At 56.5% G+C, this 54,837-nt stretch carries 61 protein-coding genes and 1 pseudogene (1 of these 62 only partly in view); 37 read left to right on the top strand and 25 right to left on the bottom strand.

The genetic code is table 11. The features are described from left to right. Both AC2FJ6_RS18345 and AC2FJ6_RS18340 read right to left on the bottom strand, forming a co-directional pair. On the bottom strand, positions 1-1,251 hold the 5' portion of the coding sequence (locus AC2FJ6_RS18345) for an ATP-binding protein (RefSeq protein WP_237217564.1). It extends 180 nt beyond the left edge of the window; only the first 1,251 of its 1,431 coding nucleotides appear in the window; it begins with the start codon at positions 1,249-1,251; the stop codon falls past the left edge of the window. Then, positions 1,215-1,940: a response regulator gene (locus AC2FJ6_RS18340; RefSeq protein WP_170417925.1), complete on the bottom strand. Its 726-nt coding sequence runs from the start codon at positions 1,938-1,940 to the stop codon at positions 1,215-1,217. The genes AC2FJ6_RS18345 and AC2FJ6_RS18340 overlap by 37 nt, the downstream gene beginning before the upstream one ends. A 172-nt stretch (positions 1,941-2,112) precedes the next feature. Between AC2FJ6_RS18340 and AC2FJ6_RS18335 the strand changes: the two genes are divergently transcribed. The 9 genes from AC2FJ6_RS18335 to petA all read left to right on the top strand — a co-directional run bounded on the left by AC2FJ6_RS18335 (position 2,113) and on the right by petA (position 10,491). Further along, complete coding sequence (locus tag AC2FJ6_RS18335; RefSeq protein ID WP_170417928.1) at positions 2,113-2,628, top strand: EF-hand domain-containing protein; 516 nt, start codon at positions 2,113-2,115, stop codon at positions 2,626-2,628. 251 nt (positions 2,629-2,879) lie between these two features. Beyond that, positions 2,880-3,602 carry a TVP38/TMEM64 family protein gene (locus AC2FJ6_RS18330; RefSeq protein ID WP_331252139.1) on the top strand — a complete coding sequence of 241 codons (723 nt, stop codon included), beginning with the start codon at positions 2,880-2,882 and terminating at the stop codon, positions 3,600-3,602. Then, on the top strand, positions 3,599-3,967 hold the full coding sequence (locus AC2FJ6_RS18325; protein ID WP_157054266.1) for a hypothetical protein: 369 nt from the start codon (positions 3,599-3,601) through the stop codon (positions 3,965-3,967). Before AC2FJ6_RS18330 ends, AC2FJ6_RS18325 begins: the two co-directional genes overlap by 4 nt. Positions 3,968-4,051: 84 nt before the next feature. Continuing rightward, entirely contained in the window at positions 4,052-4,411 is a 360-nt protein-coding gene (locus AC2FJ6_RS18320; RefSeq protein WP_496669666.1) for a DUF5676 family membrane protein, read from the top strand. Positions 4,412-4,543: 132 nt separating this feature from the next. Then, positions 4,544-5,593: a YncE family protein gene (locus AC2FJ6_RS18315; RefSeq protein WP_170417931.1), complete on the top strand. Its 1,050-nt coding sequence runs from the start codon at positions 4,544-4,546 to the stop codon at positions 5,591-5,593. Positions 5,594-5,725: 132 nt separating this feature from the next. Further along, on the top strand, positions 5,726-8,011 hold the full coding sequence (locus AC2FJ6_RS18310; protein ID WP_170418025.1) for a copper-transporting P-type ATPase: 2,286 nt from the start codon (positions 5,726-5,728) through the stop codon (positions 8,009-8,011). Continuing rightward, the gene (locus AC2FJ6_RS18305; protein ID WP_255612171.1) at positions 8,008-9,342 is read left to right on the top strand and encodes an APC family permease; all 1,335 of its coding nucleotides are present in this window, start codon (positions 8,008-8,010) and stop codon (positions 9,340-9,342) included. The genes AC2FJ6_RS18310 and AC2FJ6_RS18305 overlap by 4 nt, the downstream gene beginning before the upstream one ends. Further along, entirely contained in the window at positions 9,339-9,617 is a 279-nt protein-coding gene (locus AC2FJ6_RS18300; RefSeq protein WP_170417934.1) for a DUF2933 domain-containing protein, read from the top strand. The genes AC2FJ6_RS18305 and AC2FJ6_RS18300 overlap by 4 nt, the downstream gene beginning before the upstream one ends. Positions 9,618-9,942: 325 nt before the next feature. After that, complete coding sequence (petA, locus tag AC2FJ6_RS18295) at positions 9,943-10,491, top strand: ubiquinol-cytochrome c reductase iron-sulfur subunit (RefSeq protein ID WP_050605700.1); 549 nt, start codon at positions 9,943-9,945, stop codon at positions 10,489-10,491. Positions 10,492-10,783: 292 nt separating this feature from the next. Here the strand turns inward: petA and AC2FJ6_RS18290 are convergent, their stop codons facing one another. Further along, on the bottom strand, positions 10,784-12,034 hold the full coding sequence (locus tag AC2FJ6_RS18290) for an MFS transporter (protein ID WP_170417937.1): 1,251 nt from the start codon (positions 12,032-12,034) through the stop codon (positions 10,784-10,786). Next, the gene (locus AC2FJ6_RS18285; protein ID WP_170417940.1) at positions 12,021-13,049 is read right to left on the bottom strand and encodes a lysylphosphatidylglycerol synthase domain-containing protein; all 1,029 of its coding nucleotides are present in this window, start codon (positions 13,047-13,049) and stop codon (positions 12,021-12,023) included. The genes AC2FJ6_RS18290 and AC2FJ6_RS18285 overlap by 14 nt, the downstream gene beginning before the upstream one ends. 89 nt (positions 13,050-13,138) lie before the next feature. On the opposite strand from AC2FJ6_RS18285, the gene AC2FJ6_RS18280 reads away from it, so the two are divergent. Continuing rightward, positions 13,139-13,552, top strand: a complete 414-nt coding sequence (locus tag AC2FJ6_RS18280) for a heavy metal-responsive transcriptional regulator (protein WP_170417943.1) — start codon at positions 13,139-13,141, stop codon at positions 13,550-13,552. A gap of 284 nt (positions 13,553-13,836) precedes the next feature. Further along, entirely contained in the window at positions 13,837-14,313 is a 477-nt protein-coding gene (locus tag AC2FJ6_RS18275; protein WP_170417950.1) for a DUF411 domain-containing protein, read from the top strand. A 211-nt stretch (positions 14,314-14,524) separates the two neighbouring features. Here the strand turns inward: AC2FJ6_RS18275 and AC2FJ6_RS18270 are convergent, their stop codons facing one another. Then, positions 14,525-14,743, bottom strand: coding sequence for a GDCCVxC domain-containing (seleno)protein (locus AC2FJ6_RS18270; protein ID WP_237215937.1), 219 nt, complete (start codon positions 14,741-14,743; stop codon positions 14,525-14,527). Positions 14,744-14,747: 4 nt separating this feature from the next. Further along, positions 14,748-15,071 carry a hypothetical protein gene (locus AC2FJ6_RS18265; RefSeq protein WP_170418031.1) on the bottom strand — a complete coding sequence of 108 codons (324 nt, stop codon included), beginning with the start codon at positions 15,069-15,071 and terminating at the stop codon, positions 14,748-14,750. Between the two features lie 145 nt (positions 15,072-15,216). Between AC2FJ6_RS18265 and AC2FJ6_RS18260 the strand changes: the two genes are divergently transcribed. Continuing rightward, the gene (locus AC2FJ6_RS18260) at positions 15,217-15,636 is read left to right on the top strand and encodes a MerR family transcriptional regulator (RefSeq protein ID WP_170417953.1); all 420 of its coding nucleotides are present in this window, start codon (positions 15,217-15,219) and stop codon (positions 15,634-15,636) included. A gap of 263 nt (positions 15,637-15,899) precedes the next feature. On the opposite strand, the gene AC2FJ6_RS18255 is transcribed toward AC2FJ6_RS18260, so the two are convergent. From AC2FJ6_RS18255 to AC2FJ6_RS18245, 3 genes are all read right to left on the bottom strand, one after another. Next, complete coding sequence (locus AC2FJ6_RS18255) at positions 15,900-16,853, bottom strand: LuxR family transcriptional regulator (protein WP_170417956.1); 954 nt, start codon at positions 16,851-16,853, stop codon at positions 15,900-15,902. Between the two features lie 187 nt (positions 16,854-17,040). Continuing rightward, on the bottom strand, positions 17,041-18,330 hold the full coding sequence (locus tag AC2FJ6_RS18250; protein WP_170417959.1) for a helix-turn-helix domain-containing protein: 1,290 nt from the start codon (positions 18,328-18,330) through the stop codon (positions 17,041-17,043). Positions 18,331-18,697: 367 nt separating this feature from the next. Beyond that, on the bottom strand, positions 18,698-19,156 hold the full coding sequence (locus AC2FJ6_RS18245) for a hypothetical protein (protein WP_170624892.1): 459 nt from the start codon (positions 19,154-19,156) through the stop codon (positions 18,698-18,700). A gap of 419 nt (positions 19,157-19,575) precedes the next feature. On the opposite strand from AC2FJ6_RS18245, the gene AC2FJ6_RS18240 reads away from it, so the two are divergent. The 19 genes from AC2FJ6_RS18240 to AC2FJ6_RS18150 all read left to right on the top strand — a co-directional run bounded on the left by AC2FJ6_RS18240 (position 19,576) and on the right by AC2FJ6_RS18150 (position 34,179). Further along, positions 19,576-19,932 carry a hypothetical protein gene (locus tag AC2FJ6_RS18240; protein WP_142638830.1) on the top strand — a complete coding sequence of 119 codons (357 nt, stop codon included), beginning with the start codon at positions 19,576-19,578 and terminating at the stop codon, positions 19,930-19,932. A gap of 48 nt (positions 19,933-19,980) precedes the next feature. Further along, positions 19,981-20,394: a thermonuclease family protein gene (locus tag AC2FJ6_RS18235; RefSeq protein WP_170417964.1), complete on the top strand. Its 414-nt coding sequence runs from the start codon at positions 19,981-19,983 to the stop codon at positions 20,392-20,394. A 464-nt stretch (positions 20,395-20,858) separates the two neighbouring features. Continuing rightward, on the top strand, positions 20,859-21,491 hold the full coding sequence (locus tag AC2FJ6_RS18230) for a hypothetical protein (protein WP_170686497.1): 633 nt from the start codon (positions 20,859-20,861) through the stop codon (positions 21,489-21,491). Further along, positions 21,488-21,913, top strand: a complete 426-nt coding sequence (locus AC2FJ6_RS18225) for a TSCPD domain-containing protein (RefSeq protein WP_152460687.1) — start codon at positions 21,488-21,490, stop codon at positions 21,911-21,913. Before AC2FJ6_RS18230 ends, AC2FJ6_RS18225 begins: the two co-directional genes overlap by 4 nt. Further along, complete coding sequence (locus AC2FJ6_RS18220) at positions 21,910-22,554, top strand: lytic transglycosylase domain-containing protein (RefSeq protein ID WP_152460686.1); 645 nt, start codon at positions 21,910-21,912, stop codon at positions 22,552-22,554. Before AC2FJ6_RS18225 ends, AC2FJ6_RS18220 begins: the two co-directional genes overlap by 4 nt. Continuing rightward, entirely contained in the window at positions 22,551-22,832 is a 282-nt protein-coding gene (locus tag AC2FJ6_RS18215) for an HAD family hydrolase (RefSeq protein WP_152460685.1), read from the top strand. The genes AC2FJ6_RS18220 and AC2FJ6_RS18215 overlap by 4 nt, the downstream gene beginning before the upstream one ends. Positions 22,833-22,835: 3 nt before the next feature. Next, on the top strand, positions 22,836-23,114 hold the full coding sequence (locus AC2FJ6_RS18210; RefSeq protein ID WP_152460684.1) for a VirB3 family type IV secretion system protein: 279 nt from the start codon (positions 22,836-22,838) through the stop codon (positions 23,112-23,114). Next, positions 23,107-25,473 (top strand): VirB4 family type IV secretion/conjugal transfer ATPase, encoded by a 2,367-nt coding sequence (locus AC2FJ6_RS18205; protein WP_170634634.1) that lies wholly within the window; start codon positions 23,107-23,109, stop codon positions 25,471-25,473. Before AC2FJ6_RS18210 ends, AC2FJ6_RS18205 begins: the two co-directional genes overlap by 8 nt. Further along, entirely contained in the window at positions 25,470-25,607 is a 138-nt protein-coding gene (locus tag AC2FJ6_RS18200; RefSeq protein WP_170425207.1) for a hypothetical protein, read from the top strand. The genes AC2FJ6_RS18205 and AC2FJ6_RS18200 overlap by 4 nt, the downstream gene beginning before the upstream one ends. Next, positions 25,607-26,353, top strand: coding sequence for a type IV secretion system protein (locus AC2FJ6_RS18195; protein WP_152460682.1), 747 nt, complete (start codon positions 25,607-25,609; stop codon positions 26,351-26,353). Before AC2FJ6_RS18200 ends, AC2FJ6_RS18195 begins: the two co-directional genes overlap by 1 nt. Next, positions 26,350-26,850, top strand: coding sequence for a hypothetical protein (locus AC2FJ6_RS18190; RefSeq protein ID WP_152460681.1), 501 nt, complete (start codon positions 26,350-26,352; stop codon positions 26,848-26,850). Before AC2FJ6_RS18195 ends, AC2FJ6_RS18190 begins: the two co-directional genes overlap by 4 nt. Continuing rightward, complete coding sequence (locus AC2FJ6_RS18185) at positions 26,847-27,902, top strand: TrbL/VirB6 family protein (protein ID WP_152460680.1); 1,056 nt, start codon at positions 26,847-26,849, stop codon at positions 27,900-27,902. The genes AC2FJ6_RS18190 and AC2FJ6_RS18185 overlap by 4 nt, the downstream gene beginning before the upstream one ends. A gap of 17 nt (positions 27,903-27,919) precedes the next feature. After that, entirely contained in the window at positions 27,920-28,564 is a 645-nt protein-coding gene (locus tag AC2FJ6_RS18180) for a VirB8 family type IV secretion system protein (protein ID WP_152460679.1), read from the top strand. Then, positions 28,564-29,379 carry a TrbG/VirB9 family P-type conjugative transfer protein gene (locus AC2FJ6_RS18175; protein WP_152460678.1) on the top strand — a complete coding sequence of 272 codons (816 nt, stop codon included), beginning with the start codon at positions 28,564-28,566 and terminating at the stop codon, positions 29,377-29,379. Before AC2FJ6_RS18180 ends, AC2FJ6_RS18175 begins: the two co-directional genes overlap by 1 nt. Further along, positions 29,379-30,059 (top strand): hypothetical protein, encoded by a 681-nt coding sequence (locus AC2FJ6_RS18170; RefSeq protein WP_152460677.1) that lies wholly within the window; start codon positions 29,379-29,381, stop codon positions 30,057-30,059. The genes AC2FJ6_RS18175 and AC2FJ6_RS18170 overlap by 1 nt, the downstream gene beginning before the upstream one ends. Before the next feature lie 11 nt (positions 30,060-30,070). Next, positions 30,071-30,904 (top strand): TraB/TrbI/VirB10 family type IV secretion system protein, encoded by an 834-nt coding sequence (locus AC2FJ6_RS18165; protein WP_170575215.1) that lies wholly within the window; start codon positions 30,071-30,073, stop codon positions 30,902-30,904. Between the two features lie 205 nt (positions 30,905-31,109). Continuing rightward, positions 31,110-32,123, top strand: a complete 1,014-nt coding sequence (locus tag AC2FJ6_RS18160; RefSeq protein ID WP_152460675.1) for an ATPase, T2SS/T4P/T4SS family — start codon at positions 31,110-31,112, stop codon at positions 32,121-32,123. A gap of 12 nt (positions 32,124-32,135) precedes the next feature. Next, on the top strand, positions 32,136-32,294 hold the full coding sequence (locus AC2FJ6_RS18155; RefSeq protein ID WP_152460674.1) for a DUF4177 domain-containing protein: 159 nt from the start codon (positions 32,136-32,138) through the stop codon (positions 32,292-32,294). Further along, positions 32,287-34,179 carry a type IV secretory system conjugative DNA transfer family protein gene (locus AC2FJ6_RS18150; RefSeq protein ID WP_152460673.1) on the top strand — a complete coding sequence of 631 codons (1,893 nt, stop codon included), beginning with the start codon at positions 32,287-32,289 and terminating at the stop codon, positions 34,177-34,179. Before AC2FJ6_RS18155 ends, AC2FJ6_RS18150 begins: the two co-directional genes overlap by 8 nt. A 147-nt stretch (positions 34,180-34,326) precedes the next feature. On the opposite strand, the gene AC2FJ6_RS18145 is transcribed toward AC2FJ6_RS18150, so the two are convergent. Genes AC2FJ6_RS18145 through gntH form a run of 3 tightly spaced genes read right to left on the bottom strand, consistent with a single transcriptional unit; the run spans position 34,327 to position 38,616 of the window. Next, complete coding sequence (locus tag AC2FJ6_RS18145; RefSeq protein WP_170773686.1) at positions 34,327-35,550, bottom strand: HupE/UreJ family protein; 1,224 nt, start codon at positions 35,548-35,550, stop codon at positions 34,327-34,329. Positions 35,551-35,602: 52 nt separating this feature from the next. Next, positions 35,603-37,414, bottom strand: coding sequence for a hypothetical protein (locus AC2FJ6_RS18140; RefSeq protein WP_496669664.1), 1,812 nt, complete (start codon positions 37,412-37,414; stop codon positions 35,603-35,605). Between the two features lie 8 nt (positions 37,415-37,422). Further along, the gene (gene gntH, locus AC2FJ6_RS18135; RefSeq protein ID WP_170773682.1) at positions 37,423-38,616 is read right to left on the bottom strand and encodes a guanitoxin biosynthesis MBL fold metallo-hydrolase GntH; all 1,194 of its coding nucleotides are present in this window, start codon (positions 38,614-38,616) and stop codon (positions 37,423-37,425) included. A 184-nt stretch (positions 38,617-38,800) separates the two neighbouring features. On the opposite strand from gntH, the gene AC2FJ6_RS18130 reads away from it, so the two are divergent. Beyond that, entirely contained in the window at positions 38,801-39,310 is a 510-nt protein-coding gene (locus AC2FJ6_RS18130; RefSeq protein ID WP_496669662.1) for a TetR/AcrR family transcriptional regulator, read from the top strand. 302 nt (positions 39,311-39,612) lie between these two features. On the opposite strand, the gene AC2FJ6_RS18125 is transcribed toward AC2FJ6_RS18130, so the two are convergent. The 10 genes from AC2FJ6_RS18125 to AC2FJ6_RS18080 all read right to left on the bottom strand — a co-directional run bounded on the left by AC2FJ6_RS18125 (position 39,613) and on the right by AC2FJ6_RS18080 (position 48,919). Further along, a complete protein-coding gene (locus tag AC2FJ6_RS18125; protein WP_170775031.1) occupies positions 39,613-40,716 on the bottom strand; it encodes a hypothetical protein in 1,104 nt (367 codons plus the stop codon). A gap of 21 nt (positions 40,717-40,737) precedes the next feature. After that, entirely contained in the window at positions 40,738-42,573 is a 1,836-nt protein-coding gene (locus tag AC2FJ6_RS18120) for a relaxase/mobilization nuclease domain-containing protein (RefSeq protein WP_496669660.1), read from the bottom strand. After that, a complete protein-coding gene (locus AC2FJ6_RS18115) occupies positions 42,570-42,989 on the bottom strand; it encodes a hypothetical protein (protein ID WP_170417782.1) in 420 nt (139 codons plus the stop codon). Before AC2FJ6_RS18115 ends, AC2FJ6_RS18120 begins: the two co-directional genes overlap by 4 nt. Before the next feature lie 472 nt (positions 42,990-43,461). After that, on the bottom strand, positions 43,462-43,662 hold the full coding sequence (locus AC2FJ6_RS18110; RefSeq protein ID WP_170417785.1) for a hypothetical protein: 201 nt from the start codon (positions 43,660-43,662) through the stop codon (positions 43,462-43,464). A 683-nt stretch (positions 43,663-44,345) separates the two neighbouring features. Further along, entirely contained in the window at positions 44,346-44,888 is a 543-nt protein-coding gene (locus AC2FJ6_RS18105) for a hypothetical protein (protein ID WP_170417788.1), read from the bottom strand. A 22-nt stretch (positions 44,889-44,910) separates the two neighbouring features. Further along, positions 44,911-45,201, bottom strand: a complete 291-nt coding sequence (locus AC2FJ6_RS18100; RefSeq protein ID WP_152460667.1) for an addiction module antidote protein — start codon at positions 45,199-45,201, stop codon at positions 44,911-44,913. A gap of 5 nt (positions 45,202-45,206) precedes the next feature. Further along, a complete protein-coding gene (locus AC2FJ6_RS18095) occupies positions 45,207-45,500 on the bottom strand; it encodes a type II toxin-antitoxin system RelE/ParE family toxin (RefSeq protein WP_170417791.1) in 294 nt (97 codons plus the stop codon). Between the two features lie 115 nt (positions 45,501-45,615). Continuing rightward, positions 45,616-47,481, bottom strand: a complete 1,866-nt coding sequence (locus tag AC2FJ6_RS18090) for a ParB/RepB/Spo0J family partition protein (RefSeq protein ID WP_170417794.1) — start codon at positions 47,479-47,481, stop codon at positions 45,616-45,618. Positions 47,482-47,699: 218 nt separating this feature from the next. Further along, positions 47,700-48,104 (bottom strand): DUF3768 domain-containing protein, encoded by a 405-nt coding sequence (locus AC2FJ6_RS18085; protein ID WP_152460664.1) that lies wholly within the window; start codon positions 48,102-48,104, stop codon positions 47,700-47,702. A gap of 527 nt (positions 48,105-48,631) precedes the next feature. Then, positions 48,632-48,919 carry a WGR domain-containing protein gene (locus AC2FJ6_RS18080; protein WP_237215935.1) on the bottom strand — a complete coding sequence of 96 codons (288 nt, stop codon included), beginning with the start codon at positions 48,917-48,919 and terminating at the stop codon, positions 48,632-48,634. A gap of 215 nt (positions 48,920-49,134) precedes the next feature. Here AC2FJ6_RS18080 and AC2FJ6_RS18075 point away from each other — a divergent pair, with 215 nt between their 5' ends. From AC2FJ6_RS18075 to AC2FJ6_RS18060, 4 genes and pseudogenes are all read left to right on the top strand, one after another. After that, a complete protein-coding gene (locus tag AC2FJ6_RS18075) occupies positions 49,135-49,527 on the top strand; it encodes a GFA family protein (protein WP_152460663.1) in 393 nt (130 codons plus the stop codon). A 102-nt stretch (positions 49,528-49,629) separates the two neighbouring features. Then, entirely contained in the window at positions 49,630-49,932 is a 303-nt protein-coding gene (locus tag AC2FJ6_RS18070) for an SH3 domain-containing protein (protein ID WP_152460662.1), read from the top strand. 155 nt (positions 49,933-50,087) lie between these two features. Next, positions 50,088-50,228, top strand: a pseudogene (locus AC2FJ6_RS18065) (DUF6429 family protein); the annotation flags it as partial. A gap of 115 nt (positions 50,229-50,343) precedes the next feature. Beyond that, positions 50,344-51,750 carry a DUF7986 domain-containing protein gene (locus AC2FJ6_RS18060; protein ID WP_174819503.1) on the top strand — a complete coding sequence of 469 codons (1,407 nt, stop codon included), beginning with the start codon at positions 50,344-50,346 and terminating at the stop codon, positions 51,748-51,750. A gap of 482 nt (positions 51,751-52,232) precedes the next feature. Here AC2FJ6_RS18060 and AC2FJ6_RS18055 read toward each other — a convergent pair whose 3' ends face one another. Further along, positions 52,233-52,532, bottom strand: coding sequence for an MBL fold metallo-hydrolase (locus AC2FJ6_RS18055; RefSeq protein WP_170417797.1), 300 nt, complete (start codon positions 52,530-52,532; stop codon positions 52,233-52,235). Positions 52,533-52,616: 84 nt separating this feature from the next. Here AC2FJ6_RS18055 and AC2FJ6_RS18050 point away from each other — a divergent pair, with 84 nt between their 5' ends. Beyond that, a complete protein-coding gene (locus tag AC2FJ6_RS18050; protein WP_170417800.1) occupies positions 52,617-53,528 on the top strand; it encodes a homocysteine S-methyltransferase family protein in 912 nt (303 codons plus the stop codon). Positions 53,529-53,823: 295 nt separating this feature from the next. On the opposite strand, the gene AC2FJ6_RS18045 is transcribed toward AC2FJ6_RS18050, so the two are convergent. Together AC2FJ6_RS18045 and AC2FJ6_RS18040 are read right to left on the bottom strand one after the other, a co-directional pair. Beyond that, complete coding sequence (locus tag AC2FJ6_RS18045; RefSeq protein WP_170634626.1) at positions 53,824-54,315, bottom strand: DUF4411 family protein; 492 nt, start codon at positions 54,313-54,315, stop codon at positions 53,824-53,826. After that, positions 54,315-54,837: ImmA/IrrE family metallo-endopeptidase (locus AC2FJ6_RS18040; protein WP_496669658.1), on the bottom strand; the 523-nt coding region annotated here is incomplete at its 5' end. The genes AC2FJ6_RS18040 and AC2FJ6_RS18045, both read right to left, overlap by 1 nt.

The following is a 54,837-nucleotide window of genomic DNA, read 5'->3' as shown; positions in this document are numbered from 1 at the left end:
TACCGCATCGAGCATATGCTCGGGGATGCCGGGCCCCTGATCCTGGATCAATATTTTTGCCTCATTCCCCTCTTGCATGACTGAGACGTTGGCCCGGGCACCATACCGGCAGGCGTTTTCAATGATATTGCGCAGAGCTCGCTTCATCAGCATCGGCCGAAGCGTGACGGCCGGATTGTCTGCGACCGATACTTCAACCGTGTCACCGGCTTGCACAATGTCTTCGGTCGTTTTGGTTACGAATTCACCAATTGGGACGGTACTGGAAGGTTCGCGCGTGGCCACGCCCTTGGCAAATGACAGGGTGGAGTCCACCATCTCCTGCATTTCCTCGATGGTCTCGATCAGATGGTCACGGGTCTCCTCTTCCTCCACCAGTTCGGCGCGAACCCGCAATCCCGTCAGTGGCGACCGCAAATCGTGACCCAGCGCCCCCAATAGTCTGGTCCGATCGGCAACATAGCGAGTCAGCCTATCACGCATATGGTTGAACGCCTGCGTCAAATCTCGCACCTCGGTCGGACCAGAAACCGTCAGTTCCTGGACGTCTTCACCGCGACCAAACTGGTCTGCAGCCAGTGACAGGCGGCGCAACGGGCCGGTCAGCCGTGTCAGTAGAAACCAAATGGCTGCTCCAAGAATTAAAGTTGCAGTGAAACCGAAGCTGACGAAGGACTGCAAAGGCCATTGCAGAGGAGGGTTATGGAACCGGGTATCCACGTTGAGCCATTGATCGGTCGTCAGAGCGATCGACAGCTGCATTTCAATTGCGGAAACGTGATCACGCATCATTGCCATGTGCATTTCAGCCATTGTAGACGGAACACCTTCAACCGGCAGCATATCGGGAGAGAACTCATGCAACTCTACCCGGATGGGACGGTTTTCATAGCCTGGCAGAATTCTGCGGATTGTGTTTTCGACCGTCCCACCAGCGCTATGTCCGGTGTGATCGACTGCGGGCGTATCTGTAAGGCTGAAACGCACCAGTGGAGAACTTGCCGCCCGCAGGATCGCGTCGTGCATCTCGGGTGGAGCTTCTTCAATCAGCCGCGCGATGTTTGCGGCGCGTCCGGCGGTTTCCAGGCCAAGGGCCATGTGCACTGCCATTGAGCGTTCGTCGACGAACAGCCACAGGCTGACCAGTTGCGCGGCAGCCAGCGCGGCGATGATCAAAAGGATAAGCTGACCGCGCAGACTTTGGGCAAAGGCTTTCATCCCGTAAGCTCGCTCACGTCGGTCGACAGGCAATAACCGCCACCTCTTATCGTGGTGATGAGCTTCGGCCGCGTTGGGTCAGCTTCGATCTTGCGACGCAAGCGGCTGACCTGGTTGTCGATCGTACGGTCGAACAAGTGCGGGCTGCGGCCGGCGGTCAAATCCAGCAGTTCGTCTCGCGACAGGAGTTTGCGGGGCCGCTGCAGGAATACGGCCAGCAGCCGGACATCGGCGGTGGTCAGACTTTCTTCGGCCCCTTCGGCGGATATCAAGGTGCGACTGTCGGCATCCAGAACCCAGCTTCCAAAGGCGATCCGTTTGCCGCTCAGATCGCCAGCCGGGGGGACGGTGGTTTCGGAACGCCGCAGGATCGCCTTGATCCGGGCCAGCAATTCACGTGGGTTGAATGGTTTGGGCAGGTAGTCATCGGCGCCGATCTCTAAACCCACGATACGGTCGGTGTCATCGCTGAGGGCTGTCAGCATCAGGATCGGCGGGCCACCGGCCGCGGACAGGCGGCGACAGACCGACAATCCGTTTTCGCCCGGCATCATGATGTCGAGTACGATAAGATCAATCCGACCGGCCGCCAGTCGTGCGTCCATCTCGGTTGCGTCGCGCGCGGTACTGGCGCGCAACCCATTCTTTTCCAGATAGCGGCTGACAGCATCACGGATTTCGCGGTGGTCGTCGACAATCAAGATATGTGGTGCTTCAGTCATGGCGCAATCATAAGCCCCGGCGCGGTACAAATCCCGGCTTTTTTGTATCCCTTTGTATCAGTTGGGCGGGCTGCGACACAACGATACAAACCGGGTTGAGCAGGGGGGTGGTGGCGCGACCGAGGGCGGCCATATGCTTTGTGTAGAAACAAAAACCCGAGAGGTGAAAGTCATGAAACGTACCTTCACGCTGGCCGCTGGAGCCATTGCCGCGACTTTGATGGCGCTGCCCGCGCTTGCCGCCGGTCAGCATGGCAGCAGCGCGCAGATGCAGGGCCATGAGGGCGGCATGATGCAGGGTGCGCCCGGCGGCATGATGGGCGATCACGCAGGCATGATGCAAATGATGGTGAAAATGCATGGCCAGATGATGGGCGGCAACTGGCTGGCGGTTCTGGACATGGACGAGGACGGTCGCCCGAGCGAATCTGAGATCGCCGAAGGTCTGAAGGCCCGGATGCAGGCGCATGACGTCAATGGAGATGGCAACCTGTCGATTGATGAGTTCGAAGCGCTGCATTCCGGGATGATCCGCGAAACCATGGTGGACCGATTTCAGCATCTTGATGCCAATGGCGATGGCGTTGTGACCACAGGGGAAATCGAGAAAGGCGCAAAGACGATGTCGCCGAAACACGGCATGAAGGCCTCGAAACCTGTGACAAAGGCTTCTGAAACCAACAACTGAAACGCAACCGTGTAGCCGGGTCATCGCACTCGGCACAAACCACTGAGGAACAAAGCGATGATGGGCTATGGCGCTGGAATGGGGTTTGGAATGATCTGGATGTTGCTGATCGCAGTGTTGATCGTTCTGGCGATCGTAGCGCTGATCAAATACATCGCTAAGTGACCTCGGAATCCGTCACTCCCGTTTAGGGGTGGAGGGCTATGTCATAGGAGGAACGAAAGCTGGAGGGCCTGCACAGCAATAGCCGTTTGGTTTTCATCGCGGTTTTGATCGCGTTGCTGATCGCCACCATCTGGTTGTGGCTGTCTGGCGCGTTGGACGCAGGACTATCGCGCGAAGTCATTACTGCGTGGGTGGATTGGGCCGGCCCGTTCGGACCCGTTGTCATCATCGGCTTCATGACAGCCGCAGTGGTTGCCAGCCCAATCCCCAGCGCTCCGATCGCTGTCGCTGCCGGGGTGGCATATGGGCATGGGCTGGGAACCGCATTGGTTGCTATCGGAGCGGAGTTGGGGGCGCTGCTGGCGTTCCTGATAGCCCGTTGGTTGGGGCGCGACGCGCTGCGCCAGTGGTTCGGCGACAAGCTGGACTTGGGGTTGCTTGGATCGCAGAATGCCCTGATGTTGACCGTGTTCACCAGCCGCCTGATGCCTTTCGTTTCTTTCGACATGGTCAGCTATGCCGCCGGTCTGACCCGACTTCAATTTTGGCGGTTCGCACTGGCCACCTTGGCTGGACTCCTGCCGGCCAGTTTCGTTCTGGCCCATCTGGGCAGCCAGATTACCGAAACCGCGACAGGCGGCACCAGCCTTGCGGTTATCGGGCTTGGGCTGTTGACGGGGGCGCCACTTATCTGGTTGGCTTGGAAACGCAAGATGCCTGTTGGCTCTTCAGACCACGAATTGAGCCAGATCAATGCGACCGGTCCAAGCGGCCCTAAACTGTTGGAGAATGGAGGAAACCCTAAGTGATCCGCGCACAATGGATATCAACTGCGACACGGACGGCCCGAGCCATGGGCCGGCTGCAGGTCCTGTTGATCTGTGCGTTGGTGGTTTCGATGCTGATCTCTGTTGTGCCGTCCCATGCCGGGCATGACATCGCGAAGGCCGCCACCCAGGCCGAGCTTGTGATCGATGACAGCGGTGGGTATCCCGCGTCTCATCCATCAGAAGAATTAGACTGCTCAGTGCACCCGGGCTGCTATGCGATGGCAGTTATGGCGGCACCTGAATTGCTCTCGATGCGTATTGCTACGCCCGTGGCGCCAGAACGGTTCCGGCCACGCGCAAGCCTGCCGGTCGCACCACTACCACATCCGCCAAACCTGTCCTGAACGTGACCGGCAATGGCTCCGGAATCGCTCCGGGGTCTTGCCCAAGCCGTTGATTGCGGCCCAACTCAGTTCAGGACACTTACCATGCTTACCATTCTGTACTTTTTCGTCACGGGCGTGGTGCTATTCGCACTGTTGCGCCTGACCTGTGGCCCCTGTGTGATGGGGACACAAGAACATCATCCCGGTGTTCCGGTGACAACCCTTGGCTGGGCGCTCAGCCTGTTTCTGGCCGCAACCTACCTGCTGTGCGTGGCCTTTGACCTGATCATTCCAAGTTTTGCCATGTACCGGGCTTGGATCGGCCTGATGCCCGGAATGACTTGGCTCAGCCTGCCCTCATTCCTGTTGGGACTGTTATGGGCGTTTCTCTACGGCTGGTACGCCGCGTTGCTGTTCGGCGGACTGTTCAATGTCTTTGCGGCTCGCACAAAACTCAACTGATTGAAAGGACAAAGCCATGAAGGCCATCGCTCTGACCCTGCTTTTGACGCCCTTCCTGATGGCCGTCATCTACCGGATTTTTCTGCACGTGCCCGCCAATGCGCGCGTTTCAGTTGACGAAAGGAAACCTAAATGACCCTGTTCAATCTGGCCGCAGGCCTGTCCGTCGCAGCTTTGACTGCGCCTTCGCTCACGCTGGCGGCAACCGTGTTCATTCCCGAAGGCAGCGCGGACTCGGTTCTGGTGATCGACTCCGAAACCGGCAAGACCGTCGAGCGGCTGCCGAGGCTCGTGGCGGTCCATGGGCTGGCCGGCGCGCCCGGCTTTAAGTACCTGGTCGCGGGCAGCTACGCAGAAACCGAGGCCACAACGCCACCAAAACCCGAAGGTATGTCCAAGGATGAACACGCTGCGCACCACGCCAAGCGCGATGTCACTGCGTTGCCCAAAGACAAGGGGCGGAGCCTGCTGACGATCCTTGATGCGGAAACACGCGAGGTCGTCCGCCAGATCGAGGTTCCAGGTGCGGTGCATCACACTGCGGTGTCGCCCGACGGGCGGTTCGCGGTGGCGACCCATCCGGGCGGTGACGGTATTTCGATCGTCGATCTCGATAAGCTCAGCTTCCTTGGTTTCGTAGCAACCGGGCCAATGCCCAACTATGCGGTATTCGCGCCTGACGGCGACAGGGTCTATGTCACCAATACCGGCAATGGTACACTTAGCGAAGTGGATGTCGTCAAAGGCTTCGTCGTACGCAACATGCCCGTCGGCGAAGGCCCTGAGCATCTTGTACTTAACGCCACCGGCAGCGCCGCCTTCGTAGCCGACAGTGATGGTGGCAAGGCCTTCCGCGTAGATCTTGCCAGCGGTTCTGTCACCGAAACCTATGACATTGGAGGCGAGTTGCACGGGATCGGCCTGTCCGACCGCGAGGGCGTACTGTTCGTGGCCGCCAAAGGCACCGACCGGTTGTTGTCGATTGATCTTGCTACGGGCAAACAGCGCTCGACCAACCTGTCACCGGCACCTTATCACCTGACGACCATACCGAACTCAGGCAAAGTGATGGTATCAAGCCGAACCGAACCGAAGGTCTGGATCGTCGATCAAGTCAGCCTGACGGCTATTACCGAAATGCCGATACTGGGTGAGGGCCACCAGATGGTTGTTCTGCCCTGAAGGACTGTGCCCGGCATTGCGTAATTAAACGGCTCTACGACCAAAGCTTAAACCAGGGAGCAGAACATGACAGAAGACCACGACATCAGAATCCACGCGAACGGCCCGACCGAGGTCGCTTACGTCTGCCCCATGCATTCTGACGTGCGTCAATCTGGGCCCGGCGACTGTCCCAAATGCGGGATGCACCTTGTGCCCGAGGGCGAGGTGGATGCGCATGCGCATCACCACCATTCCGCGCATCATGGCGCGACGGACGAGAACGGTGAATATGACATCGTTCCGACAGGCTATGACGGACCCGTATATACCTGCCCGATGCATCCGCAGGTGCGGCAAACCCATCCCGGGTCCTGTCCACTCTGCGGCATGGGGTTGGAGCTGGAAAGCGCGGCGATGGTGGACGAGGGGCCGAACCCGGAACTGGTGGATTTCACCCGGCGCCTATGGGTAGGTGCGATTCTGACGCTTCCACTTTTGGTTTTCACGATGGGCCCCTACGTTGGGCTGTCTGGTGTGCGAGAGATTTTTGGTGAGCGAACAACCCTATGGATTGAACTGATACTTGGCACTCCGGTTGTTCTTTGGTGCGGTTGGCCATTTCTGGAACGAGGGTGGAATTCGTTTCGCACCATGAACCTGAACATGTTCTCGTTGATTGCCATGGGGGTTTCGGCCGCGTGGCTGTTCAGCGTTGTCGCCGTATTGATGCCCCACATATTTCCGGACGGTTTTCGAGATTCAGAAGGCCATGTTGGGGTCTATTTCGAAGCGGCCGCAGTTATCGTTACACTTGTTCTGCTCGGGCAGGTGATGGAACTGCGGGCACGCGAAGGCACAGGAAAGGCAATCCGCGCTTTGCTGGACATGGCCGCAAAGACCGCCCGCATTATCCGCCCTGACAGCAGTGAAGAGGAAATTCCGCTTGAAGAAGTACAGGTAGGTGACCGCCTTCGCGTACGCCCCGGCGACAAGGTGCCAGTAGACGGCATTGTACTCGAAGGGCGCTCATCTGTTGACGAAAGCATGATCTCTGGCGAACCGGTTCCGGTCGAAAAGGTACAAGGCGAGCCGGTCACAGGGGCCACAATCAACGGCACCGGTAGCCTTGTGATCGAAGCAACCCGAGTGGGCTCTGACACAATGCTGTCCCAGATTGTCGAAATGGTGGCCAACGCGCAACGCTCGCGCGCACCAATTCAGAAATACGCTGACAAAGTGGCGGGCTGGTTTGTACCGGCGGTCATAAGTATAGCTGCGCTGGCCTTTATTGCATGGGCAATTTGGGGACCGGCTCCGGCGCTCTCCTACGCCTTGATCGCAGCGGTGTCGGTACTGATCATAGCTTGCCCGTGCGCGCTTGGCCTGGCCACTCCGATGTCGATCATGACGGCCACGGGGCGCGGGGCGCAGGCCGGAGTGCTGATCAAAAATGCCGAAGCGCTGGAGCGGTTCGAGAAGATCGATACTTTGATCGTCGACAAAACTGGCACGCTGACCATGGGCAAGCCAAAGCTTGTGGCTGTATTACCCGAACCTGGCCATGACGAGGTCGAGGTGCTGCGGCTGGCCGCAACGCTGGAGAAGGGCTCGGAGCACCCGTTAGCTGAGGCAATCGTCACAGGAGCCGAGGAACGTGGCGTAGCCCTGTCCGACGCCAGTGACTTCGAGGCGGTGACTGGTAAAGGCGTGAAAGGCACGGTGGATGGCCGCCCCGTCGCGCTCGGCAATCTGAAACTGGTCACCGATCTCGGACTCGAGGCGGCCGAACTGACGGCCAAGGCCAATGCGCGTCGGGATGACGGCGAAACGGTGATGTTCGTGATGCTTGATGGTTCAGTGGCGGGGTTGGTCTGCGTCGCCGACCCGGTCAAGGAAACAACACCAGCCGCACTCAAGGCGCTGCACGAACTGGGTTTCCGGATCATCATGGCGACTGGCGACAACGAACGCACTGCAAAGGCGGTGGCCGAACGTCTGGGTATCGATGAGATTCGAGCCGACGTACTGCCCGAGGACAAGGCCCGCATAATTCGCGAACTGCAGGAGAAAGGCGCAAAGGTCGCCATGGCGGGTGACGGAGTGAACGACGCACCCGCGTTAGCGCAGTCCGATGTGGGCATCGCCATGGGGACCGGTGCCGACGTGGCGATCGAAAGTGCAGGCTTCACGCTGGTCAACGGAAGCCTTGATGGCATCGTGCGCGCCCGTAGGCTGGCCCGCGCTACCATGCGCAATATCCGGCAAAACCTATTCTTTGCCCTGATCTACAACGCCTCGGGCGTTCCGGTGGCGGCGGGTCTTCTGTTCCCGCTTTTCGGCATCCTGATCAGCCCGATGTTTGCGGCCTTCGCTATGAGTGCTTCATCGATTTCAGTGGTGTTGAATGCGCTGCGATTGCGGGGGGCGAAGATTTGAGCACGCACGAGCATAGTACCCACGGCGCCAGTGGCGCGCTGAAGCCCGGATCAATCTCGCTGACCGGAGCCGTCGCCATGGGGACCGGCGTGATGATTGGCGCTGGGATCTTTGCACTTACCGGACAGATCGCCGGGCTGGCGGGGCCATGGTTTCCGCTGTCCTTCGTGGTCGGGGCCGTGGTGACGGTTTTCAGCGCCTATACCTATATCGCCATGTCCAACGCCTGGCCCTCATCAGGCGGCATCGCCATGATCCTGACCAAGGCATATGGGCCCGGGGCGGTTGCGGCGGCGGCCTCGCTGCTGATGGCACTGTCGATGGTGATCAACGAAAGCCTCGTCGCGCGTACTTTCGCGACCTATGCGCTCCGCCCGTTCAACATCGAGAGCGGACCGCTGGTGTCTTTGGTCGCTGTTGCGCTGATCGTCTTTGCCTATGCGGTGAACCGGTCGGGCAACCGGTCGGTGGGGTTGTGGTCGATCATCATGTCGGCGCTCAAGATAGGCGGGATCGCAATATTCGGCATCGCCGCACTTTGGGCTGCGGGCGGAACCTGGCAGGTTCAGGGCTCGGAACCGGCCGCGCCGCTGGGGTTCGTCGCCTCGGTAGCCCTGTCGATCCTCGCCTTCAAGGGCTTTACCACCATCACCAACAGCGGGGCCGAGATCGTCGACCCGCACCGCAATGTCGGGCGCACCATCATGATCTCGATCGCGATCTGCGCGGTGGTCTACCTGCTGGTCGCCCTTGCCGTCGGTGTCAGCCTGCCGCCCGAGCAAATCCGCGCGGCGCAGGACTATGCCCTGGCCGAGGCTGCCAGGCCGGTGCTGGGGCAGGGCGGGTTCTACCTGACCGTGGCGCTGGCGATGGTGGCGACGGCCTCGGGGCTGATCGCCAGCGTTTTCGCTGTGTCCCGGATGCTGGCGATGCTGACCGACATGAAGATGATCCCGCACAGCCATTTCGGCATGACGGGCAGCATCCAGTCTCACACGCTGATCTACACGGTCGTGATTGCGGGCCTGCTTGCGGTGTTGTTCGACCTGTCTCGCATCGCCTCGTTGGGGGCGTTCTTTTACCTGGTGATGGACATGGCGGTGCATTGGGGTGTCTGGCGACGCTTGCGCGGTCAGATCAAAGCCCGTGGATGGGTCTTGCTGACCGCCCTGGCGCTGGACTGCGTAGTCCTGACCGCGTTCACAATACTCAAGCTGCGCTCCGACCCGATGATCGTAGTATATGCCGTTGCTGGCATCGGCTTGGTCTTCGTCTATGAGCGCATCTTTCTCAAACAATGGATCATCGAAAAGGAGACAAATCAGCTATGACCCAATCAAATTTCGACGAAACCCGCGCCACACAGGAGACGACCGAAAGGGTCAGCTCTGACGTAACGGCCGAAGCGCCCAAAACCGAAGATCAGACGGCCAACGGTGCCAAGCGTAATTGGCTCCCGGTTGTCATTGCGATCGCGTTGGGCGCCGCTGTTCTGGGCTGGGAATACCGCGAGACACTCTATCCTTTGCTCAGTTCTCCGTTGCTGTTCTTGCTGGTCTGCGTGGGCATGCATTTCTTAATGCATCGCGGCCACGGCAAACACTGAGAACGGCGCCCTGTATGGCTGGCGGCTTTGCGGCAAGAACACTGCGCAACAAGGAGCAGCAACGGCCAACTGATCAGAACAAATTTGTAACCCAATAAGGAAGGGAAATTGCCATGTTAGCAAATCCAATTCGGAGAGCAGCAACTGAACTGCACCTGACGGCCGGTGCACTAACTGTAAAGGCATTGCACGGTGACACCGACGAAGATCACTCTGATGAATAGGGAATGGGGCATCGCGGTGAAGAAGAGGACCAAGGCGACTGATCCACCTCGTCCGAGTCCTATCATTCGATGAACCCGTCCTGACGCACAGGAGGAACAATATGTCTGAATTTTCTGAAAGACAGGCACCTTCAGAGCCTGAAACTCGGCGCGATTTCTTATACTTCGTCACCGGCGGTGCCGCCATCGTGGCCACGGGCGCGGCGGTCTGGCCACTTGTTAACAGCATGAACCCCAGTGCAGACATCTCCGCCCAAGCCGTTGTCGACATAGATCTTGAAGGTGTCGGACCAGGAACGAGGATCACTGTTAAATGGAAAGGCAAGCCGATCTTTATCGACCACCGGACTAAAGAGCGGATCGCGCTGGCGATAGCAGAAGACGATGCACCAATGATCGACCCGCAACCTGACGCCGAGCGCGTACAGCGACCGGAATGGCTGGTAGTTATTGGCGTTTGCACCCATCTGGGATGCATACCACTCGGGCAGGGCGGCAGCGAACCCACCGGAGACTGGGACGGTTGGTTCTGTCCGTGTCACGGTTCACATTACGACACGTCTGGCAGAATTCGGAAAGGCCCCGCGCCCCGCAACCTCGATCTGCCCCCTTACGAGTTCGTCACCGACACACGGGTCAAAATTGGGTGACGGCGCGGTGAACTTTGTTCAGAGGCGCGTGCCTCACCAAGTTCGTTTGTCAGTCCTCGAATATCCCTCGATCAGCGCCGCGATGCTATGTGGCGGAATTCGACATGTACCCCGCTTTCTGGAGTTTTCGAGAAGAGACCTCGCCGTCATGTTCTGAACGGAACAATTCTAATCGCTGCGCTCAACGTTTTCTGCTTCGCCCATGTTTAGACATGCCATCTTGCCTTTTGACAGGATCGCATCTGAATTGCGGGTTGAGAGGAAACGCTTTGGTCCTGAACAAGGTGCTATTTCAACCCCGTGTCAGCCGCGCGGCGATCGCGACCTGTCCCAGCGCGGCCAGGATCGCAGCGATGAACACGGCTTCGATGGCGATCATGCTGACCACCACACCGCCCACAAGCGGCGCCAGCGCCGCCGGGGCCGCAAAGCTGTTGAACCACGCGGAATAGGCCGGGCGGCGGTCGTCGGGCGAGATCTCCAGCAAATAGCCGAGATAGCCGATGGTCACCCCGTTCATCATCGCGCCGATCAGGAAGAACAGCACCGCGAAACCGGTCAGCCCCGAACCCGTGACCACAAGCAGCAAAACCAGCACCGGAGGTCCGAGACGCACCAGTGCCACTATCCCCAGCAGGCGCAATTTGCCCGCCTGGTCTCCGATGTGGCCCCAGAGCGGATTCGAGGCCAGCGCGCCGACAGTCTGCGCCGCCAACAGCGTTCCGACATCCGCCGCCCCGAGGCCGCTGCGGCTGGCGGCAACGACATAGAACGGCAACGCCATCAGCGTCGCTGCACCAAGCCATTGGAAGATCAGGAACAGCCGGAACCGGTGGTCCTGCCGCAGCGTCGAGAAACCTTCGCGCAGAAATCCAGACAGATTGGCAGGACGGTCCCGTGGCGCCCTTGCAGCGGTAGCGGGCTCACCCGCGGAGACAAAAAGCGTCGCAGAGACGATCATCAGCACCGCGCCGAGCCAGAAGATCAGCGCATAGGCCCTGAGCGGCGGCATCACGTCGAGCGCGTGTCGCAGAAAGCCCGCCACCAGAACCGCCAGAACACCGCCGCCGAAAAAGCGCCAGGCCAACATCCGGCTGCGGCGCTCGGACGGGATCGCCCGGCCGACGATGTCGTTGTAGGGCACCGCGACCACGCCGCTGACAAAGGCATAGACCGTCCACAATCCCAGCATCCCGAGCGCCAGCGGAACCGGAGGCCAATCGACCTGAGGCCAGTCGGCCCCCCACCACAGAAGAATACCGATCATCGCGACCGTGATCGCCCGCCCATAGGCACCAAGGGCGTAGAACGGCATCCGCCGATCGGTGCGCTCGGCGAGGTAGCCCACCGCGAACTGGGGCAGCAGCCAACCAAGACGCAGGACCGTGCTGGCATAGCCCACGGCCAGCGCGCTACCGGTCAGCATATGCACCAGACTGGCCACCACCGTCGCGCTGTCCACCGCCGCCGACCCGCCCTGAAACACCGCACCAGCACCGGCGATGCGCCAAAATCTCGTGTCTTCGGGATTACGCCTTGCCATTCGCCGCCTCTGCCTCCGCCCGGGCGCGGCGGATGTCGATGCCGCTCTGCCACAACACCGTCAGGCCGATCCCGACCACCAGAAGGATCGTCAGCACATAGTTGAACAGGATCATCAGAAGGGCGGTTTCGTCCGGAACGCCAAGCACCTTGAGCGCGAACCCCGCCCCAAAGACAAAGCTCGCCGGGATGCGCACGAAACGACCCAGAACCATGGCGAACCCGGCAAACACCATCAGGAACAGGTAATCCCACGCGCTCAGCACCACGCCAACCGCCAGCCCGGCCCACAGGAAATGGGTTGTCGCCACCAGCTTACCCGCAATGGCTGCGGCAATGGCGGCGACGCGGCGGGCCCGTGCCTGTGGCCAGACGATCCCTTCACCGAGCGCGGTGCGCAGATACGCGCCATCGGCCCCGATGCGGGCGGCAGCCCAGTCGAAGAGTCGGCAGACCAGAGGGTCCTCGCTCAGAAGTGACGCGCGGAACCGGAACAGAACCCAAAGCAGGCTGCCGAAAAGCATCAGGTTCAACAGGCCCGCAACGCTCAATCCCAGCCGCAGGTCACCCTCGATCTGTGGAATCTGGCCGGCGGCGGCCACCGCTCCGGCAAAAAGGGCGAAAACGACGCCGTCGAGGAACCGGGCGATGATCGCGGTTGCAAGCACGGTCGCCATCTTCAAGCGGTCGAGCCGGGCAACCAGCCAGGCCCGGACCAGCGGGCTGATGCCGAGCGGGACAAGGACATTTGCGCCATAACCTGCCAGTAGCGCCCCCGTCAGCCGCAGGGTGCCGACGGGTTTCACGTCGAACAGGATCTGCCGCCACTTCCAGCCGCTCATCAGCTGCTCCAGCAGGATGGTGGCGGCAAGAATCGCGATCCAGAACATGTTGGCTCCGCGCAGGCCCTGCAGAAACAGCGCAAAATCGAGGCTGCCGTAGAGCGCAAACACCAGATAGAGCGCCAGGGCGGAGCCGAATATCGGCAGCAGCCACCGTTTCAGGAAGGTCCGCATTTGACATCCTCGCAACTACCAAGACCTCAATGTTTTAACCTCCGTATCATGATACGGTGTCAAGATGACGGTGACGGAGGGAGACCGCGATGCAACCACTCAAGATCGGCCAGGCCGCGCGCGAGACCGGGATAGGCGTCGAGACGATCAGATTTTATGAAAAGAAGGGCCTTGTCACTCAGCCGCCGCGCCCAATTGACGGCGGCGCGCGGGACTATGGTGGTGACACGCTTTGGCGGCTGAAATTCATATCCGGCGCTAAGAAGCTCGGATTTTCGCTGGCAGAAATCGCGGAAATTTTGGAGTTGCGCACGGCACCAAATACCGAGTGCGTCGCGATGCAGGCCAGAGCGCGCAAAAAGCGGGACGAAATTCAGGAACGGATCGAAGGGCTTGCACGGTTGAGGAACAATCTGGACGAGCTGATCGCGGCGTGTCCGGGGCGTGGTGGAATTCAGAACTGTTCGATCGTGGGCGCCATAGAACGCAGCAGTGAGAAATAGGCGCAATTCCGGCCTTGAACGGAGGGTAGCGGCGTTGCTTGCGAACCGGGTTATTGCCAAGCAGGACCCAGAACGGCAGGTGCAGCGAAAAAAGGAGAGCGAGGGTTCCGCTTCCGAGCAGAGTTTGCGCCAGATCATTGTGAGAAATCCCTGCGTCGCCCAGAAAGCCATATCTGATGAGTGTCGGAGGGTGACGGACAAGTCGGCCCTGTAAATGCGGTCCAGCTTTTATCCTACCGGTGCGATTTTATATCGGTTTAAGACAAGTTTACCCAAGAGGGAACATGACAATGAATAACCTGAGCCGCCGCCGCTTGATGCAAGGAGCCGCGGCAATTGCGTGCAGCGCGGCGCTTCCCGCCTTCGCGAAAACCGGTCCCTCAATCCATGTCCTGAAGGATCCGAATTGTGGGTGCTGCGGATCGTGGATCAAAATCATGCGGGCGGAAGGTTTTGAAGTAGGCGTGGAAAACAGTGCTTGGGAGGCCTTGAACGCTTACAAAACCGCCAATGGGATTCCGGAGGGCATGATGTCATGCCACACGGGTCGCGTGGAGGGCTACATGATCGAAGGACACGTCCCATCCGCTGACATTCGGCGCCTGCTGGGCGAACGCCCGAATGCTGTCGGACTGTCGGTTCCGGGAATGCCTTTCGGCTCACCGGGCATGGGGCCGGAAAGTGAACGCGAAGCCTTCGACGTCTTTCTGATCCGCAAGGATGGAACCACAGAGGTGTTCGCCAGCTACCCGGCCGCATAATTTCCCGATGGCGCTGGCAAGATCCTGACAAACACGGCGCTCGCTTCTGCTGCCTGGTTTACGTGACATTCTTCACGGCAAACCAGTTGATCCGTGACTTCACGCCTGCCTTGTCCTACCGGGCAAGTTCCAGCCTACGGTGAAAAAATACCTGCGTCCGCAAAGCCTGATGACCGGCTTTGCGGACAAAACCGACATCCCGGTCGCCGTATCAACCGCAGCATTTGTCGCCCGCCTGAATTGGCGGGCATGGGGCCGATCCGTAGGAACAGTAGACGCAGCAATCGCCGGGAAGTGGCTTCAGGACTTTTCCGCAAGATGTGCATTCGTAGAACCACTGGCACGCGTCTGTTGGCATCGTTTCAGGCCTTGAATGTCCACATTCCGGGCAGATGATCGTGCTGACAAGGTTCGGGTGCTTTTCACTCATGGCGTCACATCAAGGTTATCAGGAAATCATTTATTCGGATTTCGTTGAGCACGATAACCCAAGCGATGGCCGTCAACGCAAAACTGCCTGTCAGCCACCATTTGAAGCGGTCGAGCGAACCACGGCGATACGCGACGATGCCAGAGAGAAACAGCAGGGCCGTCGAACCGCCGAGCACGTAATAACTCGCGGCGGCGATCTTGCCGAATACGGCCAGCCAGCTCCCTCCCAAGCCAAGCAAAATCAAGGCCATCGGCAAGATGCAGCAGGTCGCAACGCCAAGTGCGGTAAACGATCCAAGAAAGCTTGCGCCAACAAACTTGCTCATGGTCAGCTTTCTCCGGCTTTGACGAACTCGAGCGGAAGCCGGTTCGACTTCCTCGATTTTTGCTTCGCGCGGTATGTGAAATTCGACATCATGACCGACAACATGCACCCTGTAGTAGCTACAGGTTCAAGGGAAAGGTCATCACATGATTGCGATTGGCGAAGCGGCGAGATTGACCGGTCTGTCGGTCGAGACGATCCGCTACTACGAACGGGAAGGCATAGTCGAGAAAGCCGGTCGAACCGCCTCGGGACGCCGCGCATACACGGAACGGGAAATCTCCGAGCTCAGATTCATCAAACGCTGCCGCGATCTTGGCTTTACCATTCAGGGTGCATGCGCACTTCGCGAATTGTCCAAAGCGCCCGAGCAAGCTTGTCGTGACGTCGAAGACGTCGCAACAAGACATCTCGACAACGTCAGGTCAAAAATCGCCGCCCTCCAACGGTTGGAGCAAGCACTGGCAGAACTTGTGCAGACCTGCACCGAGGGTACGGCCTCATGCCCCCTGCTAACGGCGTTGCTCAACGAGCCTATCGCCAAAGAAAAAATAAACGACACCTAATTGCAACGCCCGGAAAGGATCGAATCTGGCCAACTCAGTTTGCGGAAAGACTACAATGCGGCTCAAATCCGGCTCGCTCATCATTACCCACCCCATGCCCGAACTCTCTGCCTGTCCTCATCGCAGGCGAGAGTGACATTCCTGAATTGCTCATGGGTGACATTTGAGCTTTGCGGCTACAGATTGCGGAAGCATAAGTGAAATTATGTGAAACTTGCCCCTGCTCACAATTTTGCAAATCAAGCGGTGCACGTGGGCCGAACTCAGAGATGCCTGATCCACACGCATTGATCCCGGTTGGGTCCAAGTTCTTCGAGGATCCTTTCAGCATCCAGATTGAAGTCTTTGGCAATTTCCTGGACCTGAACCGCCTGAAAGCTATCCAAGTTCCGCACCGTTCGACCATCTTCAAAGGTGATCAACTCGTGTGATCTTCCAGACCAACGCACGATCCCGCCGCAAAGGGTCTGTCCTTCAACATCCGCAAGTTCGGCGACCGGGTCGGCAAAGAAATCGGTCCATTTAAGAATACCTGTGCTGACAGCTCTCGCCACTGCTTGTTCCGTTGTCCGGCACTTGAGTTTTGTGACGATCGAAGACGTCAAAGCATGCACCATCCTGGAGGAGAGCCCCGTCTGGCCAGCAACTACGGATGGGATCAATCCTGATGCGAGCATCTTCAGAACATCCATCTCCTGATCGGACAACGCATCCGTAGGAAAGTTGAAAACTGTATCAATCACATCGAGCGCGAGTAGATGCAGGACCTGCGCTTCGTGGCGAAGGGCAGGGAGCATACTCCCGACCAAGGCGTCCCAGTCGGATCGGCGCAGGTTGGAGGTAACCGTAAAGACACCACGCTCCCCAAACGGATTGATAACCGGAATGGATAGTCCGTGCTGACCCACACCAAATTTTCTCGCTGCATCGAATAGCGGTGCGTGTTCACGCTGATCATCAAACACAGCCCAATCAATTGGTGCGATCATTGCGGCGCCAAACCGGATGAGGGGATCGACCAGGACCATGTCGTTGTCGACGTAGTGCCTGACCCATTCGGCCGGGAACGTGGTGCAGCCGTGGACAACGTTGTGATGCTTGTCGATATGGGCGTAGGACGCATTCTCCAGTCCGAACCTCGAACAAATTTCCTGAAGGCGCGCCTCCCCGGTCTGCCTGAAATCCAGTTCAGAATTGCCAATGTCCGCGATTTTCATAGATCGTCTTTCTGTTCCGCGTTGCCGTCGAGGCCGCTTAGCAACCTAAAGCTGAACAAACCACTCGGGAATTCCCGTAGCCAATCATGCATTTGAATACAGTTCTGTTCTGGAGGCGGAAACGGAGCGAAAACCTGCCGATGAGACACATGAATTGGAGAAGCTGGCGGCTCATAACCCGGCACGGCTAAAACCCGCTGCAGTGATCTTGCGGAAGCCCGTCTTCCTCCTCTCGGGCTCTACGCGCCAAAAGCCCCATGAAACTGGAAATCAGGTTCAGTTCACCGCGCTCATCTGCGTGCACCATACCGCGCAGATATCCGCCCGGATTAACCACTGGCGGCAACCGTGGATCGCTCAGCCTCGCGTCTGTGATCAACCCGGCCAGGATTGCACCCATCACGGTCAATCGGTCAATCGCCGTACGCCAAGCCGAGGCATTGGCGCCGATCTCCGACAATCGCGACCAAACGCCGGTCTCAATCGCGTAGAGCGACGGGCTGGAATTCTGATCTCCGCCACCCGCGATATCGATATGCATGCGCAGCTCGGGTGAGGCCAGTTCATATAGGATGCGGTTATTCACCCGCGGTAGTTTTTGGGCCTTGCGCGATGCCGTATCTGTCGGATGATTGCTTTCTAAGCAATGCGGAGGGCCGTCAGGCCCGGAGCCGGAACAATCTGGTTCCGAGGCTTTTGCCGAGGACATTGAACTCTCGCCATCGGCGTTACAGGACAGAATTGTTTCTTCAATTTGGTCTTGTATATGGCACCCGAAACAAGCTTCGGGTTCACCCGAAATTTCACCGGGTTTTGCGACATGCTCTTCGATCCGGCTCCAAAGGTCGTAAGCCGCCTGAACATGTAGCTTGAGCGCCTCCAGCGTCATGTATTTCAACTTGTCGGCGCGCGGCCAGGATCGAAGTTCCTCCTTCATGCCTTCCAGACTTTCAGGAGGGCAGGGGAGTAAGAGAAGCACGGCCAGACTATGTTTCACATATCGGTAAAGCCGTGATCGATCCCCGCGCAGCTCGTCCTGTTCTTTCTTCTCGGCCTTGCTGCGCACGTCCGCGTCGCGCATCTCGGGAATGAGGTTCAGGGCAGGGGTCAGGAAGAGTCCAAGCTTCTTGCGCTTACAGCGCGCGCCATTTGCGCCAAGCCTGCGTTCGATCAGACCAATCCTTTCCAGCTCACGTTCGTGATTGTGGATTGTCCGATCTGTCACGCCTCGCCCGGCAATGAGGGTTTCCTGGCGCGCGTAGCAAAAGGGTTCCTGAGACGGGTCTCGAAAAGCACATGGCGTAATCATATCGATGATGATCTCTAAGGTGCGAATACACTGGGCTGATGCGCCTCTGATCTGCGCATATCCCACGCAGAGCTGACGTAACCTGTCACGGTTCCAGCCCTCAGGAAGGCCGTTGTGAAAGCGAATATTATCGTGGTGATGGGCGGATGCGATCTGCCGAAAGCTCATGGATTTGGCCTCATTTGGCAAAGGTCAGTGTTGATATCGCGGCTTCGCGGGGCAGGGTGTTCGGAATGGTTCAACGGTCTCATGGTCTGCTTCTCATTGGGGAAGCAAGGCGGCTCGAACCTCAGCAAAAAGACACAGAAAAACCGTTCGCACAGATGCGTTTGTCCTTGTCAGTAATTTTGGAGTTTCCTATAAATCAGGTGATCAAACGTGACTTAAGAAGATCCCCGCTGAGGCCCCGCCTTGCGGGGGTTTTTGTTTCTGGGATTAAGTTTTTCCTCCGGGCCAATCGGCCTGGTTTAAAAATGCAGCTGGCGATTTTTGGTGGCATAGCCAGGAGCAACGCGTTGTACCGCAGGTCAGCACCTCAATATCGGATGAGTTCGTAGTCGCTGAACCCGAATGTGTCGGTCCACTCGACGCCAACGCCGCGGAAGTAGCTGGGAGGTTCACAGCGATTGCCCAGTGGCAGCCAGTAAGGGATTGGGGCAGGAGCGCGCTCGGACCAGCGAAAATTCGTATTATCGTCGTAGGTGCCAACCACAAGATCAAGCGAACGCTCGCAATCTCCCTCCCTTGAACGACGGCGATAGCTGTAGTGGCGCACATCCCAAACCCTGATGGATCTCACAACGTCGAAATCGGAAGAAGAAAGATCGACGCTGATCGGGGTGGCTTGGAAACCGTCACCGTATTGGCCGTGATGTGCATCGATCCTTCCTATCGAGATCGCTGCGTCTACCAGTATTGGCTTAGCGGTGTCATCCGATGGAAGCTCTGGAACTGGGCTAGCACTGGTGCGCTTGATGGCTTCCAACCGTTCCATAGGACCCAAGTCCGAGGGGCTGTGTGACGTATTCATCGGACAGCGCCAGAGTTGAAGCGGCGGTTCGACCGGGTAGGGTGTGATGCGCCGAATGAACTCCGCCTTGGCTGCGACGCAATCAGCCGAACTTGGCCAACCCCCGGCGAGGCAAAGGAATATGGCACAGTCAATTGGATAGGCACGAGCCTGCGTGGCTGGCAGTGCAGCGAGTGCAACTGCAAGGGCCTTCGCGCGAGTTCGATTTCCGGATTTTGAGTGTTTCAAGATGGTCTCTCCTGCTTGCGAATCGCCTAAGCAATATCCGGCCAATATATTTCTGACAATCCAATATCGTATATTGGCGGGTTTTCTTATATTGACGTAGATTGTGTTTTAGTCCACAACTTTTGGATGTAGAAGACGGCCCATAGGGGGTCGTCATGGCGGACAACAAGAGACAATACACTGTGGTAACCATCGAGATGGTCCGGGGCCTGAAAGAGGATCAGGTTCCCTTTACATGCCGCTACGAATTTATCGGACTCGCTTCCCTTGGACGACCTAAGTACCACTGCATTTACAGCTCGCCGAACTATGTCGGGGCCTTGTGCAAGTCGAAGATCTCTCGAGCGGGCGCTGAGCCCAGAGAGTTCGATCTTTGGCCGGGCCTCTTCAAGCATCATCAGGAATTTGGTGATGGGCGCATTCTCTGCGTCAAATCAGACTATACGATCGAGTCGATTACCCCAGAGGGTCTCGAAGCAGCTCAGGCCCTGGACGCGAAATCCAAAACCTGATCGGTCACGTTCGAGAACCCGGCTCATCAAAATGCTGGGGCAGGGCGCATGAAACGGCTCTTGTTTCTCAGCGCTGCACTCGCGTCCTTGTTCATTGCTGCAGTTTGGATTGAACCAGCTAGGAAAACAAAGACTCTCGGCGCATCCGAGGTGATTGCCGTTGACGGTGACACGATCGACCATGGTGACGACCGATACCGGCTTATTGGGTTTGATACGCCTGAGACATTCCGGGCTCAGTGCGATGCTGAGAGAGCTTTGGGTCTACGAGCCAAGGACCGGCTGACGGAGCTCATCAACTTCGCGGGCGTAATTGAACTTGAGATTGAGCTGCACTTTGACGTCCACGATCGCTTCTTGGCGCTTGGGCGCGTGTCTGGACAGAACGTCGGGGCCATCCTGATTTCTGAAGGTCTGGCGCGCCCGTACTCGGGTGGCAAGCGCCAGTCCTGGTGCGGCTGAAAGAAAGGATAAAACAACGATTTATGACAGCAGAGAGAAACGACTAAGCAATAAGCAGTCCTGCCGATTGCGCCAACAATCGACAGGACAAGAAACGCCCTTAATCCATCCGGGCATTCCTCCAACATCAAGAGAGAACTGTACTATGGTAAAAACAGTAGTCCGAGATGCCGGTCCTAGATTGGGCAGCACCGCGACAGAGTCAATGGGTGCAAACCTAGACAACGCGTCTGCACCTCCGATCCCTTAGCGCTGTCTGACGATTGAGGCGCGCGGGACATCCGAACGTTCCAGCCAAAACATCTGACTAAGAGATCCGAACCAGACATTGGTCTTTTGCGGCGCCACTGAAGGTTCAGTGCTGTGTCCCAGCACCCGATTCCCCACCGCTCAGATGACCTGAAGTCGACCCCATAATAGTAATTATGTAAAAACTACTGACCTATTTTTTGAAAGGCGGAAAGGTGATCACAGTGGCCTTCGACACTATCGAAAGCAAGATTGATCGGCGCTGGGTGCCTGCCGCCCAGAGCTTCGAGCAAGCCCGTAAGGACATTCTCACCGTAATCCGCCACCTTGCCGGAGAACGGTCAACCATCAAGCGCGGAATGCGCGAATACTGGCTGGAAAGCGATGCCCGCGCCACGGCTTTCGGAATCGCGCTCGAAATGTTCCATGTCCTCAATGATCTTGAGTATGTCCGTGCAAATCGGCTCTACAAAGCCTTGAAGTTGCACGCAGACGTTAACAAGGCGTTGGGTCCGAAAGAGCTGTTCCGCTTTGCTTCACCGGAAAAGGCCGCTGCGCTCATCCAAAGCAGCAGCCGAGCAAACTATGCCAACTCATACGCAACCCTGAAATTCGGTTGCGACCTGTCAGGCACAATCGACGCCGACACCGCGCGCGACGTTCTGAACCGGCATGAAGCCCTTTGGTTCGTTTACCCAAACGCCACCTATCACGTTCACCTGATCCGTGAGGGTGTCTGGCTGGACATCGTTATGCCGCTTGAAGTGGTCGTTGAGCTGCGCCTTGAAGTGGATTTCGCAATGCAAATCCGACAAGCGGAACTTGATGCGCAGGGAGCTTTGTCATGAACAAGCCTGCGCGCAAAGTTCTTCCTGATCGTCGGCTGGCTGAAACACGCCGCGTTGAAACTCCGCAAGGGCACACTGCCTTTGTCACCATCGGGTATGATCCGGCGTCGCCAATCAAACCCCGTGAAGTGTTCTATAGCGGCGGTTTTCGCTCTGGCAGCGACCTCGAATACCATCTGCATGATCTGTGCGTTCTGATTTCGCTGTTGCTGCAGCACGGCGTAGCAGCTTCGTTTCTGTCGCGCTCTATCGCTCGCAAGACTTCGGCCCTTGGTGGCGAAGAATACGCAAGTCTCGCAGGCTGGTTGGTGGATGCTGTCAGCATTCCGCCGTCCTGGACTGATGAGTACGTGGCCGCGACCGGCGACGAACAGAACCCCTCCAATTCCTCGCCAACTCAAGCAAAGGAGAAATCCGAATGATCGCAGCAATGCGGCCCCTTCTGCTCGTCTCCACGGCATTTGTGGCGACCGGCGCAAGCGCCCAGGTCATCGAATACGAGCCGGATGGCAGCGTGTTTCTGAACGGTGCGCGGGCAGAAATCGTCAATGGCGTCGTTCGGCCAATCCGGATGCGTGAGTACACGCTTGACGAAAAACCGGAAGCGCCGAAGGCCAAGCCACAGGAAAAGATCGAGATTGCGGGCAAGGCACCGCGGCCTCGCAGATCCTCGGGCGGCTGGTCGCAGGAGCGGATCGTCAAAGAAATCCACGCAGCGGCGGAACGCCATGACATTCCGGCCGAGTTGTTCATGGCGCTGGTCTGGCAGGAAAGCCGGTATCGGGCTGACGCTCTGTCACCCAAGGGTGCCTATGGCTTCGCACAGCTCATGCCCGGAACGGCGAAAGACCTGGGCGTGAACCCAAAGAACCCTGCAGAAAATCTCGACGGTGGTGCCCGCTATTTGGCGGCGCAGTACCGCGAGTTCGGAACCTGGAAGCTGGCGCTTGCCGCCTACAACGCCGGGCCTCACCGCGTCGTCGAATACGGCGGCGTCCCCCCCTTCACCGAAACCCGCAATTACGTGCGGATCATCCTAAGCAAAGTGAGCACTTCCTCATGAAAAGAACCCACTTCTACCAGCAGATGGCGTTTTTCGCGATCACTGCGTTCATCATCACAGCAGCGCCCGCCTCCGCTGGCTGGCTGCAAGATGCCATTGGCGATTTCATCAACGAAACGCTGGCCGACTCGAAGGTCGTTGGCGTCAGCCTTGCCGCTGTCGGCTTCATCTGGGGCTGTCTCGCCTACGTGTTCGGCTGGGGTTCGCTGAAAGGCCCGGTAATCGCTATCGTCGTCGGCGCTGTTATCGGCCTCGCTGATACATTCATCGGAGGCTGATTGATGCCGCGCCGCAATACGGTCTTTCGCGGCCTGAGCCGCCCCGCAGAATGGGGCGGCTTACCCGTGATCTATCTGCTGGTGATCCTCGGGATGACCATGCTTTCGTTCTTCATGTTCGGGATAGCGCCAGCAATCATTGCGGGTTTTGTTTTCTACACCGGGCTTCGCCTCTTTTACGAATGGGAACCGGCTTTCTTCCGCGTCCTGTCCGTAACCCTTTCCAAAACTCCGCGCACCAAAAACCGCCAGCATCATGGGGGAGATTACTATAGTGCCTAAGCCTGCTGCACAGGATTTGTGGACCCTTGCCCGCTCGTTGATCGAGCCGAGCTGGCGCAAGGATGAAATGAGCCTCTTTCAGATGTTGCCGTATGGCTATGTCGTGGACGATGAGGTCATTTCTACACGCAACGGTGGCCTCATCGCCGCTGCAGAAATCACCGGAATCAACGCAAACACGCTGGACGAAAACGAGTTCGAGTTCCTGGCCGAACGGTTTGAGCGTGTATTGCGCACGACACCCAATGAGGTGGCCTTTTATGTTCATCGACTGACCGTCCCAGCTGAGACTGGTCATGTCATCACAGATCCAACCGGCTTTGCCGGTGCAGTGGCGCAGGCCATGCGCTCAGCGTCCGTCGATGCAGAGCTGAAAGAACGCAAGATCATCATCAGCGCCATTCTGCAAAAGCGGCAGGATGAGCGGGCAAAACAGATGTTCGGCATGTCGTCTGGAACGATAGACGAGGAACGCCGCGAAATGATGGAACAGCTCGACGGTGTGTTCACAACACTGGCGGGCACGCTGGGCGAGGCCCGTATGCGCCGGCTGAAGCTCAGCGAGGGGCGTTGGCTCGGCTATTATGGAATGCTGTTGAACGGTCGGTATCAGCCGATCATTCACACGAACATTGCAGAACCCATCGCCTTCAACATGCCGCAAGAGGATGTGCTGTTTCAGGGCAAGCGCGGCAAACTGGTCACGGGCGACGATCAGGAACGCTCCATCCGTGTCTATTCCCTGAAGAATTACCCGATGGCTTCGTTCCCCGGCATTTTCGACGGGCTAGACCTGCCGGTTGATGTCGTGATTTCGCAATCCTTCCTGCCGATCAGCCGCGCCCAGGCGCAGGAAATGGAACGCCGCAAGTCGGGACAAATGCGCTCGGCAGGCGACAAGGCAAAGTCGCTTGAAGAGGATTTGTCCATTCTGGCGGACGGCATTGCCTCCGGCACCATGTCACTCGGCAAGCACCACCTGTCGATCTGCGTGTTTGGGAACGAGGAAGATCTGAAAACCGCCGAAAAACACATCATCGGTGAAATCCAGATTTCGGGTGGCACGGTGAAGCGCGAAGCGATGTCGGCCCGTGCCGTGTACTTCGCACAGCACCCCGGCAATTTCGCGTTCCGCGCCCGTGAAGAACTGATCACGGACCAGAACTTTGCGGATATGGTTGCGTTCCACATGCGCCCCAAAGGGTTGGATGCGGAAAAGCTACCTTGGCCGGGGCCATTGGCGACTTTCCCGACGACACACGGGGACAGCTACGATGTTTCGCTGCACCTTCCCAAGACCAGCAAAGACGCTGAAAACCTGCCCTCCGGCCACACAATCATTCTGGGGCCGAACGGATCGGGTAAAACTGTGATCGCGATGCTGCTGGCGACAATGGCGGTGGCACAGGGCGCGCGGATCATCGCTTTTGACAAAGACCGGGCAATGGAGGCTCCAATGCGGGCGCTCGGCGCACAGTACACCCGCGTCCGAGTTGGTGAACCAACAGGCATGAACCCATTTCAAACCGAGACGGATGAGGCTGGGCAAAGCTGGCTCGCCAATTGGGTCATTGCCCTATTGAGCTATGACGAACCACTGACCACCGATCAGAAGGATGAAATCACAAGGGCTTGCCAAGCCAATGCCACTTTGCCGCCTGCGCTTCAGAACTTCGATTCACTGGTGGAACGGTTCAGAGCCTTTGACGATGACAAGAACCTGTACAAGCGTGCAAGTGAATGGGCGGGCGAAGGCCGCTTGTCCTGGATGTTTGGCGAGGGTGGCTCAGATCCGTTTGCTGCTGGCGACCGTCATCTTGTGTTCGATATTTCTGAGGTTCTGGATGACGAATTGGTGCGGCTGGCATGGATCAGCTACGTCATGCGCCAGATTGAACGCCGCTGCGCCACCAAGATACCCACTGTCTTTGTGATTGATGAAGCATGGGTAATTGCTGGCAACCCTTATGGCGCTGGCATCCTCATAAATGCCTACACCACGTATCGGAAGCTGAACGTCATGATGATGATGATGACGCAGATCCCCGATCACCTCCTGTCGTCAGCGGCAAGTAAGTCGATCCTGGAAAACACCAGCACGCAACTCTTGTTCCCCTCTCGATCCGGCAATGAAGCAGACTACCGGGCAATCGGCTTGAACGATTCAGAGCTGGGCGCGCTGAGGGCGCATTTTGGCGACCGCGTAATGCTCATGAAGAAAGGTGATGAGAGTGTTTGGCTCGATGTCGATGTCGGCGCGCTCGGCCCGCTTCTTCGTGTTCTGAGCGGATCAGACGGAAAATCGTTCCCTGATCCTGACTGGCGAAAAAACCCCAACTTCTGGAAGGAAATCACATGAAAGCCCGCCTTGTCATCACCCTTGTAGTTCTGGCCGCTGTCTCGGCCTGCACCAGCACCTATTCGGGCTATCGCAGCAAATGCGCCTGTGACTTTGAGCGCATGACCTCCCCTGAAAACTTGGAGTTTGTCTGATGGATATTTCAAAGAAATTCCGCACAACCATTGCTGTTTCGGTTCTGGCCGCCCTGCCAGTTATGACGGCAGCCCAAGGTGTTCCGACCATCGACGCCACGGCCATTGCACAGGACGCAGCCAATTCGGCCCGCGAAGTCGCGGAAATGGTCCGCCAATACGAACAGCTGATGCAACAATATGAGAAGCTCGAGCAGCAGAGGGCACTGCTCGAAAACTCCCTCAAAACCATCAGTGGTCTGACGGATCTGGACCAGTTCAACAGCCGCAGCTTTCTGAAACTGGCAACGGCAGCTGACACGCTTGGATACGCCTTGAACGCGACCGAAGATACGATTGGCGATCTTCCAGGCGTCGCCGGACTCGCGATGGAACGCCGATCAATCAGCCTGGGGCTGAACAATGGAATCCTTAAAGAATTCAGTACGTCAGACGTGCCAGCCCGGCGCATTCTCTCGGAGCGAGGTGGCGCTGGCTTGATGGCATCGGCCTTGGGTGAGAATGGCTATGACATGGCCGGTCAGCTCTCCGAAGATGCAGAAAAGCTGCGCGGTGAAATCGGTCAGCAAGAAGATCTGAAGGATGCAATCGACTACAACACGGCGGTTCTCCTTAAACTCCTTCAGGTTGAAATTGAAATCTTACGCGCAACCTCGGCTAATGCTCTGGCGTCGGGCACGGATCTGGCTGCAACCGCTGCCGATCTTTCGACACTCAGCAACTATGTACGAGGAACCTCACAATGAAACTCCGCTCAACTCTCATCCTGACCATTGCAGCCGCCGCCGTTATGTCGGGGGCTGCATCGGCACAGGTGAAGCTGCGCCCATCACCCAAGGTCGATATGCCGTTCGGTGAATATCGTAAGTGCCTTGGGTACTCGGGTGCGCGTGAGTACGGTCGTCAATTCGTCAAAAACGATCAAGCGCGCATGGCCGAAGCGGGCCAATCCGCAGACAAGCAGCCTCTTGTGACCAACTGGTCGGTGGTGATCCTGAATGAACAGGTCATCGCTGCGCACGAGGCCACCATCGAGCAATGCATTCTGCGCAAATCTGGCGAGACCTTCAGCACCGAATGTCCGCTGGGCGGTTTAAGCCGTGAGGACGCCGCCCAAAAGGTCGGAGCTGACCAAGACGAGTTTTGGACCCAACCGTCCGACAATCTTGCCGCGCTGAAAAAAGAGCAACGGACCCGTCTGGAAGCTCTGCGCCCTGCAATTGAGGAGGCTTGTGGGCCGTGATCCAAGATTTCGTCAGCTCGATTGAGGCTGCGCTAAATAACTTCTCGCAGCAAGCATACAACAGCCTGGCGGCGGATCTAGCATCCGCCCTCTGGGCAATAGCCGCGCTGATCTTCGTGGCAATGCTGATCAACGGTGTGCTTCAAATCCGAGAAATCGGGTTTGGTGGCTATGTCGGCTGGATCATTCGGGCGACGATCATCATTGGTATGGCTTCTAGCTGGAGCTTCTTTCAACCCATTTATCAGGGCATTTCGAGCCTCCCAGACACGATTGCCGGAGAACTGACCGGCACAACAAATGTCTGGGAAGCACTCGATGACATTGCGCTTCAGTGTTTCTTGATGGGCCAGCAGGCTATTGAAAACGCAACCTGGGGTCTGAGCATCACCGGGGCTATTCTCTGGGTTGTTGGGGCTGTCATCGTTGCTTTTGGCACCGGCATGGCGCTGATCGCAAAAGGCGGTCTAGCGGTCCTGCTGGGTCTAGCGCCTGTTTTCATCGCAACGCTGCTCAGCTCGGCAACAGCCAATATCTTCGCAGCCTGGGCGAAAACGACTGTTGGCCTGATCATGGTCATCGTCGTTCTGACAGGCATCGTTTCTCTTATTCAGGCCCTTTTCAGCTCCGAACTGACCGCTGTTGAGGATGTGAACAATATGGAGGCCAGTGGCCGGTTTTTGGCGATCTGCATTGTTTCAATCGTGATGCTCACGCAGATCCCGTCGCTCGCGGGCGGGATGTCGGGTGCAATCGTTTCGGCATCCTCGGGTCTTGCCGTGGCAACTGGTGCTGCAGCAGCCGCAAGAAGTGCATTGGGCACTGCAAGCGACGGCGCAAGGGGTGCAGTAGCCGGTGGGAAAACTGCCGCTGCTATGGCTTCCGCAGCACGTGACGGGACTGGCGTTCGTGACAGCGCGTCTCGCGCAATGCAAGCGCGTCGGGACATAGCGCACAGAGCCCGAAATCAGGATGGGGCAGCTCGTCAGAGCTACGCCGCTGACCGTTACCGGCAGAGCATTCGACAAGCTCGCGCCAATAAATCTTCATAAATCGAGGTACAGAGCAAATGTCACACGTGACAGATCACGAAAAAGAACTCTTTCTGGGCGCACGCCGCGATGCCTTCAAATGGCAGGTATTCGGCATGGTCGGCATGGCAATGGGCGTGGCCTCTATGATTGGCTGGGCGATGCTCCTTCCCCTGAAGGAAATCCGCGCGGTGCCATTCTCCATTGATCCGGACACGAAACTGCCGGTCCTGCTGACTGAAAAAGTCGAAGAACTGGAACCTTCTGAGGCGATGGCCTTCCGTGAAGTCGCAAATTATGTGCGCGACCGGGAAACCTATGATGTCCAGGACAACAACGAGCGCCTGAAATCGGTGCTGCGTCGTTCTGATGAGCTGGCCGAAACGTCCTACCGCGAACTGTGGGACGGTTCGAACGACAACCATCCTGACGAAATCTATACGCCCAAGACAAAGGTGCAGACCGAAATTCTGGGCGTCTCGCCGGTCAACGATGAGACGGTGCAGGTCGAGATCCGCAAGTCCCTGATCGTGCCAAACCAAGCAACGGCCTCAGCCCGCTACGTGGTCACTGTGACCTACGGGTTTGAGGAAAAAATCGTGACGTCGATGGATGAGCTTCTGGAAAATCCGTTCGGCTTCGTCGTCACCAACTACCGCGTAGACGCCATAGGGAAGGTCTGATGCAGCGTTCTTTCAAAACACTCACCGCCACCGCCGCAGCAGTTTTGGCATTCTCTACGCCTCTGCTCGCTGAAATCACACCGACGCCAGACGGAAAGAATGCGGATCATCGCATCACGCATTTCCATTACGTCGAGAACCAGGTGTACCGCATCACTGTAGGTGAACGCCTGATTACCTATGTTCACTTTCCGCAGGGCGAGACCGTCCGCAGCATTGGCGCGGGCGACACTGAGAGTTTTCAGATCACCCGCCTGCAGGAAGGTCGCGTTATTGCGTTCAAGCCAGAAATCCTGAACTCGGATTCAAACCTGACCGTCCTGACCAATCGCGGGACATACAACTTCTATCTGGTTCCGGCCGAGAGCGCCGCCGAACGCAAACGTGTTCCATTTCGGGTCACGTTCTACAACAAAAACAACAGCGGCGGGACCACAACGCGTCGCGGCACAGTCGCTCGGAGCGAGCCGAAGCCAACTGGCCGGTTTGTGAACCAGAACTATTCGCGCTCGGGCAAAGCGGACTTTGCGCCCACCGCCGTGTGGGATGATGGCGTTCACACCTATATGCAAATCCCGCAGGATGCGGAGTTGCCGGGGATTTTCCGTGTCCTGCCTGATGGCCGCGAGCTGATGGTGAACACCACAGTCAAAGAGCGCGGCATTATCCAGGTGCAGGGCCTTTCCGACCTTTGGACACTGCGCATCGAAGACACTTCGATCTGTGTACGAAACGATGGCGACGCGTTTCAGCAGGCGAGTGCAACGGGCAGGCCCGTTACTTCACAGACAGTTAAACCGGGGGGCAGCAAGTAATGGATCGCAATCAGACAATTGCGGCACGGGCGGCGGCTGAACAGCCGTCGCAACGTGTCCGGAAGAAGTTCGACCCAAAGAAGCTGATAACCGTTGCGATCGCAGGAGCGGTGTTCCTGGGCTTTGTATGGTTTGTCATGGGCCATGAAAACAAAAGCACGAACACGGGTGTCCGCGTTGACGCTTTGCAACAAGGTGGTGGCGAGCGATACGGGCTTTTGACCGCACGGGGACCAGAGGCCGATGAGCCGGAACCAGAGGCTTTGCCCGAGGAAATTGAGGTGGCAACACCGGCAACAGTGCCGCAGGTCGATTCCGAAGGGCTGAAACAAGCCTTGAAAACTATCGAGCAACAGAACGGTCGGATTTCCGATCTGCAAGACGAGCTGACGGACGCCAAAGTTTCGCTGTCCGAAAAAGACGGTGAAATCGCAACGCTGAACCTGACCAATGAACGCCTTCAGGTCAGATATGATGAGCGAGAGAAGAAGTTCCAGACGGAACTTGCCCAGGCCATCGCAGATGCGGAGGCCCGGGCACTTGCCAGCGTAAGCCACCTTCAGGCGCAAGGTCTGACCGATGACGAGCGGCGCAGACTCGAAGAACTGAAGAAGATGCGCCAGCGGCAGAACCAGTCGGACGGCATTGTGTTCGATGAAAACCCATACGGCAGAAACTGATGGAGCTGACGATGAACAGAACAGCACTCACCCTCGCCCTGGTCACGTTGGCCTCAAGCGCGATGGCACAGGACGCACCCGGTCAAAACTACCAGCCGATCAATGGTGGATCGCAGCCGGTCATTTTCCAACCCTTCCCTGCAGCGCCGCAGCCGGTTCAAGTCCAGCCAGACGACACCCGCCTGCCTGAAGATCAACGCGGCTATCAGGAAAACCAAAACACGACATGGCAAAACAATCTGGTCGAAGAATATCCCCCCATCGTCGGGGCCTCGATCATTGACGATCCGTCGCGCACCCTGACGCAAGGCACGGTTTTGTCGGCTGTGTTCGGTGGCGCGGTCAGCTCGGAGTTGCCCGGCAGTGTCGTGGCGACGATTACACGTGGCGTCTACTCGATGGACGGCACGCGTTTGCTTCTGCCGCGCGGATCGAAGCTCTTTGGCGAGTATCGAGCGGACACGACATTGGCGCAAACGCGCATCATGATCGTTTGGAGCCGTGTCATCACGCCTGACGGCCTGTCAACTCAGGTCGGATCGGCTGGTACGGACGGTCAAGGCCGGACTGGTGCGACCGGCAGGGTGAACACACACTTTGGGAAACGGTTCGGAACTGCAGCGCTGTTGTCCATCATCGGCATTGCGCCGGTGGCACTGGTCTCTGACAACGATAGCAACAACTCGGTTCGCACTGATCTGGCAACGCAAGTGGGGTCTAACCTGCAGAACGCTACGGCAGCGGCGCTTGATGAATACCTGCGCATTACTCCGACAGTCTTTGTCGATCAGGGCAGTCGCATCAACGCCATCCTGCAGCGCGACGTTGTGTTCGATAGCTTCTGAGCGCGAGCCAATGAGCCGACCGCCTCAGCAGTCTTTCCGGCCGCTGCCAGCATGATCGAGTGCGGTAGCGGCCTTTTTTGAAGCAAATTCAGCACTTTTTGGAAGCAATGAATCTTATGTGGATGCCTTCGTGTTCGAGGCAAAGCCGAGATGCAGCGAAGGCAACCTCCAGTGTTCAAAAAAGTGCTCTACCAAGGACAAGAACATGAGCGGGCGGAACGGCAATAGCCTTCTGGAATACTATACAGGCAAGATCGAGCATCTGTTGCACGATGAAAGCCTGAGCGAAATTTCTGTGAATCCTGACGGATCGGTCTGGGTCGAAGAAATGGGCACAACACACATGACCAGGACAGACATTACTCTGAACAGAGATGATGTGGAAAACATCGGGCGCTGCGTGGCCGGATTCAGCGATGTGACATTCGGAGAAAAGAAGCCGATTGCGACGGCCAACGTGCCGACACAGCAGGGTAAAGCGCGGGTGCAGGTTGTGATTCCGCCAGCAACAACCGGCGTGGGGTCCGTGGCGATCCGCCTGCTCCGCGTGAAAACCGTCGATCTGGGCGCGTTCAGCTTCGCCAGCAAAGAGGCGGCGTTGGCAGAAAACAATGATCACAGCGCGCTTGAAAAGGCTCGGGCTGCTCTCGCTGCCGGAACAATGAACTTTGACGAGCTGGCCGACCTTGCGATGCTAAGCAAATGGAACGTGATCATTGCCGGGGGCACCTCGTCTGGCAAAACCACTGTTCTCAATGCAATGCTGAAGCGCGTCGATCCTGGCGAACGGATCGTGACGATTGAAGAAGTGGCCGAGCTGGACATCGAGCAACCCAATTCTGTCGATCTACTTGCTGACCGTTCCGAAGAAGATGGCCCTCGATCACCAACAAAGCTGCTGGAATCGGCGCTGAGGTTACGGCCTGACCGCCTCGTCTGCGGTGAAATTCGGGGCGACGACGCAAATATGTTCCTGGAACTGGTGAACACCGGCCACGATGGTTCTGTTTGTACCATGCACGCCAACTCACCAGTAGATGCCATTGGACGTATGAGCAAGATGGTGCGTCGCGGATCTCCGACCGTTCAAAAGTCAGAAGTGGTCGATGACATCCGGGCCACCATTCACATGATCGTTCACATGAAGAAAATCGGTGACGAACGGAAGGTCAACGGAGTGATCTTCCCACCCCTGATGACCGCTGATCAACTTATCTGAAGGAGAAATAGAATGAAAAAATTTGAGTATCGTAATGTCTTGATGCGGGTAGAGGAAAATGCAGGCGAGAAGTTTGCGAAGCTCGGGCAAGACGGTTGGGAAATGGTCGGCGTCGTACCTGCCGAGTTTGGCATCGTGTGCTTCTTCAAACGCGAGCTGACCGATGGCTGAGTTTCAGGATCTACCCAAAGGCAAGAAGGTCGCGATAGCCGGTACTATGGGCTTTATCGCTACCTCGGCTTGCGCGGTGTTGGTGGTCGGGCTGGCTCTCGAATACATCAACACCAGAGGCTTTCGCGGGCTGGACATCTGGGCGATCCCAGAGAAGTTCATGGCACAGCCTGCAGAGACGCAGCAGATCATGGGTCTGGTGGCGGTGGTCGCAGTGGGTGTTTTGACCTTTGCATTTGTGGCGGCTGCGCTGCGTGGTCCCTCAACGAAATACGGTGATGCGACCTTTGCAAAGGCCCCTCAGCTCGTCCAGGAAGGCTATGCGTCGGTTCTGAAGCTCAAAGACAAATTGGATAGTGAAATCGTGTTTGCCAAATTTGGTGAGCCAAAGGACAAAAACGCGATCTACTATAAGCCCGGCCCCGGTGTCCAAAAGCCGCACGCGATGTTCATTGCCCCGTCTGGTTCGGGCAAAACCAGCGGCTTTGTGATCCCGAATGTCCTGCGTTTCAATGGGTCTTGCGTCGTCCTGGACATCAAGGGCGAGATTTTCCAGACAACCGGCGCGCGTCGGGCAGCAATGGGCGATGAGGTTTTTATGTTCGACCCCGAGAACCCCGACAAAAGCCACAGCTACAACCCTCTGCGCCGCGCAGCACGTGCCGACAATCTGGACCGGCGATGGGAAGAAGTGATTCAGGTTGCAACTCAGATGTTCGACACGCCCAGCTCGTCCGCGCAGGGCTTTATGGGTGGTGTTGAAGGCATGTTCTGCGCAATGGCGATGCTGGCGATCAAAAGAAAGCGGCCATACATTTCCGAAGTCCTGCGCCTGGTCAAAACGACCAAGCAAAAGGACTATGAGAAAATGGCTGAAGAAGTTGGATATGCGCGAGCTGCAGATGAGTTTCTGAATCTTGCAGCCGAAGAATCCAAAATCCTGCGGTCAACGATTTCGGTTATGTTGAACTCCGGCCTGCAGCTCTGGCGCAACCCGTCGGTAGCAAGAGCCACGCAGGGCAATGACATCAACTTTGAAGATCTGCGTCGGCGCCCCAGCTCGATCTACTTTTCCGTGCCAGGGAAAAAGGTCAAAGAGTTCCGGACGCTCATTCGCCTGTTCTTCCTCGATCTGGTGAACACCATCGAAACTGTTGAGCCGGGCGAAGATGAGCCGTTCAAGGTTTTGATGCTGCTCGATGAGTTCCAACGCCTCGGCCATCTTGAGCGCGTTGTTGAAGCCTATGACACCATGCGATCGTTCGGGGGCAGGCTCGTGGTGATTTCGCAAACACTGTCGCGCCTACAGGACATTTATGGGCACGAGGGTGTGCGGGCGATGCTGGCAAACGCTGGAACCCAGATGTTTGCCGCCTCAGAGGATTCCGAAGTACGCGAACATGTGTCCAGGTCCATCGGGGACAAAACGGTCATAAGCAAGTCGAAGTCTCGAGCACTCGGCAAGATGGAAATGGGCAGCATATCAGAGCGTGAAGAAGGCATTCGGCTGCTCCGGCCAGAGCACGTTGGTCGTCTGCCGGAAAACGAGGTTGTGCTGATCCGCGAAGGCAAGATGCCCGTGATTGCGAACAAGATTCGATATTTCGAAGATCCTTATTTCATGCAGTTCCTTGGTGGCGACACGCCAAAGATCAAAGGGACACACCTGGATCTTGCTGAAGAGCAGGCCAAGGATACGGCAAAGGCAGTGGCTGATGCGAAACCGGCCCCTGCCCCGGTGAAAGAGGTTTCTGAAAAAGACCAGGAACTTCAGGCGGCATTTGATGCGCAGCGCACGGTCGCAAAGCGGAAAAGTCGGTCAGCGAAAGATATGGCGATGGAGAAAATGAAAGCCAAACGGGCTGAAAGTAGCGCCTTCACTTGACGGGGGTAACAGGACGCGGCCGAACCGGACCTTACTTCAATATGCAGAGAACGGCAGGAGAGAGCCCAATCTGTCTTATGCTGCGGAACAGCCGAATGTCCGCTTTTCTCCCAGGTGACCATCGCGGCACGCGCCATCGCAATGACTTTAAGCCAACGTGGAATAAACTTCGGCAACTCGCTGAAAGGTCCAATAGGAAGCGATAGCCGCACATCCACCGGCTAAGCCCACTCTTAGGGACATCCACAAACTGGAGTTCACGCGCCGACACATTATCAAGGCAGGCCAGAGTGCAAGAATAATGGCAACTTGGCCAAGCTCGACGCCAAGATTGAAAGCAAGCAGGCTTTGCCAGATGTTTGGAGATGTGATCTGCAAGATATTGTGCAACACAAAGCTAAACCCAAGCCCGTGCAAGAGGCCAATCAGCGTTGTCAGAAGCACCATCGTGGCTTCAGAGCGCGCATTGTCCTTAAAACTCACAAACGCCGCGACGGCTGCAAAAATGATAGAAAGCGCGATCCCGGTTTCGACGGCAGGAACAAACCACGCGCCCGATGGTACAAACCCGAAAAACCCCAGCGACAGCGTTACGCTATGCCCAAAGGTAAAACCGGTTGCACGCAGCAATAGCGCCCTGAGTGTCTGCGCCCCAATGACCAAACACACAACAAACAAAACATGATCCAACCCTTCGAGGATATGTCGTATGCCTTCCCAGACGAAACTCAGGAATCCTCCATACCCCTTCTTCTGAATCAGCAATGGTTCAGTCATCAGACCCCGAGATCGGAAAATCTGAGGTGTGTCTGACGCGTAGTCGAGAATAAGGTTGGCCGTTTGGTCCTGATCCGGCAAATCGGGGTCCAGCACGTTGGCAATGCTGTACGATTGCACCGGGCCGATAGTGTCATAATACAGGACGAGATCGACAATTGTGTCACCAACAAAAAGCGGTGGCAGGAGGGCCGTTTCGGTTTCCACGGCCTTCTGAGCTTCGGCCAAAGTTGCGAATCCGGGCTCATTTCCAACGCGATGCAAGCGAATGGTCTCAACTGTTCCTCTTAGGCGCCGATTGTCGACCAACAGATGTAATCCACCTTCTGCGAATTGCCCTAGCCCATTGGGATCGCTCATGGCAGCCTGCAAGTCGACAAAGTGGACCAACTGACCGTCGCTCATGGCATTGGTCGTGAATGGTGCAGCATCCGGCAAGGCATCACCATTCTGATCACCGACCTTATCTGCAACCAGATAAGGCATAGGCGTGCGCATGTAGATACGTAGGCCGTCTTCGAAATGCTCGACATGCGAAATTCGAACGTTGAGGTTAAGCAAAAAATGCGCCGAGGCTGATAGCGTCAGTGACAAGAGCACTCCGACAAACAGAGCACCAAGAGCAAAAACCTGTGATCTTAAATGCTTATGCATTTGGATCGCGAGCCTCGATTACAGTTAATCCATCCAGCTTCCAATGGCCTGACTCAGGTATGACCTCCGCCAGCACCCGAAACGTAACGGCGCGCATATGGGCGTGCCCCCAATGACCGCCTTGTGCTTTCACTGTCCATTTGGTCAGGGCACTAAATCCTCCCGGCTTGAGGGTCGGGTTAATGCGCTCCAATTTCAGGTCGCTGATATCAGTAACCGTTGCAAGACTGCCTCCTGGCGTTCGGATCGCGAGACCACGTTCAACCTCTGTTGCGATGTCACCCAGAGACGCTTCCGTCACAATATGTGCCAGCTCTGACTTTCTTGCGGCCGGCGAAACTTCCAGAGTCACCGTGCTCAAGTTCTCGACCATTGAGCGCAGTATATCTTCCGCAACCTGCGGCTTAGGGGGCTCGGGCTTATTCCACGGTACCTCCGACAAATATCCCGAAAATGCGACGGTTGCCGATGTTGCGGCAATCATGGTTACGCAACTGACGCGCTTTGCAACTTTGCCCTTGCACAGAAGGAAAAAACCAATTGATGCGGCACTGATCATACCGGAGATCAAAGCCATTGCCGGGTTCTGCCGTGTCTTCTGCTCAACTGGAATCTGAGTAACAGATGCTCTTTCGTATTGGAGCAAGTGGTTCTGCCAGTGAAATTGAGGATCTGCCGGTTTCACAGCTCCAAAGAATGGCCCGGCGATATCGTTTGAAATGGTCGCAACGCGGGAAATTTCCTCGTCAAACATATCCCATGTGACCGTCACCTGATCGGGAAGGTCTGCCGATGAGAACGACAGGATAGCTCCGATAAACGCATTGTTCACAGACACTTCCTTTCCAGGCTCGACAACCTGATAACCCTGCGATGTTAGCTCCAGGAGTTTTGCTGTAGCGTTTGACGGTTGCACTAATTTGCCATCAATTGTCACCGGGTTACGAGACGCCAGGAAGGACGCCGCCTCGTTTACGATCAAGGCGCTGCGCTGTGGCGAAAGCATTTGACCCACTTCCGTGGTTTCATCAATCCAAGGCGCTAGTTCACGCAAGCGGATCAGTGTTTCATGACGAACTTCACGAGGTTCGATGTAAAGAAAGGTGGATGTCCCGTCCTGCGCTTTTCGATTCAGGCTTTCAGCAGAAAAGCGGCTATCCCACGGATCAGGCCAGTGAATCTTTAACTCTGCTGGCTTTGACAAGAAGCTGAAATCCGTGACCGGAACCTCACGGTCAAAAACCTGCATCCCGATAGTCGCCAGTGGTTCACCAAGCCGCGAAGGCGGCACTATAGTCAGTTCCTTGGGAACTAAGTTTTGAAACGGAAAGAACACTTCCGCGAATAAAACGCGCGGATCTTTTGGCGGGCTGGGAACAACCTGCCCCGAGAATGGATCGCGCTGACCTGCAAGCGGCGCGGCCCGGTCTATGCGCGTTCGGTATTCCACCTTTCTGATATCAGCGTTTAGGACCTGTTCGTCGCCTGCAACAATCGAAAGCGCCCGGCTTTCGGCTTGCGCATAACCTTGATTGGTATCTTGTTCAGCCTCCGGCTCACCCCCGACGAAATCTGATGACCATCCTATTGGCAACATATCCGCAAAAAACGGAATATCTTCGACATAGATCTCAAGGTCGACGTAGACCCCATCCTCTTTGACATGAAGGACAGCAATATTGGGGGCAACTTCTGAACCGTTTGTCAGAACGACATCCGCCGAAACGGCCTGTGCACCTGAGGCCACCAGGCCCAGCATCAGGAATAGTCGGTACAGGTACTGCCAAATCGGAATTTTGTTCACCCTGAAGGTTAATTATCCGGCATTGGCGGTGGCGTGTAACCCTCCCATTTTCCCGCATTGACTTTGTCAGACGGCTCTTTTTCTTTTGAACGCGGGGCATTGATGTACTCGTCGCTCACAGCGGGTGGCAACGCATAGTCATCAACACTCGCTTCCCGAACAACGATCTGGTCCTTGGTCACGTTGATCACCTGTAGATCTCGTGCGAGCGTCAGAGGCCCATCGTAAGTCGAACGGACGCCTTCCAAAATCGCCTGATAATTTTCTGGTGAAAGAACAGAGTGATATCCGAGGGCCATACGCGGCTCGACCGCAGACATGACTTTGCCAAAGGCCGCAGGTTCGGTATGAACGCGCGTAGCTACATAGGTCGCCTGTTTCATGTCCCAGCCAAAATACGGGGCCAAAGCATCAGGTGGAAGAAACGCCTCGTGAGAAGCGATGTCCGCCCCTTTGGCATATTCTACATACCATTTGTTTGGGTAAGTATCTCCGCCAAAGACGTATTTCAGTCCATTCCATTCCAGAGAATAACTTACCGAGCCATCTAAGCTGTGGATCGCAGGCCAAGACCGGATCGTGACGTCGTTCTCCTGATAAACGATCTCGTTTTCCTGCATGTAATCGAATTCAGTGACTTCAAGCTTGGCGCCGTCATCGGGCAGTGCGCCCGTTCGCGTGGCCAAGTCCCAGGCGTAAGCTTTGGACATGCCATCAACATAGGCTTTAGTGCCCAGTTCATCTTCTGATCCGGACGGGCCGAAGATGCGGAGCGGGGTATATCTGCCTGAAAGCCACCCCCCAACGTGGAGGCCCATGAAATCTCCAACGTGGTCAACATGCAAATGGCTGAAGAAGACCTTGTCGATCTTCGCAAAGTCCGGTCGCAGCGAGAACAGGTTTCCCGTTGCGCCAGTTCCTACGTCAAAAAGAAAAACGTCCCCATTCCCAAGTTCCACATAAAACGAAATCGAGACGGCTGCCTTGGTTTGGTTTGGCATACCCGTCCCCAATGCCGTGATACGCATTTCATCCGTGCCAAGGATTTCAGTGTTGGGAAAGTATGACGCTGGATAAACACCATTTTCTATTGCAGAAGCAGTTCGACCAGTCGGCAGCGCATTTTGCGCTGAAGCGGTGCCAGCCAACGACAAACCCAAAGCCAATAGTGCGCCAGTCGTGGAATTCATAATGCTTTTCATTGATCCCCCCATTTCTGCATGGCGTTTCTGAGAGCACGATGTCGTGAACTCCCAGTTGCCCATAGACTCCTCTACGGTACGACCATAGACTACTCTATGTCAAATAATGAATGCTATAATCTGAATGTCAGAAACTGCCACCCGAGCCTCACCCAAAAACGCCGCGACCAAGGAAGACTGGATATTGCTGGCCTACAAAGTCCTCAACGAGGGTGGCGTTTCCGCGATAAAAGTCGTGCCAATGGCAAAGCGACTGAACCTGACAAGCGGTAGCTTTTACTGGCATTTCAAGAACGTCCGAGAGCTTTTGGATGAGGTTCTCAGATATTGGGAGCAGGAACTGACTGACAAAGTGATCGCACAGGCAAAGACATTTGGCGGTCCCCCGGAAGACCGCATTCTTCTTCTTATGAAAAAGGTCATAGAAGAGGACGCCGCCTTGCCGGATCACGCTGTCTCAGTGTGGGCGAACACCGATGAGAAGGTGAAAGAATCGTATCAAAGAACCATCGGCAAACGGTTCCACTTCGCCGCCTGGATGTTTGAACAGGCCGGGTTTTCGAAAGAAGAAGCGAAAGCGCGCGGAAGACTGATGGTGACTTCGCTAATGGGAGACTCTTCGACCGGTCTGAAAACGCAAGGCGATTGGGAAAAGGTTATAGAACGGGAACACGCAATTCTTGTCGGAAAGTAGAAGATAGAACAAGGAAGTTGCCCGGCATTGTAAGTTTGCTCGAAACGGACAGACAATTTTTAATTGCCCTGTAGAAACAGATCACGCAACAATGCCAGAAGCCGACGTTCAGTCAGCGACCATCAAGGTCCGCTTCGTCCGCTTCTTGCCTATTCAAACGTGGTGCAGCGAATGCCCGGAATGTCCAAGGACAAGAGTCCGTCCCAATCGGAACAGACCCCACATTACTCCAACCCGGTGGTCTCGCTGTTCCCGGCAACACATTCACCGGCGCGAACAATCATCTATCATGTCCTCCGTGGTTAAAGACTGTGTCCATCATACTCATGGACGTGGGTAGCCTGTTCGCGGGTATGGGCAATCTCTTGCACCACGGCGGCAATCTTGCTGGATGAAACTTGGTGCAGCTCACCAACAACGGCCTCCGCGCGCTCGTAGCTGTCCGGAACGCCTTGGCTGTTGAAATGGGCGGCAGCGGTGGAAATGTCCGCGTCTTTCCAAGTCGCCGTTGTGCCGATTGAAACGCTGTCATGATCGTTGTAGCGGGCCAGGAACTTGCTTCCGTCGAGACCGAAGCTGTGCGCGGTCGCCACAATGTCATCACGCACAGCCAGCCATTTTTCGGCTTCCGTGGGGTCCAGGTTGTCCAACTCGGCCGCATTCATGGATGTGGTGTAGCTGTCATCAGCCAAAGTGTATGCCTGCAGGTCGGTGTCATATGGGCGCAGTTCGGCAACATCGCCTTTCAACTCCCCGATCTGAACGTCCATTGCGGCACGCAAGTGTGGATCTTCGACCTCTCGTGCAAGAGCCTCCATGTTCTCGATGGAGTTCACGATGTCCTTGGTCTGCTGCTCGTAGTTCTCAAAGATGGCCTCCCCCAAAGCGGATTGCATATACTGAACATAGCGATCACCGGGCGACTGGTAGTCGTCGGACTCCTGAAAATCCTTGTCACCACTCAGATCCGCAAGGGACGAATAGTAAGGGTGATACAGATCGTATTCCTGAGCATCACTCATGTGCTGAGAAACCAAAGCCTGCATATCGTTCAGATCAACCGGCTCCCCTGACCGCTCCGCAGCTTCAAATTCGATTTTGAATTCTTCGACCAGATCTTGTTGCGCAGTATGTTCGTCAACACGGCGGTTGGCCTGGTCCTCGATGTCGAAGCTGTTTGAGGCGATGGCTGCACGATCAAAGCCCATCGCCTGCTGTTCTTTCCTGATGATGTCGATCTGCTCTGAAACGCGATCTTCACGCGGGGCGGATTGATCAAATCTGGAATAGGGTGCGAAGTGTTCGACTTCGTTCAAAAGATAGTCTGTACGCGAAACCATAGTTTTTCCTTTGCGAGTTGATGGAAAACTCTGTGATGGGTCTGCCTGGGGCGTTGGCGCGCGCATCAGGCAGACCGGTTAAAGTCCTTACAAGCTGTGCCCGTCATCGTCACCGCGCCCCTGCAAGAGCGGGTGCGTTGCGTGGGCGTGAACGTCTGAAAGTTCTTCTGAGATTGCGATGATCCTGGAAGACGCAAGCTGGTGCAGCTCGTCAACAACGGCCTCAGCGCGGTCGTGGCTGTCGGGTAATCCTTGCGCCTGGAAGTGGGCCGCGGCGGTCGAAATGTCGTCGCTGCGCCATCCCATTGTTGTACCCAGGGTGACGTTCTGATGATCGCCAAAGCGGGCAACGAACGCCTCGCCATCGAGGCCGTAGCTGCTGGCCGTGTCGGTGACTTCTTTGCGGATCGCTGCCCACTTGCCGGCCTCTGAATAATCCAAGACATCCATTTCGGCAGTGCCCATTCCCATCATCGTTGAATAGCGGCGGTCCTCGATGATGAAGGCTTGAAGGTCCGGATCGTTGGTGCGCAGGTCCGCAACGTCGCCCTTCAACTCGCCAATTTGAATATCCATAGCGACACGCAGATGAGGGTCGTCAACCTCACGGGCCAGCCCTTCCATCTTGTCGATGGATTGCAGCAATTCTTTGGTATGAGTCTGGAAGTCCTCATAGGCCCCCTTGCCCAAGGTGTCCTGTATATAGACCTCGTACCGGCGTGCTGCCGGGGCATAATCAGCGGACGACTGGAACGCCTTGTCATCGACAATATCAGCAAGGGCAGACAGATACGGATGGCTCTGTTCGTTGTCCCGAACGTCGCTGATATGGGCAACAACCTGAGCCTTCAGCTCGGGTGCGATTGTTTCCTCAGAACCGCCTAATTCGATGTGTCGCCGCAAGTTGCTCATGACTTCGGGCGACACATAAGACGGGTCTCCTGGCTCGCCGTAATCATCAAAATGATGGGCTTGATCCAGCAGATGTTCCATTCTCGATACCATAGGTTCCTCACTTTCAACGAGTTGGATGGCAAACTCTTCGATCCGGTCTTTGACAGCGTTGGCGCGCTCATCAAACAGATCCGACATTCTTGCGATGGAGAGTGTCATCACATCACCGGCCATGTCGCGGGCCGTAACTTCAACCTCCGGAGTGCTTTCAACAACAGACAGTCCGGCCTGAACCTTCCACGTGTCGGTCTCAACTTCCTGCCGCAAACCGCGCTCAAGGCGGGTCGTTGCGGTCAGCTCAATTCCGTATCCTTCGGCAACCTCAACCTGGATAGAGCGCTGAACGTCGATGTTCATGTCGCTGCTCATACCCATAGCCAACCACTGCCCATGTTCCACGCCTCGGTTATTCACAACGATGTGGACATGGGGGTTGTCAGTGTCGTTGTGGAACACGGTCAGATAGTCCCAGGTATCGCCAAAATCACCGCTCCCAAACAGGCGATCCGCGAAGTCCAAACCGGCCTCATGCGCGGCATCCGGATAGGTGCCTTCGGGAAAAGAAACGATCATGTGACGGGTATAACCATAGTTGGTTTTCCCGTTGAAATCCTCGGCCCAGGTCTCGATCAGATCACTCACCTGATCGGCATCGAGCGGGGTCACACCATTGTCGCGGATGTCCAACACGCCCTCTGCCCTGACGGTCAGGTAATTGATCTGGCGGCGCAGCTCATGCGCTTTTTTCACCCCACCTTTGCGGACGTGTTTCACAACCGCCTCGGGCTTTCCAACCACAGCACCAAGCCGCGCCTTGATGGATGAGGCCCGCGAGATCATGAACTTCATGCGCTTGGCGGTTTGCAGCTGCTGGCTGATCTGCTTGGACCGATCGATACCCTTCTGCGCTTCCCGGAAGGCTAGCTCCAGAAAGTCCCCTGCCGTCAAATTGTGAGCCGCGACGTTCATGCTTCAGATGTCCTCTCATCGTCGCGCAAGATTCGGCGAATGGCGGAGTCTGGCTCTCGGTTTCGGCGGGCCGCGGTGATCAGCGCCTTCAGGTCTTGCCGGTGCTGGATGATCGCACGATGGAGGTTTTCGACATCGCGCCGGTCGTCATCGGTCCAGATCACCGAACCGCGTTTGGCCGATTTTGCGAGCTGATTGAGGTTGGTGTATCCACCCTGAACCTGCCGCAAGTGCGTCTGCCAGAGATCGACAACGGCCGGGTCAGGATCGAGATACCCGATCAGACGATAGATCAGTCGTTGGATGATCTGGTTGCGGCTCTTGGCCCCAAGCGACTGCACGGCCTCCTCCAAACGCACCAACGCATCTGACGGCAATCGAACGGAAAAGACAGTGGTGTCGCCGGGCTTGCTCAATGTATACCTCTGGTTGTTTTTATGACTTGTAACACAACTACCTTATCCTGTCATACTCTCCAAGAGGAAACCGGGGGTGATTTTAGAAATCCGTATTTTCTCAAATTGCCCCCGGAACAGTTTTGCTCTTGGAGGCAATCTCCACGCCGGGAAAAGGGTCCTGCCCCTTTTCCAGCCAGCAGGCGTGGGTGCCGGTGGACCGGCGCAGGGCAATCACGCAAAGCGGGAGCTGCCCGAACAGCGCCCGTCACATACCGGCACGTTCAAGGTCAGTATGGCATTTTCCGCGCGCCTCAGCGCGCTCAATGTCCCGCCGCTTTCGCGGCGGGTGTGGCAGGGTTGTCTGCTGCCGCATTGGGGCAGGTCGGCACCCCTGCCCGGTCTTAGGACCGCGCGCCACCTGTGGCGCATATGTGGTCCGGCCTGCGGCCGGAGCAGAAGAAAGGGCGGCTTGCGCCGCCCTGCCCTCCCGTCATTCGGTGACGGGATCGTCATCGGTGCGCTTCGGGAAGGCCACCATCTCAACGCCAGGGAACATGCTGTGCTTGACCTGGATCGAGGTGATGGTGCCGGTCTCATCGGTATTGACGAAGAGCACCCCGCATCGATCCCAGAATGTCTTGCCTTCTTTTTCACCGGTCTTGACGCTCAGTTTCAGAGTTTGAGTTGCCATTGTTTGATCCTCGCTATGGCGTGTTTCGATGAACAAGGGAAAAGCGGGCATCAAGGGGATGTCAGCAGGGAATTTGATCCGCGCGGAATGCGCCGCAGGCGCAGGGGACATTCCTTGTTGAAGCGCGGCGCCCGGCCCGGGCGCCGCGCGTCTTCCCCGACTGCCCGCTTATGTTCATCCCTTCAGAAACACCGCAGCCGAGGATCTTCTCCGGCAACGTACTTGAAACTGTCAGACCTGGTGAAAGGCAAGGCTTTCTGGGATCGCTGCGCGCGGAACATCTGAACAAAACGATGTCTTTGATGGCGGCAACATCACCTCGATCCGACACAGGCGCGGCGCTCAGTTCTAAGTTGGGGGTTGCCCTTCTGGGTCGGTATGACCGTCGTCGCAAAGGATGAAGAATGACGGACGGTGCAAACCGCCCTATCCAACTGGCGGAGGCCAAAGACCGGACGGTCCGGCCCTGGTCCGTGCTTGTGCGGATCAGGTAAACAGCCGGACTCAATTTGGATTGGCGGGTTCGGTAGGACGCCCCGGTAATCCGCAAGAACTCTCTCAAGCGCTGTCGCGGGGCGAGACCGGCGCACGGGCAGATACAGTGATGAGTACGCCAAGAAAAAGGCCCACCGAAGCGGGCCACGAGTTTAACCAAAGGAAAATCTGGAGGTATTCTTTACAGGCTAACGCTTGCGCGCGCGATCGACAACACCGTCAGCTGTGATCGTGGCAATGCGATCCTCTGTGCGGCGGGTCATTTCCACCCCGTCACCCGTCATATGCGCCTCGGCAAATTCCGTGAACTTGAAGATGCTGCCATCTGCTTCAACATGGGTTTCGTCCTCTGCCGAGCGCCGCTTCACCGATCCGTCATGGCGGATTTCGATGATCGTGTTGTCGGCCATTCGGACCGTCACGGTATGCTCATCTACAGCGACACCCTGCCACCAGGCATCTGCATCGCGGCGCACAACAATGCGGTTTGGGTGCAGCTTGATCTGCACGTCCTGTACCTCGTCCGGATCAGCGGCTTTGACGACCACGATGGCCTCCTGCGCGCTGGGATCACCATGGATCGACGCGCTCCCGTTTTTTGGCGGCCAGAGCTTCGGCTGTGTGCGCGGCTTGCCCTTCTGGTCTGTATGAAACCCGACGAACATCTGCGCGGATTTCCAGACGCGGCGGGCGGCTTTTTCAACCGTAGACGGAGCTGCATCGGTGGACATGGTGGATAGCCTTTAAAGTGGGTTAATTCACGTGCATTTTCGGGGTGAGCGTCACACCCACAGCGCTCAGCACTTTCAGCACCGTGCCAAACTCGGGATTGCCATTTTCGCTAAGTGCGCGGTAGAGGCTTTCCCGAGACAGACCAGATTTGTCGGCCACACTCGACATACCTTTGGCCTTGGCAACATCGCCAAGTGCCGACGCGATCAGCGCCGTGTCGCTGGTTTCAAAAGCCGCTTCAAGATAGGCTTGAATGGCTTCCGGGCTGTCCAGATAGTCAGCCGCTTCAAACTTCGTTGTTTTGACACCCATGTTTTTCACTCCAACTCTCTTGCCATCGCCTTGGCGGTTTTGATGTCGGCTTGCTGGGATGACTTGTCTCCCCCGCACAGCAAAACGATCAAAACGTCACCGCGCGACACATAGTAAACGCGATACCCCTTCCCTTCGGAGATACGCAGTTCACTCACACCTTCACCAACCGGTTTCACATCACCGGGATTGCCCAGGCTCAACCGCGTGATGCGAACCAAGATCCTGGCTCTCGCCCTTTGGTCCTTCAGGCCCTTGAGCCACTTGTCGAACAGGTCCGTCTTACGAATTTCTATCATACCTATATGTAGCCTACAGGCTACAACCTTTCAAGTCAAAACAACCTATACCATTGAACTAAAATCAAAAATCATTGCTGAAAAGCAGGGCGCGTTGCGCCCTGCCCTGCCAGTTTCAGAAGCAATCCGGCACCCATGCATCGATCCGGGCTTTCTGTGCCTCGGTCACGCCCAGTGCCTTTTGATGCTCTGGATCATTGAAGAGCTTGTGCAGCGCCTCGTTCTTGGCACCCTTTTTGGATTTCGCGAAGGCTTTGAACATGTCGGCGTCGATGTGCAGGTCCAGCAGGTCTTTGTAGAGATCATCCAGCTGCCAGCCTTTCAGACGCTTGAAGCAGTTTTCAGCCGAAGGGGTCCAGATCGCGCGCATGTCAGCCTCGATCTCAGCCTCGATCTCCGCCATGAACTCCGGGCGTTGGGTCAGAAACCGCCGGGCCAGAAAACCCGTGATCTCACCATTGCGGGTCTTCTTGCCCAGATCGCGAAACGCTTTGAACGCTTCCACGCTGCCTTGTGCGGCAATCTCGTGGAACTGGTCATAGGCTGCCTGTGCCGCTTCATCCCGTTCTCCGCCAAGACGCGGGTCGAGGATGAACTGGTCATCGATCTCGGGTGTGTTCCGCTCGGCACCACCATAGCCAAACCCAAACAGATTGCTGCTCAGACCGGAGGCCGGGGTGGCAAAGAAAGCAAACAGGCTCAACACATAATCAGGCTTGTCCAGCAGGGCCGTTTGAACCGCTGCCAGCCGGATCGCCACCATGTCGTCGATGAACTTCTGCGAATAAACTGGTTTTGGTTCTTCCTTGATCTCCGGTTCTTTGACCGGGGCCAGAACACCAGCCTCAATGGCAGCCTGAACATGTTCCGCCGCGACATAGGCCGGGGATGTTTTGATCTCGCCATTGTTGGTGACATAGACAAACACGCCGGACAGCTTGCGCTGCGCGTCAGAATAGAACGGCGCCGTATAGTCCTCAAGCGCGGCCAGCTCCTTTTCACCATCCGCGTCCAGAGCCTCACCCTCATAGAGTTCGGCAAGTTCGTCATACCGTTCGGCCTGTCCTTCGGTGAAGTCCCGGCTCACCATGTCCAAACGGTGCATGTCTTTCGTACCCGAGAACCCATAGGGAATGTAGCTTTCCTCATGGGTGTCCACCCAGTCCCAGCCTTCCGCGTCGCGCAGTTTTTCCGCTTCTACCGCCAGTTTCTCGGCAAACAGACGATCCAGTAACGCGCCTTCATTGAATAGGGTTTCATCGGCAAACAGATCAGCGGTGACGGTGCCGCCCGCCTCAACATAAGCCTTCTGCCCGACAAATACGGCCTTGCGGCTAGTGCTGCTAACAGCCTCCGACGTCAGTGCCTGTTTGACATCATGCTCACTGAACCACCGACATTCTTTGGCCCGTTCCAGAACCTCCAGAATTTTCTCTTCTTCGGTGCTGACGGTCATGGCCTTGGCCAGCCCCATGCTGATCTCACCGGCTTTGAGCGCATCCAGAACGGCGGCGGGCAGACTGGCAAGCGCGAGGCGGCGGCGCACATGGGATTCGGTCACGCCAAACGCATTGCTGATCTTGGCAATAGACAGAGATTTCTCGGCCATTTTGCCATAAGCACGGACCTCGTCCACAGGGTCCAGTTCTTCACGGGCGGTGTTCTCCGCATTGGCCCATTGCTCAGCCACGAAGGGATTGTCCGTGACCTTAACGGGAACCTGTGCCAGATCAGCGCGCTCAGTCACGGCGATGTTCAGAGCCCGTAGGCGGCGACCACCGGCAACGATTGCGACTTTGCCATCGGTATCGCGCAACCCGCTGAGGTTCTGGATCAAGCCACACATAACCAAACTGTCGGCCAGAAGTGCAATACCTTCCTCACCAACCTCCTGTCGTGGGTTGATGTCAGACAGGTAGAGATCGGACAGGGATACGGTTTCGATGGTTTCCGGTGCGGTGAATGTTTCGACTTTGCTCATGGGGCAAATCCTTGTTTGAGTGTTTGAGATCGTGTTAAGGGTGCCCTACCCCTTCCGGGGTAGAGCGGAGCCGTTTAGATGGCTGCGTGTTGGATCAGGAAGCGGCGCGCGATGTGGAAATTGTCGCCCTTCCTGATTAGCGCCCACGCTTCTGCGATACGTTGCTGCAAGATTTCATTGCTCATGGTGTTCACCTCCTTTCCGGTTTGGGATTGAGATCAGTATTCGCTGGGGCACATGATGGTCAGAACGCGGCGCGTCACTGACGTGTCAAACGGCCGGTCGGACCCATACGTGTAGTCCGTGTCGTAAAGATCGATCTTCCAGAACAGCTTCTGGTCACGGACTGTCACCGCCCCAAAGGTGTGATCGCCATAGGGGTCATTGCCCTCGTCAAACTGGTCATCCGACGCCACCGCTGCCAAAGCTGCAGTCTGGAACTCCATCCCTTCACCTGACACGCCGGGCGTGACAAATACCTGACCCTGAATTCCCTTAGAATGCATCTCGATTGCCGCAGTCGGATCGATCAGCGCTTTCCGAAATAGGTCATTCTGGGTCGCAATCTCTGCCGCCTGCAGGCTGGTGTCAGTGTCGATGTCTTTTGTCTTTTCAATGTCCAAAACCGTCTCTCCTTTTGTGGTGCGACCTCTGGGGTTGATCCCCTTTGGTGCTGGTTTTGAGCCGAGCCCTGAAAGGGCGTCGTCTCTAAAACCTGCCCCGTGGCGAACGCGGAGAGGGGCGAGACAGGACCAATCGACAAGAGTGGTGCGGCCCGCAGCGCAGGCGCGCGAGGACACGGTATTGTCTATTTGTCTTGTCCGAGGGGGGAGGCCGCGCCTTCCCCCTTACGGAAGGTAGCGTTTGGCTTGTCCAAATCCCGCCTGACCCACAAGGAAAGGACAAAGGATCTCTGATCCTGCGTGAGCGCAAAAGGGACCGTCACCCGAATGGGCAGATCACCACGGCATGGACCGACCATGACCCAAAGCCCCTGCCCCGGCTCGCAAGAGACGGGTCAGGGGCTACTGGGACAGGGAGATCATTCTGGGGTGTTCTGGGTGGAAGCCGATACGTCGGCTGAAACCTAGAGCCTGCTCACGAGCCGAAAGGCTCGGGATTTGCCACAGAAACAGACTGCAGCCCGAAGTCACTCACCGACCGGAACATACCCTCGACGGAGCTTTTGCTTTTCGAGATTGTGGAGCGCTTCACTAGCCAGGGCTTCGTCATCATACGTCACCATCATGGCTTGCCCGTTCGTGCCAATACGCCCCCAGGTACGAAGCACTGAAACCTCCCCAAACAACGTCGGCTGCAACTCGATGCCATAGAACCGCGCCATGTTGATCTCAGGGTCCACATGGATCAGGTGCACAGGTGTGGTGTCTGTCAGCTCCATGACGCGATTGTCGATCAATAAAGCTCGTCTGTCCAATGACTTTGCTGGAACAGTCAATTGGCAAGGATTCAGAACCGTGATGAAAACATTCGACAACTCAATCTGTCTGATGCTTGCCTCGTACCCATCCAGGTACAGGAGCTCATATTGGCACCATTCCACATTCCGCTGCTGGAACCGTTGTGACCACTGGCCAGAGTAGGTACGGTTTTCTCATATCTTGCAAAACGAAATAGAAGGATGAAGGCAACGTGGCTGAAATCTTGGAAGGCGGATGTTTTTGCGGTGAGGTTCGATACCAGGTCACTGGCAGCGCAGTAATGCAACTCATGTGTTTTTGCAGTGATTGCCTATCGATGACCGGAACGGACGGTTATGCCGGGTACATGATAAAGTCGGAAGACCTGCAGCTGCTGAAAGGCAAACCACGGACCTTTGAGAAGACCTCAAAGGAAGGTCGACCTGTCATCAAGCATTTTTGTGGCACCTGCGGATCAGGCCTGTGGGGCGTGACAGCCTTCGGATTGACGAGCATTGCGGCTGGGACATTGGATGAGCCAAACAACTTCAAGCCAACGAGCAAGGTTTTTGTGAAAGATGCCCCCAACTGGGCCAGGGTTCCCCACCATTTGGAAGAAATGTAGCGTTTGAAGCTTTGGTATCACCTACATTTCTGTCTTGGAGTTGTTCCTCTTGGTGACCCGAGTTGCTACGATTGTCGTTGAGGCAATAAGCAGGACATCGCGATGCGCAATGCAATCTTTTTACCCCTAATGGCTTTGTTCCTGGGGGTCGTCATGGACGTTAAACCGGCGGCGGCCGCGTCACTCGGAACATATGAGGTTTTTGGCGTCGAAGACGGTGACATGCTAAAAATGCGCAGTGGGCCTGGAACAGGGTTCAATGTGATCGTTGGTCTTCCAAATGGAACCGCACTACGAGTTCACGGCTGTGAGCAGACCGGTGGCACCCGTTGGTGCCGCGTCTCTTTGGAGCGCGCGCGCAAGCTTAAGGGATACGTCTCTTGGGCATATTTGCGGAAAATCTAATACGACAGCGATCAGCACCACCATCTTTTAGCAATCATAGAATACCGGCGGAAACGCCCTGACGAATCCACTAGTTGGGCTCACACCCGTCGTCGAAGCGGCTCGCAACATCCCCGAATTCGCTGGGTTCAGGACGGCCCTAAGGCTTTGACTGGGGAGCGCTTGATCGCCTGCACCGTAACGGATTGATCCTGGACCCGGTTGGAAAGGCAAAATCGGTGGTACTGACCGATGAAGGCCTGCGCCGCTCCGAAAAGCTTTTCACAGAGCTTTTTGGGCGGGAGCCAAAGACATAGCATTCGCCATGACAAGTCCCTCCATGTAACGCAGGTCTGCATACGCGTGTGGGCTGGCTGGCGGTTGCAATCTGCGCTAAATCGCCCCTGTCCGGCAAACAGGGAGAAGCTGAAGATGACAACGGGGAACGATCTTGGTGGGCTCATCGGGTTTATCACCCGTGACGAGATTTGGCATGAGCGGCTCGCTGATGTGTTGGACGAGCATTTTCTGCCAGCGCTCGAGGCCTTCGATCTTGAGTTCGAGGATCTGGGCGACTTGCTGGGCGAGGATTGGCCGATGGTCCTGTGGGGTGGTGGCCTGGAAGATTTGCTGGGCAGGACATTCGGAGCGGACGCCGAAAACGCTGCGGATGCTTATCTGAAAGGGAGCGGTTCCAAGGAGAGTGCGCAGACCCGCGCCTATATCAAAGGATTGCGGGACGCGTCGGTCAGCCTTTATGAGGTGAGCGAGGTAGACCCCGGCAGATCCATGGTCTTGCGCAACATGCTTTCGGACGCAGAGCCGGTTACCGTCCGGGAACACAGCGCGACGCAGATGCTGCAGCGATGGGATCGCATCGCAGCTCGGGTTGTCGCACAGGGGGATTATAACGTGATCTCGGGGGCGCTGCTCCCATTCGACCCCGACACCGTCGCGTTTTTTGAAGACGGGCTCCGCTCCGTGTTGAAATTGAACCCCGACGTTGAACTGAGGCTGACACAGGATCAGCTACACCGTTCCGCACCCCTCTTCACCAATGCCTGGCTCTTCGCACATCTGCCGAACCTACTGGATCCGGAACCACCACAAATCAGCAACAGCGATGGCGACAACCTGCTCTTTCACGACATGCGCTTCCCCCTCGCCAGCAAAGTGACGCAAAGCCAGGTATCTGAAAAGCTAACACAGTCCGCAGAACTCGTGATCTCAGGCCAGAAGGATTGGACCTGGCTTGACCTCGACACCCCGTCCGGCACCAAGCACGGCACCGGCCTCGTGTTGGACAAATCAATGTCAGGGGCCTCCGTGCTTGGGTCCCTAGATCTGAAAGGTCGGACACTCACACTTTCTGTGAGCTCTACAGCGCGCGCTGAACGCGGCGAAGCCCTGGTCCGGGACCTCCTGGGCGACCTGGTGAAATCTCCGCTGACATCAATCCAGACCGCCGAACAGATGATGGCGGATGACAGCACGAGTAACGGAGTGGCAGAAGAAGAGGACATCCCCCGTGCCCTTGCCCGTCAGATGGCCCACGAATATCTCGAACAGCATTACCGCGATACGCTTGACCAGCCGATTCCTGCCCTGGATGGCAAGACCCCGCGCCAGGCCGTTCGCAGCACGGCGGGCAGGAAGAAAGTCATAGACTGGCTGAAGACAATCGAAAACCGCAGCGCGCGCCAGACCGGCTCTCCGGTGGCTGAGTATGATTTCGGCTGGATGTGGGACGAGCTTGGTCTGTCAGACTACCGAAATTGGACCAGCGATGGTTCTTGCAAAAACCGTTCCAAAGCTTCGCCTCCTGAACCCATCGACTAACCCATGTTTTCCCGGCTGCGTCTTGCAGAGATGTGGCAAGGGTTATGCTGTCGCTGCGCGTCCAGATGGTTTGCCTCGTGACAGCTGGGGCACAACAAAATTTCAGTCTCCGTGGACACACCGGTTTCATAATCGAAACAGTACTCTTGTCCACATATTTCCAGCACCTCTCCACTCTTGGCCAGTTCCGAACTTGTCACCTCGCAGTGATCACAAATTCCGTCCAAGAGAGCTGATTGGAGTTCAGAAAGAACCACTGTTTTCTGAAAATTGCACACTCTGTCACTCATAACTGCTTCAGGCTTTCACAAAATGGTGAAGAGAGAAAGCTTGTGAAACAAGAATTCAAGGGAATGTGACATAGCCCAATGGGTTCGAGATTTAGTTTCGCCGATCATTGCCTGTAAGCTGCGCGGCGCGTCGAACTTTCACGTCAGCCGCCATCCCACAACAGACCCGCGCACATCAAAATACAACCTGGGCTAGTCCTCCCAGCGAAACGCGTCGTTGTCCGCCTTCACCCGACCAATAGACGGCAAAGCGAAGTGGTTTCCCAGCACAATACATCCCGTTTCCGAGGCGCTTTCCAACAGTTTCCGACGGGATGTCACGGCCATCTCAGCATCGGAATCAAACATAAAATGCCACTCGGGATGCCAGCACTGGGCGGTTGTATGGATTGCATCACCTGTAATCAGAGCGCGCCGGTCGCCACTGGTGATTTCGACCGAGACATGACCTGGTGTTTGGCCTGGCGTGGGGATCAGAGTGACGGAATACACCCTGTCGCAGTCCTAAGGTTCACAGGAGGCCCGAGACAAAGTAGGTTTCTTGTGCAGAGGTAACGGCAATAGGCGTGGATCAGAATGGCGCGACAGCTCCCACTCGAAGGTAACAAGCCCTTTCTGGTTTACGCCGGCACTGGCACCGACCTGATTTTCAATCATGGAATTGAGCTTCCCGGTTTCGCGTCGTTTCCATTGCTGGAAGAACCTGGCACCAGGGTGATACTGGCCGGTCAAATGCAGGCTCTTGTCGATCTGGCCCGTGAAATGAATGTCGGATGCATCCTTGATGCGCCCACATGGATGGCGAACGCCGACCGGGCAGCGCCCTTGGGGTACGATGCAGAGCGGCTCGCCGAAGTAAACAAAGATGCGGTCAGTCTAATGGAAGACGTGCGCCAAGCTGCCGCTCGCGATGATGTACTGGTGTCGGCCTGCATCGGCCCGCGCCATGATCCTTACGCCGACATCCCGCCGGTACCCGTCGAAGATGCACGTCAATACCACGCCGCTCAAATGCACAGCCTGAAAGACACAAGCCTCGATCTGGTCACCGCTTATACATTCAACCGCCCAAGCGAGGCAGCGGGATGCATCCTCGCCGCCCGGGACGCTGAACTGCCGATCATCATGTCTCTGGTTGTTGAGACAGACGGGTGCCTGGCAGACGGGACCAAACTTGTGGACGGAATTGACCAGATCGACGCAGCAACCGACTCGGCGGCGCTGTTTTTTATGGTCAACTGCGCTCACCCTACCCATTTCGCCGGAGCGCTTGGCAACCACCCCCGGCTGAGAGGCCTTGTGGCGAACGCTTCGAGTTGCTCGCATGCGGAACTTGACGAAGCAGATGAGCTGGACGAAGGCGATCCAGCTGAACTTGGTAAACAGATTGCCGCGATTGCGAGGCAGAATCCGTCGATCCAAGTATTTGGAGGATGCTGCGGTACCGACATGCGCCATCTGAAATCGATGATCAGCGAACTAGCATAGCCAACTTGGTTCAATCTGAGCGATAACGCTGAGATCTAAGGTGATCCCGTAATTTCTTTCCACAACTTGTTAGGAGATCGGCCCATTCCTGCCGTTCACCTGCACATACCGATGCCGCGGTCGCAGCCCGCTTCTCGGACATTCGCTGCATTTGCATAGTTTAGCCTGAGCAGACGTTAGAGCTCTTTCAGGATGCTTTTCCCGAGAATTGGACAGTTAAGAGAACTTTCGCGGTTCAGCAGCAGAGTGCCGCCAATCCAGAATTTAAACTGTGTTTTCCGACCGGGCATATCTGTCAACGCAAGTTGAAGTCCAAAGTGCGATACATCGTGAAGTCATCACACCAAGACACAGCGCAGTCGTCACATGCATCTGGTAGTCGTGTCGCGCCAAGGCGCTTGGTTCGTTTTGTGACTTCTTTCGTCACAACTGTTCTGTTGCTACTAACAAGGCCATAAGCAACAAGGAAAGCGTCCCGACCTACCTTGATCAGTTCGCTATCTGTGAATTTGGCGTCATCGCTTTGATACCCGTCACGTAGCGCTTGCTGCACTAAGGCGGGGTCTGCATCCTCATCTAAAAGTAGCGCTTCCTTTGCGTCTTCTCCCTTGATCCAGTCGGCCAAGTCATCGCTACCGCCTGACACTTCTTCATAAATCTCACGCGGCATCTTGATTCTACCAGCATCACCTTGAACAACGAGCCATTCCCAAAATTGGGGAATGTGTTCTAAAGGGTAGTAGGTGTTCTTCGCAGTTATCAACACGTTGGCATCGATTAGGTACATCAATGCGCTCCGCTTGCGTTGGAGAACAGATCACCCTTTTTTCGTTTCGCCTCGTACCTTCTCAACAGCGGTTCTACCGCAGATGGTTTCGACCCCAAAAGGTTTGCAGCTTTTGTGTAGGTAAGCGCATTGCCGCGAACGGAGCGATAAACTACCTCCAATAGTGCGTTGCCCAGATTGTGAGATTTCACAACGTGCGGGTTTGGTCCGTCGCTATCTTTCATCTTTTCTTTTTGGCTCTTGAGAGCAGCCTGCCAACGTGCCGAGTACACCCCACGAAGACGGCCATAGGCATCGCCACTTAGGTCACCTGTTCTATAGAGTTGATAGGCGACCATCGGACCACTGACAGACCACTTATAGGCAATACTATCAACCACTGCCTCCGCACTATTGCTATCGTCAGGGTCAAAGTCAGGCATACCCTTGCGGAAGTGCGCCGAAGGCAAAAGAAACTCTCCAGCCACATCATTACAAAACCGTTCAATCTTGGCGGATTGGTTCGTCGGGGTGGCAGTAGAG

It is taken from the genome of Ruegeria sp. CDSA089 (assembly GCF_059612205.1).
This window is presented reverse-complemented; position numbering and strand designations above follow the sequence as displayed.

What these genes read in the sequence shown, in the direction of transcription:
- AC2FJ6_RS18120 (WP_496669660.1), bottom strand. Translation starts at nt 42,573, where the DNA reads ATGAACGTCGCGGCTCACAATTTGACGGCAGGGGACTTTCTGGAGCTA.
- AC2FJ6_RS18260 (WP_170417953.1), top strand. Translation starts at nt 15,217, where the DNA reads ATGATTGCGATTGGCGAAGCGGCGAGATTGACCGGTCTGTCGGTCGAG.
- AC2FJ6_RS18275 (WP_170417950.1), top strand. Translation starts at nt 13,837, where the DNA reads ATGACAATGAATAACCTGAGCCGCCGCCGCTTGATGCAAGGAGCCGCG.
- AC2FJ6_RS18215 (WP_152460685.1), top strand. Translation starts at nt 22,551, where the DNA reads ATGAAAAGAACCCACTTCTACCAGCAGATGGCGTTTTTCGCGATCACT.
- gntH (WP_170773682.1), bottom strand. Translation starts at nt 38,616, where the DNA reads ATGAAAAGCATTATGAATTCCACGACTGGCGCACTATTGGCTTTGGGT.
- AC2FJ6_RS18050 (WP_170417800.1), top strand. Translation starts at nt 52,617, where the DNA reads ATGGCGCGACAGCTCCCACTCGAAGGTAACAAGCCCTTTCTGGTTTAC.
- AC2FJ6_RS18270 (WP_237215937.1), bottom strand. Translation starts at nt 14,743, where the DNA reads ATGAGTGAAAAGCACCCGAACCTTGTCAGCACGATCATCTGCCCGGAA.
- AC2FJ6_RS18090 (WP_170417794.1), bottom strand. Translation starts at nt 47,481, where the DNA reads ATGAGCAAAGTCGAAACATTCACCGCACCGGAAACCATCGAAACCGTA.
- AC2FJ6_RS18100 (WP_152460667.1), bottom strand. Translation starts at nt 45,201, where the DNA reads ATGGGTGTCAAAACAACGAAGTTTGAAGCGGCTGACTATCTGGACAGC.
- AC2FJ6_RS18190 (WP_152460681.1), top strand. Translation starts at nt 26,350, where the DNA reads ATGAAACTCCGCTCAACTCTCATCCTGACCATTGCAGCCGCCGCCGTT.
- AC2FJ6_RS18180 (WP_152460679.1), top strand. Translation starts at nt 27,920, where the DNA reads ATGTCACACGTGACAGATCACGAAAAAGAACTCTTTCTGGGCGCACGC.
- AC2FJ6_RS18250 (WP_170417959.1), bottom strand. Translation starts at nt 18,330, where the DNA reads ATGAGCTTTCGGCAGATCGCATCCGCCCATCACCACGATAATATTCGC.
- AC2FJ6_RS18290 (WP_170417937.1), bottom strand. Translation starts at nt 12,034, where the DNA reads ATGGCAAGGCGTAATCCCGAAGACACGAGATTTTGGCGCATCGCCGGT.
- AC2FJ6_RS18285 (WP_170417940.1), bottom strand. Translation starts at nt 13,049, where the DNA reads ATGCGGACCTTCCTGAAACGGTGGCTGCTGCCGATATTCGGCTCCGCC.
- AC2FJ6_RS18210 (WP_152460684.1), top strand. Translation starts at nt 22,836, where the DNA reads ATGCCGCGCCGCAATACGGTCTTTCGCGGCCTGAGCCGCCCCGCAGAA.
- AC2FJ6_RS18320 (WP_496669666.1), top strand. Translation starts at nt 4,052, where the DNA reads ATGCTTACCATTCTGTACTTTTTCGTCACGGGCGTGGTGCTATTCGCA.
- AC2FJ6_RS18310 (WP_170418025.1), top strand. Translation starts at nt 5,726, where the DNA reads ATGCATTCTGACGTGCGTCAATCTGGGCCCGGCGACTGTCCCAAATGC.
- AC2FJ6_RS18280 (WP_170417943.1), top strand. Translation starts at nt 13,139, where the DNA reads ATGCAACCACTCAAGATCGGCCAGGCCGCGCGCGAGACCGGGATAGGC.
- AC2FJ6_RS18125 (WP_170775031.1), bottom strand. Translation starts at nt 40,716, where the DNA reads ATGCGCGCGCCAACGCCCCAGGCAGACCCATCACAGAGTTTTCCATCA.
- AC2FJ6_RS18340 (WP_170417925.1), bottom strand. Translation starts at nt 1,940, where the DNA reads ATGACTGAAGCACCACATATCTTGATTGTCGACGACCACCGCGAAATC.
- AC2FJ6_RS18220 (WP_152460686.1), top strand. Translation starts at nt 21,910, where the DNA reads ATGATCGCAGCAATGCGGCCCCTTCTGCTCGTCTCCACGGCATTTGTG.
- AC2FJ6_RS18225 (WP_152460687.1), top strand. Translation starts at nt 21,488, where the DNA reads ATGAACAAGCCTGCGCGCAAAGTTCTTCCTGATCGTCGGCTGGCTGAA.
- AC2FJ6_RS18235 (WP_170417964.1), top strand. Translation starts at nt 19,981, where the DNA reads ATGAAACGGCTCTTGTTTCTCAGCGCTGCACTCGCGTCCTTGTTCATT.
- AC2FJ6_RS18095 (WP_170417791.1), bottom strand. Translation starts at nt 45,500, where the DNA reads ATGATAGAAATTCGTAAGACGGACCTGTTCGACAAGTGGCTCAAGGGC.
- AC2FJ6_RS18265 (WP_170418031.1), bottom strand. Translation starts at nt 15,071, where the DNA reads ATGAGCAAGTTTGTTGGCGCAAGCTTTCTTGGATCGTTTACCGCACTT.
- AC2FJ6_RS18335 (WP_170417928.1), top strand. Translation starts at nt 2,113, where the DNA reads ATGAAACGTACCTTCACGCTGGCCGCTGGAGCCATTGCCGCGACTTTG.
- AC2FJ6_RS18150 (WP_152460673.1), top strand. Translation starts at nt 32,287, where the DNA reads ATGGCTGAGTTTCAGGATCTACCCAAAGGCAAGAAGGTCGCGATAGCC.
- AC2FJ6_RS18105 (WP_170417788.1), bottom strand. Translation starts at nt 44,888, where the DNA reads ATGTCCACCGATGCAGCTCCGTCTACGGTTGAAAAAGCCGCCCGCCGC.
- AC2FJ6_RS18175 (WP_152460678.1), top strand. Translation starts at nt 28,564, where the DNA reads ATGCAGCGTTCTTTCAAAACACTCACCGCCACCGCCGCAGCAGTTTTG.
- AC2FJ6_RS18160 (WP_152460675.1), top strand. Translation starts at nt 31,110, where the DNA reads ATGAGCGGGCGGAACGGCAATAGCCTTCTGGAATACTATACAGGCAAG.
- AC2FJ6_RS18070 (WP_152460662.1), top strand. Translation starts at nt 49,630, where the DNA reads ATGCGCAATGCAATCTTTTTACCCCTAATGGCTTTGTTCCTGGGGGTC.
- AC2FJ6_RS18195 (WP_152460682.1), top strand. Translation starts at nt 25,607, where the DNA reads ATGGATATTTCAAAGAAATTCCGCACAACCATTGCTGTTTCGGTTCTG.
- AC2FJ6_RS18200 (WP_170425207.1), top strand. Translation starts at nt 25,470, where the DNA reads ATGAAAGCCCGCCTTGTCATCACCCTTGTAGTTCTGGCCGCTGTCTCG.
- AC2FJ6_RS18045 (WP_170634626.1), bottom strand. Translation starts at nt 54,315, where the DNA reads ATGTACCTAATCGATGCCAACGTGTTGATAACTGCGAAGAACACCTAC.
- AC2FJ6_RS18245 (WP_170624892.1), bottom strand. Translation starts at nt 19,156, where the DNA reads ATGGAACGGTTGGAAGCCATCAAGCGCACCAGTGCTAGCCCAGTTCCA.
- AC2FJ6_RS18255 (WP_170417956.1), bottom strand. Translation starts at nt 16,853, where the DNA reads ATGAAAATCGCGGACATTGGCAATTCTGAACTGGATTTCAGGCAGACC.
- petA (WP_050605700.1), top strand. Translation starts at nt 9,943, where the DNA reads ATGTCTGAATTTTCTGAAAGACAGGCACCTTCAGAGCCTGAAACTCGG.
- AC2FJ6_RS18315 (WP_170417931.1), top strand. Translation starts at nt 4,544, where the DNA reads ATGACCCTGTTCAATCTGGCCGCAGGCCTGTCCGTCGCAGCTTTGACT.
- AC2FJ6_RS18240 (WP_142638830.1), top strand. Translation starts at nt 19,576, where the DNA reads ATGGCGGACAACAAGAGACAATACACTGTGGTAACCATCGAGATGGTC.
- AC2FJ6_RS18170 (WP_152460677.1), top strand. Translation starts at nt 29,379, where the DNA reads ATGGATCGCAATCAGACAATTGCGGCACGGGCGGCGGCTGAACAGCCG.
- AC2FJ6_RS18155 (WP_152460674.1), top strand. Translation starts at nt 32,136, where the DNA reads ATGAAAAAATTTGAGTATCGTAATGTCTTGATGCGGGTAGAGGAAAAT.
- AC2FJ6_RS18300 (WP_170417934.1), top strand. Translation starts at nt 9,339, where the DNA reads ATGACCCAATCAAATTTCGACGAAACCCGCGCCACACAGGAGACGACC.
- AC2FJ6_RS18165 (WP_170575215.1), top strand. Translation starts at nt 30,071, where the DNA reads ATGAACAGAACAGCACTCACCCTCGCCCTGGTCACGTTGGCCTCAAGC.
- AC2FJ6_RS18110 (WP_170417785.1), bottom strand. Translation starts at nt 43,662, where the DNA reads ATGGCAACTCAAACTCTGAAACTGAGCGTCAAGACCGGTGAAAAAGAA.
- AC2FJ6_RS18060 (WP_174819503.1), top strand. Translation starts at nt 50,344, where the DNA reads ATGACAACGGGGAACGATCTTGGTGGGCTCATCGGGTTTATCACCCGT.